Origin of the sequence: Streptomyces sp. NPDC050560 (genome assembly GCF_044457285.1) — a bacterium.
Classification (GTDB): Bacteria; Actinomycetota; Actinomycetes; order Streptomycetales; family Streptomycetaceae; genus Streptomyces.
In genome coordinates this window covers 171072-227917 of record NZ_JBITGT010000012.1, presented here as the reverse complement: position 1 = coordinate 227917, position 56846 = coordinate 171072, and the positions used below count along the sequence as shown (strand labels likewise).

Below are 56846 nucleotides of genomic sequence, written 5' to 3'. Positions count from 1 at the left end.
GAGTTCGACCGCTCGGCATCCTGTCGGGAAAGTACGCGGCCTGATTGATCCCGTCAATATTTGTTGCTTCACTTTCGCGCCGTCCCGGCAAACCCGTCTGGATCTGTTTGCTTCTGTTGGGCTGTTGCCGTCGGTCCGGTCTCGGAGGTGTCCGAAACCGGCCCTGCCCCCGGGGTCTCAGCAGCACCCCGCGCCCCGGGACGTGGCGGTGGCGCTCACCTGTCGGTGGAACGGAAGCCGGTGCGCCAGCCCGGATGCGCCGGGGCCCAGCCCGTCGCCCTGGCGCGGGGGTTGGCGGCGGTGTCGAACTCGGCCAGGGCGGTGAGCCGGTGGACCACGACGTCGGGGGCGGCACCGGGCAGGGCGGCCCGTACCGAACCGGCGTCGAAGGCGTCCATCCGGCGGGCGCGCCCTCGGCCCACGGTGGTCTCGGCTATGGCAGCCGGTCCCGTTCCCCCGCGCCCTGCTCGAAGCGTGCCGGTGCGCGGAAGCGGGCACGGCGGGCGGCGCGGCGGAAGGTGGTGAGGACGGCCGGGCCCACCAGGAGGAGGGCGGTGAAGTTGGTGACCGCGCGGCCGGTGTCCCAGCCGAGTGAGGTGGCGAGGTCGAAGGCGACGTAGCGGTGCCACTGCTCGGTGAAGGGCAGACCGGGCAGGTAGGCGAGGGAGCTGTGCGGGTCGAGGGAGAAGGGCCAGAAGGAGAGGTTGAGGAGGAAGCCGAAGAGGTAGCCGGAGAGCGAGCCGTAGACGGCGAGGAGCACCACCTCGCCCCGGCCGCGCGCCCTCGGCAGGAACCCGGCGAGCATCCCGACGAAGGCGCAGCCGAACATCTGGTACGGCATCCAGGGGCCGACGCCGCCGGTGATGAGCGCGGAGGCGAACAGGGAGGTGCAGCCGAGGGTGAAGCCGAAGCCAGGGCCGTAGACGCGGCCCGCGAGGACGAGGACGAAGAACACCGTCTCGATGCCCGCGGTGCCGGCGCCGAGCGGGCGCAGTGCGGCGTTGACGGCGGACAGCACGCCGAGCATCGCCAGCGCCTTGGAGTCGATGCCGCCCTCGGAGATCTCGGAGAGCACCACGCACAGGACGAGCACCAGCAGCACACCGAAGATGAGCAGGGGCGCGTAGGTGGAGCCGAGGCTTCCGGGGGCGACCACAAACGGCCAGAAGAAGGCGACGAGGCCGAGGAACGCGGCGAGGGCCATCACCACACCGACGCGGGGGGTGAGGCGGATGGCCGCGACGGGGCGCGGGGGTGGTGCGGGCCTGGGGCTCATGGCCGGGTCCCGTCCCCGGGGGCGGCGCCCGGTCGTTCGTCGGGCACGGCGCCGTGCCCGACGCGCGGGGGCTCGGGTGGTGCGGGCAGTACCCGGGTGAGCTGATCGGCCGTCAGGAAGGGCAGGGGGGCGAGGATCTTGGCGGTCTGCGGTGCGAAGACCGGGGAGGCGACGATGACGTCGGCGGTAGGTCCTTCGGCGACGATGTCGCCCTCGGCCATGACGACGACGCGGTCGGCGGCGCGGGCGGCGAACTCCACGTCGTGGGTGGACACCACCACGGCGCGCCCCTCGGCGGCGAGTCCGTCGACGGTGTGGACGAGCGCGGACTTGGCCCGGTAGTCGAGGCCCCGGGTCGGCTCGTCGAGGAGTACGACCGCTGGCGCCGCGGTCAGTTGGACCGCCAGCACCAGGGCGAGACGCTGGCCCTCCGAGAGGTCGCGGGGGTGGGTGGTGTCGGGGATGCCGGGAGCGAGGCGGTCGAGGATGGCGCGGGCGCTCTCGCCCGCCCGGGAGGCGGTGTCGGCCTGGGCGAGTTCCTGTCCGACGCTCTCCAGGTAGAGGAGGTCGGCGGCGGTCTGCGGGACGAGGCCGACGAGTTCGCGGGCCCGCGCGGCGGCCACCGTGTGCGGGTCGGCCCCGCGGCCCGTGCCGTCCGTCACGTGCACCCGTCCCGCGCGGCGCGGGCCCGAGCCCTGGAGGGCCCAGAGCAGGGACGACTTGCCCGAGCCGTTGCGGCCCATCAGGGCGGTGACCCGGCCCGCGCGCAGTTCGAGGTCGACGGCGCGCACGGCGGGCACACCGCCGTGGGTGACGGTGACACCCCTGGCGGTCAGCACCGCGGGGCCCTCCCCCGCGATCGGCCGCCGCACCGGGGGCGGTGCCACGCCCGCGAGCCGTGCGCGCAGCGGTGCGGCGGCCCTGCGGGCGTCCCGGATCGACAGCGGCAGCGGGGTCCAGCGGGCGGCGCGGCCGAGTTCCACGATGGGCGGGGCGACGGCGGCGCCGCCCAGGACCTCCTGGGGTGCGCCGATACGGGCGTGGCCGTCGCCGGGGAGGTGGATGACGCGGTCGGCGTACTGGACGACACGTTCGAGGCGGTGCTCGGCCATGAGGACGGTGACGCCGAGATCGTGGACGAGGCGGGTGACGGCGGCCAGTACCTCTTCCGCCGCGGTGGGGTCGAGCGCGGACGTGGGCTCGTCGAGGACCAGGACCCGGGGGTGTGCGGTGAGCACGGAGCCGATCGCGACGCGCTGCTGCTGGCCGCCGGAGAGTTCGTACAGGGCGCGGTGGCGCAGGTCGGCCAGGCCCAGCAGGTCGAGCGTCTCCTCGACGCGCTTGCGCATGGTGGCCGCGGGGATCGCCAACTGCTCCATGGCGTAGGCCAGTTCCTCTTCGACGGTGTCGGTGACGAAGCCGTCTGCCGGGTCCTGTCCGACCATGCCGACGACGTCGGCGAGTTCGCGTGGCGGGTGGTGCGCGGTGTCGCGGCCGTCGACGGTGACCCGGCCGTGGAGGGTGCCCCCGGTGAAGTGCGGTACGAGGCCGTTGACGGTGCCGAGCAGGGTGGACTTGCCGGTGCCTGTGTGCCCGATGACGAGGCAGAGTTCGCCCTCCTGCACGGTGAGGTCGACGTCGCGCAGGGTGGGGCGCGCGGTGTCGTCGTAGCGGACGCCGACCTGGTCGAAGGTGATCACGTGGGGTCGGGCCTCCGGTCTGCGCGGTCCTCGTGGTGGGGCGGCGGCGGTGGGGAGAGGAGCCCCGCGGTGCCGGCGAGCAGGATGGCGGCGGTGGGCACGAGCGGCAGTCCAGGCCAGGTGAGGGGGTAGTAGGTGGGGTTGAGCTGGGCGGGGTCGTAGCCGAGGTCGCCGAAGAGCAGCGCCGCGGAGAGGACACCGCTTCCCGCCACCGCCCACTCCGGGGCCCGCCAGGGGTCGGGCCGGTAGGCGGTGCGGGTGACACGGCGCCCGCCGAGCCGCAGCCCCGCCACGCACAGCGCCGCGCCGAGGGCGAGCGCGGGGGCGCCGAGGAAGGCGGGTGTGGTCGCGTCGAGGAGGCCGTAGGCCCCTGTGCACAGGCCGCACATGCCCAGCAGCATCAGGGCGCCGGTGGCGCGCCGGGAGCGGCGGGTGGCGCCGCCCGAGCGGCCGTAGCCACGGGAGTCCATGGCGGCGGCCAGCCGCAGCGAGCGTTCGAGGGCGTCTTCGAGTACGGGGATGACGACGCCGCGCAGCGCCCGGATGCCGCGGGTACGACCGGCCCTCAACTTCCGTGCCCGGGAGACACGTTGAATGCTCTGGACGAGTTGGGGCGCGACGCTGACGGCGACCGTGACGGCGACGCCGAGTTCGTGGAGGGCGCCGGGCAGGACACGCAGCGCGCGTTTGGGGTTGGCGAGGGTGTTGGCGGCGCCGACGCAGCAGAGCATGCAGGCGAGCCGCAGCCCGTCGGTCGCCGCGGAGAGCACCGCTTCGAGGGAGACGGGTCCGCCGAGTTGGATGCCCGCGTACCAGTCGGGGGTGGCGAGGTGCGGGAGGGCGAAGAGGAAGTGGTCGCCCGGGGTGATGCCGGTGGCGAAGACGGCCCGGAAGACGACGCGGATGACGACGACCGTGAGGGCCAGGCCGAGGTAGTGGACGAAGCCCCTGGCCCAGGGGGCCTCGGTGCGGCGGGCGGTGACGACGTAGCCGAGGACGGCGAGGACGAGCAGGAGCAGGAGCGGGTTGTCGGTGCGGCTGACGGCGGTGGCCAGAGCGAGCGCCCACACCCACCAGGCCGCGGGGTGCAGGGCGCGGGGCAGCCGTCGGCCGCCGCGGTCGGGCCTGGAGGGCGGGGGCGCGGCCCCGGTCAGCTCGTGCGGGGTCCCGGTGGCGCTCACCCGGTGCGGCGGCGTCGGCGGGCGAGGTGGAACGCGGCGCCGCCGATGAAGAGGACGAGTCCGGCGCCGGTGGCGGCGGGCACGAGGGAGCCCGGGTCGTGGTGGGCCCGTGCGGTGGGGGCGGCGTCCACCACCCGGGGTCCCGTGCTGGCGTGCGCCCCGGCGGTGGGGGTGGTGGGTGGCGAGTGGCTGGGTGTGGTGGAGGGTGCGGCGTCGGCGCTGTGGTGGGTCGCGTGCGGGGTGGCGCTGTGGGTGTGCCGTGGTGGTGTGGACTTCGCCGGTGCGGGGCGGTGTTGCCGGTGTTCGGGTGCGGGGCCCGTGTCGACGCCGGGCGGCAGCGGGGGTGCCTTGGCGGTGGAGGCGGGGTTGCCGCCGCCCTGGGGGCGGGTGTTGCGGGCGCGGAGCTGGTCGGGGGTGATCCGCGGGCGGCCCTCGCTGCCCTGGATGTCGGTGCCGCCGAAGCTCCACAGGTCGACGCTGCCTGGCCGGGGTTTGTAGAGCATGGCGCCGAGTTGGCTGTACTCCCAGTCGTCGTCGCCCGGGTCGGCGTGCCAGTAGGACCAGTAGGCGGAGGCGGGCGGGGTGAGGACGCAGTCCTCGTCGGCGGCCGTCGGGTACTCCCTGCCGCCCTGGTAGCCGCTGTAGCCGATGCGGCAGATGAACGCGGGCCCGTCGTGGCCGGTGCCCGTGGTGTGCCAGCCGCCCTGGTTGAGCAGTTCGTAGCCGGTGGTGGGGGTGGTGCCGCAGGAGCGCAGGACGGGGCCGCCCCAGTGGCTGAAGTCGACGGCGAGCACGGCGCCCGAGGAGGTGGTGCACTGTCCCATCGCGGCGGGGTCGGCCGCCGCCTGCCCGCCGGTGGCCAGCAGGGCCGCGCCGGTCAGCGCCAGCGCGGACACCGCCCCGGCCGCCGCGCGGCACACACGCCCGCACGCGGTCCGCGCGCGGCCGGGGGAGCGCCTGACGGCCCGCTCATTGCGGGCCCGGGCCGCGGTGCGGGGGCTCATCGGTGGCTCCCCTCGCCGGCCCGGCGGCGGGCGACCACCACCACGCGCCAGCCGGCCACCGTCAGCAGCAGCAGGGCGAGCGCCGCGAGGGCGCCCGCCTGGACGCCCGTGGACGCGAGCGCGCCGCCGCCACCGCCGCCCTCGCCCGTGCCCTCACCGCCGGGTGTGACGATCTCGGGGGCGCCGCCGCTTCCGCTCGGGGTGGGGGTGGGCGGCGCCGATGTGCCGCTCAGGTCGCGGTCGAGGGTGCCGAAGGAGATGCCGGTGGCGCCGCCCACCGCCTGGGTGGAGGCCCTGAGGTCGGAGCCGCGCTGGCCCTCGGCGGCCACGTTGAAGCCGCCGTCGGGGTTCTGCTGCGCGGCGAGGAACGTCCGTGCGTCGGCGATCTGCTGACGGTACGTCACAGCGTCGAGGGACAGGCCCTGTACGGCGAGGGCGGCCGAGTTGACGGAGTCGCCCGCGGCGCCGGGGAAGCCGCCGTCGTCGAGTTGTCTGCCCGCGAGCCAGGACAGGGCCTTGTCGACGGCCTTGTCCGCGGCGTCGCCCCCTGCGAGGTGGAGGGCCATGGCGGCGATGGCGGTCGAGTCCACGTCGGCGTCGCCGGTGGCGGGGATCAGGCTGGGCCAGGCCCCGCTGTCCTGCTGGAGGCTCTTCAGATACGCGAGCGGTCCGGCGGCGGCGTCCTTGTCGCCCGCCCGCAACTGGGCCATGACCGCGAGGGCTTGGGAGAACACGGACGGGGCGTAGGTGTAGGCGCCCTTGGCGGCGCAGGAGCGGTCGGGGGCGGTGCTCGGCCCGGCGCACACCGCCTTGTCCAGGGCGGCGATCAGGTCGTGGCCGCCGAAGTCGCGCGGGTCGCGCCCGACGGCCTCGGCGAGCAGCGCGGTCTTGCCGAGGGAGCCGCCCGCGGCGTACTCCGTGCCCACCCCGGTCCAGGCGTCCATGGTGCGCCCCGAGGAGTCCTTGCCGCCGCCGTCGAGGAAGTCGACGATGCCGCGCAGCCCTGTGTCGTCGAGTCCCGTGGCGGCGAGCGCGTAGGCGCCGTCGATGGTGAGCCCGTAGTCGGCGCCGGAGTCTGCGGGTCCCGACGCGTAGTACCGGCCCTGTCTGAGGCGGTCCGCGCCGGTGAGGTAGGCGACGCCTTTCGCCAGGTCGGGTCCCCCGCCCGCGGCCTGTGTGCCGGGCCCCGTGGTGGTGGTGTCGTCTGCCGGGTTTCGGGGTTCGGCGCCCGGTGCCCTGAGGGTGGCCAGGTCGGTTGCGGCGCCCGCGAGGACGGCGGGGGACGTGGGGTGGACGGCGGGGGTGGTGCCGCCCTCGTCGAACGCGAAGCCGCCGCCGTCGAGTTGGTGCCGTGCGAGCCAGCCGGTGGCGGCGTCGGCACGGCCGTCATCGCCGAGGGCGCGCAGCGCCTGGGCGGCCTGGGCGGTGGCGGTGACACTGCCGGTGGTGGAGCCGGGGCGGCCGGGGAACGCGCCGTCGGCGCGCTGGTTTGCGGTGAGGTAGCCGTGTGCGGCGGAGACGGCGTCGGGGTGGCCGCCTACGGCGTGCAGCACCAGGGCGGCGAGCCCCGTGGTGGCGGCGTCGGCGTCGCAGTGCTCGTCGGGGCGGATGAGGTCGCCGGTGAACCCGCCGCCTTCGCACTGGAGTTGGGCGAGGCGGGCGACGGCGGAGGCGGGCGGGGTGGCGCCCGCGCGCACCACGGCGAGCAGGGCGAGCGCCTGGGTGCCGGTGTGGGTGGCGCCGTGGAAGTCGCCCTTGGCGGTGCAGCCGGGGGCCGGTCTGCCGGAGTCGGGGCCCGCGGGGCAGACATGGTCCGTGAGGTCGCCGACGAGGTCGTGCCCGTCGACGCCGCCGGGGTCGCGCCCGGTGATCTCGGCGAGGAGGGCGAGCCCGGCGGCCCCAGCCGCGTCGGGGGCCTTCCCGGTGCCGTCGGGGTAGGCGCGGTCGGCGGTGTGGGCGGTCAGATAGGCGGTGACCTTGTCGAGAGTGGCACTGTCGGCTCCGGCCGCGGCAAGCGCGTAGGCCGCGTCGGTGGTCAGCGCGTAGTCGGGAGTGCCGCTGTCGTCGGCATCGACGTGCTCGCCGTCAGTGAGAGTGCCGCCGAGCCAGTGCGCCGCGGCGTCGAGGTCGATGTCACCGGGCGCCCCGGTCGGCTCGCCGCTCGGTTCACCCGGGTCGGCCGCGGCTGTGGCGCGTACGTCGTCGGGGCTGAAGTCCGGCTCGCCGGTGCTGCCGCCGACGTCGGTGCCGCCGTACACCCAGGCGTCGACGTCGCCGTCCTCCAGCTCGCGGTCCATGGCGCCGTACGCGCTGTAGGTCCACTCGTCCTGGCCCGGCGCGGCGGTCCAGTAGGACCAGTAGGCGGTGGCGGGCGGGGTGAGGACGCAGTCGTCCTGGTCGGGAGTGGGGTACTGGGTGCCGGAGTCGAAGTCGCCCGACCCGATACGGCAGATGAACGCGGGGCCGTCGTGCTGGGTGCCCGTGGTGGTGAAGCCGCCCTCGTGGAGCAGGTCGTAGCCGGTGGTGGGGGTGGCATCGCACCCGCGCTCGACCGGTCCCCCGAAGGGTCCGAAGTCGACGGCGACGACGGCGCCGTGGGAGGCGGTGCAGTCCTCGACGGGGTCGGCGGCGGCAGGGGACGTCGTGAGCAGCGCCGCGCACGCGGCGAGCAGCAGCAGGGCCGCCGACAGCAGTGTCGGCACCCGGCCGGGTGCCGCTTTCGGCCCTCGGTCTCTTCGCCGCAGGTCTCCTCGCCGTCCCGCTCCCACCGTGGCCCCCCGTCGTCGCGTCCCGGCGCGGGCAGCGAGCGTGGCAGGGGCCCCCGGAGGGCGCGGGAGGTGTCCCGCGCGACGGAAGCCTGTCGCACCACGCCGTAGTCCGCGACGGCGTTCATTGCTGTGGAACACGCTCCAGGCATTCCGGCTCGCCCGGCTGCGGCCGGGCCTACGGTTGCGGGTCAGCGCCGGACTTCGACCGGCTTCCCCTGGAACTGCTTTGCGTATCAGCGGGATTGCAGCACGGTTCGCGAGGGCCGTCAAGACGGTCCCGGGAGGCGACGGCACCCGACAAACCGGATGCGCCGACTCCGCGCCCGGCCGCAACGGGGCTCACGCCAGGGTGAACACCCGCACGGCGCACGCCTGTTGGAACGCGGGCCGTACGCCGTGACGGGCCGAAGGCACAGGCCCCCTGCCCGCGAAACCCTGGCGGGCCCTACTCCGCCCGGTCCTCCGCCGCCCCGCCCGGTGCCGCCCCGCCCGAAGCCGTGCGGTCCGCCTCCCCCAGTGCCTCCAGGATGCGCCCGGCCGCCAGTGTCGGGGTCAACTCGCCGTCCCTGACGCGCTGTTCGAGCGCGGGGGTGAGGGCGCGTACCGCCGGGTCGGCGTGCAGCCGGCCGAGGAGTTCGTCGCGGACCATGCTCCAGGTCCACTCGACCTGCTGGTCGCGGCGTTTGGCGGCGAGGTGCCCCGCCGAGTCCAGCAGGGCGCGGTGCTGCTCAAGACGCTCCCAAACGGTGTCGAGGCCCGTGGACTCGCGGGCGCTGCAACTCAGCACGGGGGGCGTCCAGAAGGCGTCCCTGCCGTACATCAGCCGCAGCGCGCCCGCCAGTTCGCGGGCCGCGGCGCGCGCGTCGCGCTCGTGGGGGCCGTCGGCCTTGTTGACGGCGATGACGTCGGCCAGTTCGAGCACGCCCTTCTTGATGCCCTGCAACTGGTCGCCGGTACGGGCCAGGGTGAGCAGCAGGAAGGAGTCGACCATGCCCGCGACGGCGGTCTCGGACTGGCCCACGCCGACCGTCTCCACCAGGATCACGTCGTAGCCCGCCGCCTCCATCACCACGATCGACTCACGGGTCGCCTTGGCCACCCCGCCCAGCGTGCCCGCGGTGGGAGAGGGGCGCACGAAGGCGGACGGGTCCACGGAGAGGCGCTCCATGCGCGTCTTGTCGCCGAGGATCGAGCCGCCGGTGCGGCTGGACGAGGGGTCGACGGCGAGGACGGCCACCCGGTGCCCGAGCGAGGTCAGCATGGTGCCGAACACGTCGATGAACGTGGACTTGCCCACGCCGGGGACACCGCTGACGCCGATCCGCCGCGCCCGGCCGCTGTGTGGCAGCAGCGCGGTCAGCAACTCCTGTGCCAGCGCCCGGTGCTGGGGGCGGGTGGACTCGACGAGGGTGATCGCGCGTGCGATGACCGCGCGCTTCCCGTCGAGCACGCCCTTCACATAGGTGTCGAGGTCGATCGCCATGCGGGTCAGAGGTCGTGCCCGAGGCCGGCCGACAGCCGCCCCAGGAGGTCGTACGCCGCGTCGGGGATCACCGTGCCCGGCGGGAAGACGGCCGCGGCGCCCATCTCCAGCAGCGTGGGCACGTCGGCGGGCGGGATCACCCCGCCGACCACGATCATCATGTCGTCGCGCCCCTCCTCGGCGAGCTGTTCCCGCAGCGCGGGGACGAGCGTGAGGTGCCCCGCGGCGAGCGAGGAGACGCCGACGATGTGCACGTCGGCCTCGACGGCCTGGCGCGCCACCTCGGCGGGCGTCTGGAACAGCGGGCCGACGTCCACGTCGAAGCCGAGGTCGGCGAAGGCGGTCGCGATCACCTTCTGGCCGCGGTCGTGGCCGTCCTGGCCCATCTTGGCGACGAGGATGCGCGGTCGGCGGCCCTCGGCCTCGGCGAACGCGGACACCAGGGCGCGGGTGCGCTCCACCGAGGGCGAGCCGCCCGTCTCTTCGCGGTACACACCGGAGATGGTACGGATCTGGCCCGCGTGCCGTCCGTAGACCCGCTCCAGGGCGTCGGAGATCTCGCCGACGGTCGCCTTGGCGCGGGCCGCGCGCACCGCGAGGTCCAACAGGTTGCCGTCGCCCCCCGCGGCCCGGGTGAGGGCGTCGAGCGCGTCCCGGCAGGCGCCCTCGTCGCGCTCCGCGCGCAGCCGCCGCAACTTGTCGATCTGCTGCTCGCGCACCGCGGAGTTGTCGACCTTGAGGACGTCGATCTGCTCGTCGCTGTCGACGCGGTACTTGTTGACGCCGATGACGGGCTGGCGCCCCGAGTCGATCCTGGCCTGGGTGCGGGCGGCGGCCTCCTCCACCCGCAGCTTGGGGATGCCGGCGTCGATGGCCTGGGCCATGCCGCCCGCCTCCTCGACCTCCTGGATGTGCTGCCAGGCGCGGCGCGCGAGGTCGTACGTCAGCTTCTCCACGTACGCGCTGCCGCCCCAGGGGTCGATGACCCGGGTGGTGCCCGACTCCTGCTGGATGAGGAGCTGGGTGTTGCGGGCGATGCGGGCGGAGAAGTCGGTGGGCAGCGCCAGCGCCTCGTCGAGGGCGTTGGTGTGCAGCGACTGGGTGTGGCCCTGGGTGGCGGCCATCGCCTCGACACATGTCCTGGTGACGTTGTTGTAGACGTCCTGGGCGGTCAGCGACCAGCCCGAGGTCTGCGAATGCGTGCGCAGGGACAGCGACTTGGGGTTCTCGGGGCCGAACTGCCGTACCAGCTTGGACCACAGCAGCCGCGCCGCCCGCAACTTGGCGATCTCCATGAAGAAGTTCATGCCGATCGCCCAGAAGAACGAGAGCCTGGGGGCGAAGGCGTCCACGTCGAGGCCCGCGTCCCGCCCGGCCCTGATGTACTCGACCCCGTCCGCGAGCGTGTACGCCAGCTCCAGGTCGGCCGTCGCCCCGGCCTCCTGGATGTGGTAGCCGGAGATGGAGATGGAGTTGTAGCGCGGCATCCGCTGGGAGGTGAAGGCGAAGATGTCGGAGATGATCCGCATCGACGGCTTCGGGGGGTAGATGTAGGTGTTGCGGACCATGAACTCCTTGAGGATGTCGTTCTGGATGGTCCCCGCCAGCTTCTCCGGCGGCACGCCCTGCTCCTCGGCGGCCACGATGTACAGCGCCAGCACGGGCAGCACCGCGCCGTTCATCGTCATCGACACCGTCATACGGTCCAGCGGGATGCCCTCGAAGAGCTGCCGCATGTCGTAGATCGAGTCGATGGCCACCCCGGCCATGCCGACATCGCCCGTCACCCTCGGGTGGTCGCTGTCGTAGCCGCGGTGCGTCGGCAGGTCGAAGGCGACGGAGAGCCCCTTCTGCCCGGCAGCGAGGTTGCGCCGATAGAAGGCGTTGGACTCCTCGGCGGTGGAGAAGCCCGCGTACTGGCGGATGGTCCACGGCTGGTTGACGTACATCGTGGGGTACGGGCCGCGCAGGTACGGCGCGACGCCCGGGTAGGTGTCGAGGAAGTCGAGGCCCTCCAGGTCGGCGCCGGTGTACAGCGCCTTGACCGGGATGCCCTCGGGGGTCTCCCAGGCCCGGCCGTCGTCCCCGAGCGCCTTCTCGGCGGCCGTGCGCCACTCCTCGGGGCCCGCGGCGACGGTCGGGGAGCCCAGTTCGATCCCGGAGAAGTCGGGGATGGCCATCAGGACACTCCTGCGCGGTCGAGGGTGGCGGAGAGGACGGCCACGGCGTCGCAGCCGGTGAAGACGTATGTGTCGACGCCGGGGTGGTCCCCCGGCCTCCCGGCGAGGAAGACGTGGGTGGCTCCCGCCTCCCGCAGCCCGGCGGCCACGTCGGCGGCCCGCTCCGCGTAGACGGCGTCGCTTGAGCACAGGCACACCTGGGTGGCGCCGCTGTCCGCGGGCGTGCCGCCGGTGACGGGCTCGATGCCGCCCGCCTGGAAGAGGTTCGAGGCGAAGGTGAGGCGGGCGGTGTGGGCGGCGGCGGGGCCGATCGGGACGAGGAGGACGCGGGGCCTGGCCCCGGTCCTGGCCAGATGGGCGTCGGAGCGGGCGCGCAGCGCCTCGTACGCCTCGTCGCGGCGCACCCGCGGCAGGCCGCCCGACGGGGGCTCGGGCGCGGGCGCGCGGACGACCGGCTTCTCGGCGAGATGGGGGAACTCGCTGACGCCGGTGACGGGTTCGCGCCGCTTGGCCAGCTTCTCGGTGCGCGCCCGCCAGGTCGTGGCCAGGTCGGCCCGCAGGCGCCCCGAGCGCAGTACGGCCGCCTGGCCGCCGTCCCGTTCGATGCCCTGGAAGAACTCCCAGCCCGCGTGGGCGAGTTCGTCCGTGAGCCGCTCCACGTACCAGGAGCCGCCCGCCGGGTCGATCACCCGGGCCAGGTGCGACTCCTCGACGAGGATCGTCGACGTGTTGCGTGCGATGCGCCGCGAGAAGGTGTCGGGGGCGCCGAGGGAGTGGTCGAAGGGGAGCACGGTGACGGAGTCGGCGCCGCCCGCCCCCGCGGCCAGCGTCGCGATGGTGGTGCGCAGCATGTTCACCCACGGGTCGCGGCGCGTCATCATCACGGGCGAGGTCACGGCGTGCTGAAGCTGGGCCCCGGCGCGCGGCGCCCCGCACGCCTCGGCCACCCGCGCCCAGAGCCTGCGCGCGGCCCGCAGCTTGGCGGTGGTCAGGAACTGGTCGGCGGTGGCCGCGTAGCGGAACTCCAGTTGCGCACAGGCTTGTTCGACGCCGAGTCCGGCGTCGGTCAGCGCCCTGAGGTAGGCCACACCCGTGGCGAGCGAGCAGCCGAGTTCCTGGGCGGCCGAGCCACCGGCCTCGTGGTACGGCAGCGCGTCCACCGTCAGGGCCCGCAGCCGCGGGTACTCCTCGGCGCACCGCGCCGCCAGCAGGACCGCGGGCGCGAGGCCGCCCTCGCGGCCGCTGCGCGCCTCGTGGCCGAGGGGGTCGGCGCCGAGGTTGCCGCGTGCGGCGTCCCGGGAGACGCCCCGGTTGCCGTACAGCCGTATCAGCTGTTCCGCCGCCTGCTCGACGGCGGGCCCCGCGTCGAGCACGACGGGGGCCAGGTCGAGGTAGACCCCGTCGAGCGCCGCGCCGAGCGCGGACGCCGGGATGGCGTCGTCGCCGATGTCCAGCCAGAGGGAGGTGACGCCGTTCTCCAGGTCCGTGAGGACGGCGGCGCTGTCGGCGGCCGTGTACCGCTGCCGTACGTCCCAGCCGCCCACGGTGTTCCCCTCGACGCGGCCGCCGCGTACGAAGGGCGCGAATCCGGGGAGGCCCGGCGCAGGGGCGGTGTCACGCGCCGTGTACAGCGGCTTGGTGACCAGTCCTGCTTCCAGCACGGTGGACAGGGCGTCCTCGGCCGCGGCGGGCCCGAGGTCCCTGCCGGACTTGCGCAGCACACCGGCCACCAGGTGCTGCCACTGCTCGTGGGACACGTCGGGGAACTCACCCGCCAGCTCAAGCCCGTCATCGGGCATAACGCTCATAGGTGGATGCTAGGGCACTGCCGTGGCGGCCCGAGAGGGCTATCCACGACCCGCCGCCCCCTAACTTCCCACCGCACCCCCTAGGGAACTCCGTACATGTCGGGGGGAGCGGGGGTGGCTCCGCGGCGAGTTGTCCGCCGTGCCCTCTATAGGGTGGCCGGAAGCCTGCGGTGCGGGGAGTCCGGGGAAGGGACGAACGAGATCATGCGCGTCATCGTGGCCCACGGCCTGACGGAGGCGTTCTGGTGAGCGCCGCCGAGCAGCACGTGCTCGCGCGCCGCGCGGGACGGGCCGCGTACCTCACGCTCAACCGGCCGAAGGCGCTCAACGCGCTCACCCACCCGATGGTCCTGGCCGTCGACGAGGCCCTGACCGCCTGGGAGCACGACCCGGCCGTCGAGGCCGTCGTGGTCACCGGCGCGGGAGAGCGGGGCCTGTGCGCGGGCGGCGACATCCGGGCCGTCCACGACGACGCCCGGGACGGCGACGGCAGCGCCTCGGCCGCGTTCTGGCGCGACGAGTACCGCCTCAACGCCCGTATCGCCCGCTACCCCAAGCCGTACGTCGCCGTGATGGACGGCATCGTGATGGGCGGCGGGGTCGGGGTCTCCGCGCACGGCAGCGTCCGGATCGTCACAGAACGCTCCCGTGTCGCCATGCCCGAGACCGGCATCGGCTTCGTGCCCGACGTCGGCGGCACTCATCTGCTGGCCCGCGCTCCCGGCGAACTCGGCACCCATCTCGCCCTGACCGGGGCGCAGATCGGCGCCGGGGACGCCCTGCTGTGCGGCCTCGCCGACCACCACGTCCCCGCCGGCGAGACCGGGGCTCTCGTCGACGACCTCGCCCGCCTGCCCGTACACGAGGCCCTGCGCACATACGTACGCCCGGCCCCAGAGGGGGAACTCGCCGGGCAGCGGGAGTGGATCGACGCCTGCTATGCCGCCGACACCGTCGAGGAGATCGTCGGGCGGCTGTTCGCGCACGGCGCCCAGGCCGCGAAGGAGACGGCGGAGGTCCTGCTCTCCAGGTCGCCCACCGCGCTGAAGGTCACCCTCGCCGCGCTGCGCCGCGCCCGCGCACTCGGCTCGCTGGAACGGGTCCTCGACCAGGAGTACCGCATCTCCGTCGCGACCCTCACCACGCACGACCTCGTGGAGGGCATCCGCGCCCAGGTGATCGACAAGGACCGTACCCCGCGCTGGTCCCCCGACAGTCTCGCCGGGGTCAGCGACGCCGCCGTCGCCCGCTTCTTCACCCCGCTCGGCGACCGCGAACTCGGGCTCACCGCGCCCGACTCCCCCGGGCAGCCGCCTCGATAGCCCGCACGACGCGGAGCCGCCGCCTTCCTCCAGAACCGCGGAAGGCCGGTGTCGGATTGCTCCGATACCGGCCCTGAGCTGCGACTCTCACGAGTCGGGACGACAGGATTTGAACCTGCGACCCCTTGACCCCCAGTCAAGTGCGCTACCAAGCTGCGCCACGTCCCGATGGGTGATGTCGGCGGCGGGTGCCCCCGCCTCGCGATCACCGCAGGCGCAACGATACAGGACGCGCGGGGGTGCCCGTGCCGGGGTGGGGCGGCGGCACAATGGGGGGATGGCGCAGCGTGGGCGGGACCGGGACGAGGAGGGGCGGGCGCGCAACGCGCGGCCCAGGGACGGGCTCGGCCGGCCACTGCCGTACGGGTCAGAGGGGGTACCGCGGGCGCCCGAGGGGGTCGTGCGGGAGCCGGCGGAGACGGTGGCGGAGGCGCAGCGGCTGCTGGACGCGGGGCGGCCCTTCCATGCGCACGAGGTGTTCGAGGACGCCTGGAAGTCGGGGCCCGAGGCGGAGCGGACGCTGTGGAAGGGGCTGGCGCAGCTCGCGGTGGGTCTGACGCACGCGGCGCGGGGCAACGCGCGCGGCGGGGCGCGGCTGCTCGGGCGGGGCGCGGGGGCCGTCGAGGAGTGGTCGGGGCAGCGGCCGTACGGGATCGACGTGGCGGGGCTCGTGGGCTGGGCGCGGGAGTTGGCGCGGCGGGTGGCGGACGGGGGCGCTCCGGTGGACCCGGTGGGGTGCGCGCCCCGGCTGCGGGGGCCGATGTCCGGGTGAGGCACGGGGGCCCGGCGCGCGGGGGCGGCCGATGCTGCCGGTGCGGGGGTGCGCGGCGGTTCAGCGCAGGAGCAGTTCGAGCGCGCCGAGGACGGTGGCGCCGATCACCAGGCGCTCGAAGAGGCGCTGGTTGATGCGGCTCACACAGGCACGTCCGAGGACGGCTCCGGGCACCACGAACAGCACCAGTTCGGCGTCGAGCAGCAGGGAGTGGCCGTCGATGAGGCCGAGCCCGGCGCTGAAGGGCACCTTGGCGACGTTGACGATGAGGAAGAACCAGGCCGCGGTGCCCAGGAAGCTGAGCTTCCGGAATCCGGCCGAGACCAGGTAGAGGGACATGACGGGGCCGCCCGCGTTGGCGACCATGGTGGTGAAGCCGCCGAGCACGCCGTAGGAGCGTGCCATGAGGCGTGCTCCCCCGGTGGCCTGGTCGGGCGGCTCGTCGGAGGGGCCGCCGCGTCTGCGCCAGACGGTGACACCGGCCATCAGGAGCAGAATGGCCCCGATCGAGACCCGTACAATCCCGTCGTCCGCCCACACCAGGAACGCGGTGCCGGCCACGACGCCCGCCGCGACGGCCGGGAAGAGCCGCCACAGGGTGGGCCAGTGGGCGTGCCGCCGGTAGCTGGCGACGGCCAGGACGTCGCCCGCGATGAGGATCGGCAGCAGCACGCCGGTGGACTCGCGGGCGGGCAGGACGGCGGCGAAGACGGCGAGGCTGACGGTGTTGGCGCCGCTGACCGCGGTCTTCGAGAAGCCAACGAGGACGGCGGCCGCGGCCAGCGCGATGAATTCCCACAGGGTTATGTCCATGCCAGCCGTTCATGCTACGGCCCCTGCGCGGCGTGGCGACCCCTGCGCGGGGCGGGGGCCGGTGCCCGGCCGGGGCCTTGCGGGGCGGGTCAGTCGCGGGCGACGAGGACCGCGCTGCCCTGGCCGACGCCGACGCACATGGTGGCGAGGCCGCGCGCGGAGCCGTTGCGGCGCATGCGGTGCAGCAGGGTGGTCAGGATGCGGGCACCCGAGCAGCCCAGCGGGTGGCCGAGGGCGATGGCGCCGCCCGTGGGGTTGACCAGCCCGGGTTCGACGCCGAGTTCGTCGACGCAGGCGAGTGCCTGGGCGGCGAACGCCTCGTTGAACTCGGCCTCCTGGAGGTCGCCGACCGCCCAGCCCGCCCTGCCGAGCACCTTGCGGGTGGCGGGCACGGGTCCGATGCCCATGACGTCGGGGTGCACCCCGGCGGAGGCGCCGGCGACGTAGCGGCCGAGGGATTCGAGGCCGAGGTCGTGCAGCGCCTCGTCGCTGACCAGCAGCAGTCCCGCGGCGCCGTCGTTCATCGGCGAGGAGTTGCCCGCGGTGACCGAGCCGCCCTGGCGGAAGACCGGCTTCAGCGCGGCGAGCTTCTCGTACGAGGTGTCCTCGCGGATGCCCTCGTCGGCGTCGACCACGACGCCGTCGGGGCGGGTGACGGGCAGGATCTCGTCGTCGAAGAGGCCGTTCTTGCGGGCCTCGGCGGCGCTGCGGTGGCTGCGCAGCGCGAAGTCGTCCTGGCGCTCGCGGCTGACGCCGAAGCGCTCGGCGACCTCTTCTGCGGTCTCGCCCATGGCGAGCAGGCCGTGCAGGTCCTTCATCCGCGGGTTCACCAGCCGCCAGCCGAGCCGGGTGTCGGCGGTCTGGAGGCCGCGCGGCAGCGCCTCCTCGGGGCGGGCGAGGACGAACGGGGCGCGGCTCATGGACTCGGAGCCGCCCGCGAGGACGATGTCGGCCTCCCCCGCGGCGATGGTGCGGGCGGCGGTGGTGACCGCCTCCATGCCCGAGGCGCAGAGCCGGTTGACGGTGGCGCCCGGGACCGAGTCGGGCAGTCCCGCGAGCAGGACGGCCATCCGGGCCACGTTGCGGTTGTCCTCGCCCGCCTGGTTGGCGGCGCCCCAGTAGACCTCGTCCACGCGGGCCGGGTCGAGGGCGGGGGCGGCGTCGAGCAGGCCCCTGAGGACAGTGGCGGCGAGGTCGTCGGGGCGTACGGAGGACAGGGCTCCGCGCAGCCTGCCCACGGGGGTGCGGCGGGCGGCGGCGAAGTGGACTGTGCGCACGGGAACTCCAGGGGGCCACGGGGGCGGGCGGGAGCCCCCGCCCTTTAGTTAGCACTGCTAGTTAAGCGCTTTGCGCGACTATAGCCCCGTTCTTCGAGCGCTGGGAAGGACCGGCGGCGCGCGGGACTCCGCCGTGAGCCCCTACGCTCTGCTGTCCATGGCACACGCCCCGCGGGGGCCGTACGGGATCGGAGGCCGGGCGCGGATGGAGACGGCACGCGAGCACACCCTCACGGGGACCAGGGGGCGCATCAGCCTGCGCGAGTGGCACCATCGGGCGCCGCGCCGCGTGGTGCTGCTGGTGCACGGCTACGGCGAGCACACGGGGCGGTACGGGCATGTGGCGCGGGCGCTGCTGGAGCACGGCTGCGCGGTGTTCGCGCCCGACCACATGGGGCACGGGCGCAGCGACGGCGAGCGGGTGCTGATCGAGGACTTCGAGGACGTGGTCGTCGACGTGCGCACGGCCGCGGGGTTCGCGGGCGAGGCGCACCCCGGGGTGCCGCTCGTGATGCTCGGGCACTCGATGGGCGGCATGATCGCGGCGCGCTATGCGCAGCGGTACGGGTCGGGCCTCGCGGGTCTCGTGCTGACTGGCCCGGTGCTGGGCCGCTGGGAGGTGATCGAGCGGCTGCTGCCGCTGGCGGAGATCCCGGACGAGCCGATCGACACCGCGACGCTCTCGCGTGACCCGGCGGTGGGCGCGGCGTACGCGGCCGACCCGCTGGTGTGGCACGGGCCGTTCAGACCGGCGACGGTACGGGCCTTCGACCGGGCGCTGCGCAGGATCGCCGCCGCGGGCCCGCTCGGGGCGCTGCCGACGCTGTGGGTGCACGGCGAGGACGACAGGCTGGTGCCGCTCGACGGGACCAGGCCCGGGGTGGCGCGGCTGCGCGGCAGCGACTTCACGGAGCGGCTGCGGCCGGGCGCCCGGCACGAGGTGCTGAACGAGACGGACCGGGACGAGGTGCTGGCGGAGGTGACCGCGTTCCTCGACCGGCTGCCGTCGCGCTGACGTTTCCCTGCCGTCGCCGCGGGCACCCGGCGGGGCGGCGGAACGGGGGGACAGAGCCCGAGCCGAGGAGGCGGGCGGCATGCCCGACAGGCAACGTGTGATCAACCGGCTGATCAGCGCGGAGGGGCGCACCTACGCGCAGGACGCGGGCATCCGGATGGCGGACAAGCCCCAGCCGCTGTACCGCATGCTGGTGCTGTCCCTGCTGCTCAGCGCCCGTATCCGGGCCTCCGTGGCGGTGGCCGCGAGCAGGGCGCTGCACGACGCGGGGATGAGCGGCCCGCGCCGGATGCTGGAGGCCACGTGGCAGCAGCGGGTGGACGCGCTCGGCGAGGGCGGCTACCGGCGGTACGACGAGCGGACCGCGACCCAGCTCGGTGAGGGCGCGCGGCTGGTGCTCGACGAGTGGCACGGCGATCTGCGCCGGGTGCGCGAGGCCGCGGACGGGGACGTGGCGGAGCTGCGGCGGCTGCTGCGACGCGTGCCCGGGATCGGTCCCACGGGCGCCGACATCTTCCTGCGGGAGGTGCAGGGCGTCTGGCCCGAGGTGGCGCCGTACCTCGACGTGAAGGCGCTCGACGGCGCCCGCCGTCTCGGGCTGCCCGACAGGAAGGACGCGCTGGTACGGCTCGGCGGGCGGCGGCACCCCGAAGTGCTCGCCGCGGCCCTGGTGCGGGCGGCGCTCGACCGGCGGGTGGCCGAGGAGTGCCTGGAGCCCGCGTAGCGCGCGGAGGCCATGGCGGGGCGCGGCGCCCCGCGGCCGGGGCGCCCCGTCCGTGGTTACGGTATCCGCGCCACGCCCGCGTACAGGATGTTGCGCTGGTGCTCCGGCCTCGGGGTGTCCTTGTACCAGTCGGTGATGGCGACGACGCCGGGCTCGACGAGGTCGAGGCCGTCGAAGAAGCGCTCGACCTGGGTGCGGTTGCGGAACGCGAGGGGCATGCCGCCGCCGGTGTAGACCCGGGTGAACTCCTCCTCGACCTCGGGCATCAGCTCGAACGTGCCGTGCGAGAGCATGAGGTGGCTGCCGGACGGCAGCGCCTCGACCAGGGTCCGCACCAGCCGGTAGGGGTCGTCGTCCTCGACTATGAAGTGCATGAGGGCGATCAGCGAGAGCGTGATGGGGCGGGAGAAGTCGAGCAGGGTGCGGGCGTGTTCGAGGATGCGCTCGGGGTCGCGCACGTCGGACTCGATGTAGTCGGACGAGCCCTCGGGGCTGCTGAACATCAGCGCCTGGGCGTGCCGCAGCACGATCGGGTCGTTGTCGGTGTAGACGATCCGGGCGGCGGGCCTGATGCGCTGGACGACCTGGTGCAGGTTGGGCTCGGTGGGGATGCCGGTGCCGATGTCCAGGAACTGGTCGGTGCCGCTGCGGGCGCACCAGGCCGCGGCGCGGTGCATGAAGGCGCGGTTCAGCCGGGCGGCGCTGACGGCGACCGGGGGCAGCTCCCGGCCGACCTTCTTGTCCGGCTCGTAGTTGTCCTTGCCGCCCAGTAGATAGTCGTAGACCCGCGCCGGGTGCGCCTTGGTGGTGTCGATCCTGGGCGGCTCCGTGGTCATGTACCCCTCCTGCGACGTGTCCCATGCGCTGCCGATGGCGCGGGGCGCACCGCGGCGCACCGGAACCGGGCCGGTCCCGGAGCCGCACGTCATGTTCAAGCCCCGCGTCGGTCAACAGGCTTCCACAAAAAGGGGAGTTCAACCTCCTCGGGGGTCAACTCCCCACTCAGTGGGTATCGTGAAACGCGCACGTTTACTGCCGCACGCGCCCCATGTCCACTCAAGCGCCCCTTCCGTGCGCCTTCACGCCCCCCTCTCGGGGCGGTTCGACGGGGCGGGCGGCGGTGGCTTGTCCTTTGCGGTGCCGGTGCGATGCGGGCGCTCCGCGGGCTCCGGCGGGGTCGGGGTGCGTGGGCCGCGCGGGGGCGTCCGGGTCAGGGTGCGGCACGCTCCGTGGAACGGCTCTCGACATAGGCGCGCACGATGGCGTCGAAGGACTCCTCGGGTGCCAGGCCGAGTGCCACCGCGCGGGGGGTGTGGAAGCGGGCGGGCCAGCTCCGTACGATCGCGGCGACGGCCGGGTCGTGGGCCCAGTCGACCAGGCCCGCCGTCGCGGCGCCCGCGATCCGCTCCAGGGCGGCGACCATGTCGCGTGGGGTGGTGGTCAGCGCGGGGAGGTTCATCGCGGTGCGGCTGCCCCAGGCGGCGTCGTCGGTCTCCGCGGCGCGCAGGATGCCGTCCAGGGTGCGGCGGGGCGACGACAGCGCCACGGGGGTGTCGGGTGGCACCGGGCAGGTCGCGCGGCGCCCGGCGAGCGGTTCGCGCACGATGCCGGAGAGGAACCCCGACGCGGCGGCGTTGGGCCTGCCGGGCCGTACCGTCACGGTCATCAGCCGCAGCGAGCGGCCGCGTACGAATCCCCTGCGGGTGTAGTCCGCGACGAGCTGCTCGCCGATGAACTTCTGGATGCCGTAACTGGACTGCGGCCGCGGCAGGGTGGCCTCGTCGACGACGCCGCCTCCGGTGCCGGTGTCGGCGGACCCGAGCGCGGGGTCGGCGCCGAAGACGGCGAGCGAGCTGGTGAAGACGAGCAGCGGTGCTGCCGCCTGGCGGCGCGCGTACTCCAGCACGGCCCTGGTGCCGTCCAGGTTGGCGCGCATACCGAGGTCGAAGTCGGCCTCGGCCGCGCCGCTGACCGCTCCCGCGAGGTGGAAGACCGCGTCCACCTCACCACATGCCTCCATCTCGCCCAGTGCGTCCTGGAGTTCGCCGACGAACGGCCGTACCCGCGGGTCGGCCGCGAGGTCGGCGGGCGGCGCGGCCAGGTCGGGTACGAGCACGTCGCCGACGGGCGCCGCGGGGTCGCCGCCCAGCGCCACCGGCGCCGCGAGCAGTCTGCGGACCAGCAGGGAGCCGAGGAACCCGGCGCCTCCGGTGACGACGACGCGTGCGCTCATGGGGAAAACCCGCCTCTCGCCAGGGGTGCCGTCCACACCCCCAGTGTCCCCCGGCCCGCGCCGCCGCGGGGTTACGCGGCGTACGGCGCGGGGGCGGCGCCCGCGCGGGCGCGGTGGGCCTCGGCGGTCAGGCGGAGGGTGCGGGCGCGGCCCGCCGCGGTGAGGTCGTAGGCGACGAGCATCAGCTCGTCGGCGCCGAGGTCGGCGGCGGTCTCCGCGAGCCGGTCGGCGACGGTGGCGGGCCCGCCGAGGACGAGGCCGGTCTCCTCCAGGGTCCTGGCCACCAGATGGCGTTCGCGGGCGGGCGCGAGAGGGGTGCCTGGCGAGGTGTCGGCGTGCAGGGTGCGCACCGCGTGGCCCGCCGCCTCCTCGGCGAGCCGCAGCGCCTCGCCGTCGTCGGGCGCGCACAGCACGTTCAGCGAGGCGATCACATACGGCCTGCTGCCGTGGCCCGCGGCGGTGAAGGTGTCGCGGTAACGGTCGAGCGCCGCCCTGCGGCACTTGGAGCGGCCGAGGTGGGCGCCGTAGGCGAACGAGAGCCCGTGCGCGGCGGCGACCCGGGCGCCGTTCTCCGTGGTGCCGAGGACGAACACGTCGGGGTAGGTGGTCAGTCTCGGGGAGAGCCCGAGTTCCGCGAAGTCGTGCCCCGCGGGCCACGCGCCGCGCAGGAAGCCGATGAGTTCGGCGACGAGCGCGGGGAACTCGCCGCGGGCCTCGGGGCGGCGGCGCAGCGCCCGGTCGAGCAGGGTCGTGGTGTCGGTGCCGCCTGAGGCGCGGCCGACACCGAGGTCGATACGGCCCTCGTGGAGGCACTGGAGCACCGCGAACTGCTCGGCGACGGCGAGCGGGGCGTGGTTGGTGAGCATCACACCGCCGGAGCCGATCCTGATACGGCGGGTGGCGGAGGCCAGGTGCGCCATCAGGACGGCCGGTGAACTCCCTGCGGAGCGCGCGGAGTTGTGGTGCTCGGCGACCCAGAAGCGGTGGTAGCCGGCGGAGTCGGCGGCCCGCGCGGTGCGCGCGACGTCGTGCACCGCCTCCTGGTGGCTCTGGCCGGGTGCCGCCAGGGCCAGGTCGAGCACGGACAGCGGGATCATGCGGGCCTCCTCAAGTGGGCCCCGTACGACGCGGGTCGGCGTGGGTACGGGCGGGCCCCGGGCCTCTCAGGGCGCGGGGGACGGTTCTGGCAGGACGAGGGCAAGGAGACAGAGCACGGCGAGGCCGAGCGCGAAGACGGCGGCGATCGTCGGCAGCGACAGGGTCGCGAGCAGCAGCCCGGCCGCGAGCGGGCCGAGGGGTTGCAGCACCTCGGAGGCGAAGCCACTGGCGGTGAGGGCGCGCCCGTAGATCTCCTCGGGGACGGTGGTGGCCATCACGGTCGCGAACACCGCGCCGGTCACCGGGGTGAAGAGGCAGAGCGCGCAGAACGCGGCGACCAGGGCGACGGTGCTGCCGGTGGCCCAGGCCGCCGCGAGCAGCAGGCAGCCCGCCCCCGGGCCGATGACGAGGATGGCCGTGAGGCTCATCCTGCGCTGCATCCAGGGTGCGATCAGCGACCCGGCGAGTCCGGTGACGGCGGCGGAACTCATGGCGGCGCCCACCGCGCCGCCGCCGTGCCCGGAGCCGACGCCGAGCACGATCGCGTAGACCAGGGCCTGGAAGACGAGGTTGACGAGGGCGAAGTAGACGGCGCAGAGCCGCATGAAGCGGTCGCGCGCGAGGTAGCGGAGCCCGGCGGTGAGCCGGAGCAGGAAGCCGCCGTGGTCGACGGGCCGCCCGCCACCGGGCGCAGCCGGCTCCCCGCTTCCGGCCGCGGTCTGCTTGCCGCTGCCGTTGTCGGTGGCGCCTGGTCGCCCATCACCGGCTGCGCCTGGTCGCCCGCCCCCCGTCGTATCCGGCTTCCCGTCACCGGTCGTCGCGCCGGTCGGGCCGAGCGGGCCTGATGGGGCCCCCTCCCCCGCTCCCCCGGGCGATGCCTGCGGGGGTTCCCCCGGCGCCGCCTCGGGTGATGTGCCAGGGGCCGCCGGTGGGGCGGGCCGGGCCTTCGGCCCCCGCCCCGCGCGGCCGGTGGCCGGGAGCAGGGCGACGCACACCGCGGACACCGCGAACGTCGCCGCGTCCACGGTGAACGGCACCGCGGGCGCGAGCGCGAGGAGCGCGCCCGCCGCCGCGGGGGCCGCGATGTCGGCGGCGTAGGCGCGGGCCTGGTTGGCGGAGATCGCGGTGGCGAGGCGGGACTTCGGGACGACGCGGCGCACGGTGGCGTTCTGGCTCGGCCGGAAGACCTCCATGGCGACCTGGGCCACGATCACCGCGAGCACCGCGAGCGCGATGGGCAGCCGCCCGAGGACGGTCCACGCCGCGACGGCGCCGATCAGTACGAACCTGACCAGGTCGCAGGCGAGCATCAGCCGCCTGGCGTCGAAGCGGTCGGTGGCGTAGCCCGCCGGTACCCGGACCACCATGGCGGTCAGCAGGGTGGCGGTGCCGATGGTGCCGGCCGCCGCGGCCGAGTACCCGGCCTGGAGCAGCACGAGCGGCAGCACCAGGAACGTCATGGCGGAGCCGAAGTCGGACAGCGCCTGCCCGATCCACAGCAGCCGGAACTCCCGGATGGCGCGCAGCGGCGGCCCGGGCGGCGCGGTGTCGTGCCCGGCGGGTGCGGTCGTGGTCACCTGGCGCCCCCGTCGGGGCCGGTGCCCGCGGTGCGCGCCGCGCGCCCGTCGCCCACCACGTCGTCCAGCAGGAAGTTGGCGTTCGTACGGGCGCCGGGCGCGGCGCGGCGCAGGCGGCGCAGGAAGAGGGCGACCCCGGCGGAGCCCGAGGCGAGGTCGCAGGTCTCGCGCACGGTCTGCTCACCGGCGAAGACGGTGCCCTCGGGCCGCTCGATGGCGTGGCAGAGCACCGCGGACGCCACCCGCTCGGCGTCGCCGAGCAGTTCGGGCGCGCCCAGGAACTCGTAGGCGTCGAGGAGGGCGTTGCCGAGGCCGCTGGTGCCGTGGAACAACTGCGGGAACACCGTGTACTTGCGCCGTACGTCCGGCAGCAGTCTGGTGATCTGCTCGCGCAGCGCGCCGTCGCCCGTCACCTGGTGGTAGCGCAGCAGGGTGGTGAGGACGCCCGCGGTGCCGTGGTCCCAGTAGTGCCGCAGCACCGCGGAGGGGCGGCCGTCGGTGGCGACCACGGCGGGGAAGGAGAAGGTGCCGCCCGGCTGGTACTCCGCCTGGGCGAGGTCGAAGTCGAGTGCGGCGCGGCCGAGTTGGAGCGGTGCGGTGTCGCCGGTCGCGGTGTGCAGCGCGAGCAGGAACATCGCCACGCCCGAGGCGCCCTCCGCGTACCCGACTGGAGTGGTCCCCGAAGGGTGCTCCCACCAGGCCGTGCCCCCTTCCGAGCGGGCCAGGTCGGCGAGGTGTGCCGCGGTGTCCGCCGCGCGTGCGAGGAAGCCGCTGTCGCCGGTGTCCCGCCACAGCCGCAGACAGGCCATGCCGTACCCGGCGGCGCCCGTCGCCACCCCGGCCTCCTCGTGGAGTGCGGGGTGTCCGTCGAGGTCGCGCAGGGTGCGGGCGGCGGCCTCCGGCAGGCCGAGCGCGGACTGCGCCCAGGCCACCCCGGCGGCGCCGTGGTAGAGGCCGGGCGGCACCGCGCCACGGTCGACGGGGCGGCGCAGGGCCCAGCCCAGGTGTGCGGGCGGCACCTCGCCGGTGAGCAGGCGCAGCGCGTAGAGGGTGCCGTAGGCGCCGTGGGCGAGGGAGAGCGGGTTGGTCAGGAACACCATCGGGTCGGCGGGGTAGAGCCGGTCGTCGCGGGTGGTGTCCGCGGTGTTCAGCAGGTACTCGGCGATGCCGTCGAGCACGGCGTCGACCCGCTTGTGCAGCCGGGCGGACGCGGCCTGTTCGGGCAGCGCGGGGGCCGCGAGCGGTGGCGCCTGCCGCCAGTGGCGGGCGAAGGGGACGGCCGCGATACGGGCGCGCAGCGCGGCGGGGTCGGGCAGCGCCGCTTCCTCGTCGTAGAGTTCGCCGATCAGCGCCACCAACTCGGCGGGCAGCGCGAGGTCTTCGGCCGCCTCCGCGAACAGCCGCCGTGGGACGGCCGGGTCGATGACGTCGGGCTGGTGGCAGAGCATCACCGTGACCAGCATCAGACCGCCGAGCGCGTAGTAGTCGGCGCGCCGGTCGCCGCCTCCGGTGCGCCTGGTCCTGCGGGGCGCCATGCCGGGGGTGGCGAGGCCCGCGCCGCGTGCGGGTCCTGGCGGTGCGTCCTCGTGGTGGGCGGACTCCAGGTCGATGACCCGGATGCGGTCGTCGGGGGTGACCATGATGTTCGTCGGGGACAGGTCGCCGAGGACGATGCCGCGGGCGTGGCAGGCGGCGATGGCGTCCGCGACCTGGAGCCACAGCGCGCGGAAGCGCTCGTAGTAGTCCGTCAGCCGCTCGGCGGTGAGGTCGAGGGTGTAGACGGGGTTGTCGCCGATGCTCAGGTGCCCCAGATGGGTGCCCTCGACGAACTCCTCGACCAGGAAGGCGTGTTCCCACTCGGTGAACAGGGCGACCGGCCGTACGAACAGGCCGGTGTCCGCGAGTTCGGTGAGCATGGCGTACTCGTGCCGCAGCAGCTCCACCGCGTCGACGGCCGCGGCGCCGATCTCGACGCCGGGCCGCGCCTCGCGGATGACGACGTCGGCGCCCGACTCGTTGTCGATGCCGCGGTAGATGCCGCCGCGGTTGGTGAAGGCCATGGCGGAGGTGATGGTGAACCGGCCGCCGTCCAAGGTGAATTGGCCCGCTTCCGGGGCGTCCTCCGGGTCCTTCCCGGGGTCCGGGGCCGCGTGTGGGTCCGCGGCGGTGTCCGGGGCCGCGGTCGTCGCCGCCGTCTCCTCGTCGGCCGCGGCGGGCTCGTCGGGGTGTCGCTCGCCCGTGAACGGGTCGCGTACCCAGGGCGGCAGGTGGAAGTAGGCGTTCCTGGTGTCGGGGACGGGGGTGCCGTCGGGGGCGTGGATGAGCAGTTCGGGGATGCCGTCCGGGTGCAGCCGGGAGACGGTGGCGAAGCCGCCGTAGCGGTAGAACACCGCGCGGGAGCCCGGGTAGCGGCGGTCGGAGAGCAGGTAGGGGCCCTCGAAGCCGTCGAGGGCCCGGGTCAGCGCGTCGCCGACGGCGCGGAAGTCCGCCTCGTCGGCCGGGTAGACGGTGATGAACTTGCCGCTCGAACCGCGCCCGAAGGACTTGCCGTTGCATTCGAGGACCGCCGCCGGGTCCATCAGGAACTTGAAGTGCACCCCCGCGTCGCGGAGCACGGGGAGCGCGGCGCGCAGCACCCGTGTGCTGTCGCGTGACGTCGCGGAGACATGGAGCTTCCAGCCCTGCGCCACCGGTGGCACCTCGGGCGGCAGCGCGAGTATCCAGTAGCCCCTGCGGCCCACCTTCCAGGAGCCGGGCACCGCGGCGCGGTACTCGGCCAGGTGCTCGTGGCTCGGCGCCCTGCGGCCGAAGTCCTCGAACCACCGCGGGTGATGCGACATGTACGCCTGGATCGTTTCCCATTCCACCTGCATGACCCGCTCATCCCCTTCGGTGCCGCCGCGGCCGTCCACGCCCTCTGGATGCGAGGCCGGGCCCGGGACGGTGTCCCGGGCCCGGCCGTCTTCACGAGCCGCGGATCACAGGCAGCTACCGGCGCCGCAGGAGCCGCCGCTCATGGCGACACCGAGGGGCTGGCCCTTGTCGGTCTTGAGCTTCTGCATCCCGAGCACGGCCTCGGCCAGGTGCGCCTGGACCTCCTCCGCCGTCTCCGGCTGCGCCTCGGTCTCGTTCTCGTTCTCGGGGGTGGGGTTCTCGGCCATGACGTCACTCCTCTTCTCGGGGTGTCCCGGGGTGTTCCCGGGGGTTCTGGGGGCTCGCGGGATTCTCGGGGTCGCGGCCGGAGGGGGCGCACGTCGACGGCCGTACGGGCGTCCGTGCCAGGACCGGCACAAGCGCCGCCAGGTGAGGCGCCTCGCGGCGGTCCCGGTGTCCCGCTGCCGCCGAGAAAGCTAGGAAGGGCCGCCACACGGGCGGTTGCCGTACGGTGAACGCGCAGGTCGGCCCCGCTCCCCCGGCGCCCGGCAGGCCCCCGCCCGACCGCCGCGCACGCCCGCGCCCCGCCTCCGTCTGCGGTCATACCGTTCTGCAACCGGGCGTCAGGCGCGACGCGGAGACTCGTGGTCGGCGGCGCCCGTTTCCACGCAAGGGTCCCCGCCTTGCGGGGGAGCGTGCGCCGGGGCCCGTGCCTCCGGCGCACGCACCATGAGCGCCGGGAGAGGAGCCGGGGATGCGTCTCGCGAAGCTGATGGCCCTGCGCCCCGTCGTCGGCGCAGGACTGCTGGTCACCCTCACCGACCGCTGCCCGCTGAGCTGCGCGCACTGCTCGGTGTCGGCGACCCGCGCGGGGCGCCACCTGGACGCGGCGGCGCTGCTGCGCTTCCTGCGCACCTTCACCGCGGACCGCCGCCCCGAGGTGCTGATGCTCACCGGCGGCGAGCCGCTGTTGCGGCCCAGCCTGGTCGCCGACGCCGCCCGTGCCGCGCGGGAGGCGGGCACCCGTACCGCGGTGCTCTCCGGGGCGTTCTTCGCCGCCGCCCCCGCGCTGCCCGCCGCGGTACGGCGGGCGGCGCGGGCCGTGGACCACTTCTCGCTGAGCCTCGACGCCTTCCACGAGCGCGAGATCCCCAGGTCGGACGTGCTGCGGGCGCTGGAAGGGCTCCTCGCGCTCGGCGTCGCCACCAGTCTGCACGTACTCGCGGCAGGCCCGCGGGACACGTATCCGGACGAGGTGGCGGAGCAGGTGCGGCGGCGCTTCGGGGACGCGGTGCCGCTGCTGGTGTCCGAGGTCCGGCGGGTCGGGCGCGGCGCCGCGCTGCCCGGCCATCCGGCCCGCCCGCCGCTGCCGCTCGCCGGTTCCGCCGCGCCCTGTGCGATGGCCGCCTGGCCGGTGGTGGCCTCCGACGGCACGCTCACCGCCTGCTGCGAGCAGCGCGCGGTCGACGGGCCGCGCCGCCCCGGGCACCTGGTGCTCGGGAACATCAGGGAGACCGGGTGGCCGGAGACCGTGGAGCGCACCGCGCAGCGGCCGCTGCTGCGTGCGGTGCGCGTCCTCGGCCCCGTGGAGACCGCCGCCAACTCGGGCGCGCCCGCGGGGCCCGACGCCTGCGGCACCTGCCACCAGCTCGGCGCCCGGCCGGAGGCGGCGGCCTGGGCCGGGCGCGCCATGGGCGGCCTCGTCGGCGACCTGCTACAGAGCACCGCCGTGCGGCGCCTGACGGACGCGGGCCCCGCCGCGCTCGTCGCCCGGCACGGCAGCCCGCGCCACGCCCACCTGGTGGGGTCCGAGCCGGGGGCGGGCCCCAGGTGAGCGGGGCGGGCCCCGGCGCGGGACGGGAGCTGCGGACGCTGCTCGACGCGGTGTCGGCGGGGCTGCGGCACGGCGCGGCCGAGCTGTGGCGCGAGGAGGGGCTGCGGGAGCGCTACGGGCGCTACCTGGTGACGATGCACACGGTGATACGGGCCTCCGTACCGCTGATGGAGCTGGCGCTCGCGCGCTCCCGTACGGCGCTCGCCGCGGACGGCGGTGGCGGCGGGGAGGCGCGGGTGCTGCGGGCGCTCGTACGGCATCTGCCGCGGCACATCGCGGAGGAGACGGGGCACGACGCCTGGCTGCTGCGGGACATGCGGCGCGCGGGCCTCGACCCGGCGCGGGAGCTGGCGGCGCCGCCCGCGGCCTCGGTCGCCGGGCTGGTCGGCGCCCAGTACTACTGGGTGGCGCACTTCCACCCCGTCTGTCTGCTCGGCTATGTCGCGGCGCTCGAACTCCACGCCCCCTCGCCCCGGTTGGCAGGGCTGCTCGCGGCGCGTACCGGGCTGCCCCGGGAGGCGTTCGAGACGGTGCGGGTGCACGCGGAGGTCGACGGCGGGCACAGCGACGCGGTGCTCGCGGTGCTCGACGAGGCCGACCCGGGGCCCGAGTTGCGGCGCGGTGTCCGGATGAGCGCCCTGCACACGCTGCGCGGCCTCACCGACGTCCTCGGCGAACTCGCCGGGCGCCCCGGCACAGAGGCGACGGGTACGGCCGGACCGGCGACGGTCCCGGCGGAGACGAGCGAGAGGACACGCGCATGACGCCGTCACGGGAGAACCTGCGGGAGCTGGCCTCGGCCGGCTTCGCCGTGGACACCTTCACCATCGAGCAGCGGGCGGTGTTCGCCGGGCTGTCGGGGCCCGAACTCGACCTGGTGCTGGACATCAAGGCGCGGCTGGACGCGGTGGAGCCCGAGGTGCAGGCGCACGCGGCCGTCGCGGGCGCGGCCCTCTTCTGAAAGGACCCCGCCCGCGGGGAGGCGAACGGGCCCGCCCGCAGGGGCGGTCGACGAGCGCGGCGGCGGCCGGGCGGCGAGGGAGGGAGCCGGGATGCCGGACCAACGCAAGATCATCACCGCGCTCTTCTGCGACCTGGTGGGCTCGACGGAACTGTCCGGGGTGCTGGAGCCCGAGACGCTGCGCACGGTGGTGCTGCGCTACTTCGATACCATGCGCGCCACCATCGAGACATACGGCGGCACGGTGGAGAAATTCATCGGGGACGCCGTGATGGCGGTGTTCGGGGTGCCGGTGGTGCGCGAGGACGACGCGCACCGCGCGGCCGCCGCCGCGCTCGGGATGCTGGCGGCGCTCGACGGGCTCAACGCCGATCTGGAGCGGGACGTGGGCGCCACGCTCGCGGTGCGCATCGGGGTCAACACCGGGGAGGCGGTGACGTCGGGCGGCGCGAGCGGGCAGACGATGGTCTCGGGCGAGGTGGTGAACGTGGCCGCGCGTCTTGAGCAGGCGGCGCGCCAGGGGACCGTCCTCATCGGGCCCACGACCAGGCAGCTCCTCGGGGCCGCCGCGCTCGGCGGCGACGTCGGGCCGCTGGCGCTCAAGGGCAAGCGCGACCCGGTGCCGGGCTTCCGGCTGACCGGCCTCGCCCGGGGCCGCGAGCGGCGCCCCGGCGCGCCGCTGGTCGGCAGGGGGGCGGAGCTGGCGCGGCTCGCCGCCCTCTGGGAGCCGGTGTGCGGCGGCGGCGCGGGGCGGCTCGCCGTGGTCTGCGGCGAGGCCGGGATCGGCAAGTCGCGGCTGCTGCGCGAGTGGCTCGCGGCGCCGGTGCGGCAGGGCGCGCTGACCGGCACAGGCCGCTGCCTCGCCTACGGGGACGAGCCCAGCCTCGCGCCGCTCGCCGACGCCGTACGGGCGCTGCTGGACGCGGCGGGGCGCGCGGGCCTGCCCCCGCCCGAAGGACACGGGCTCGGGGTGCTGCGGGCCGGGCTGCTCAGCGACGGCACCCCCAGCCCCTCGCCCGAGGGGACCTTCGCGGCGGTGGCGGCGGTGCTCGGCCGACTGGCCGCCGACCGGCCGCTCGTACTCGTCCTCGACGACCTCCAGTGGTCGCGGCCGCTGCTGCTCGACGCGGTGGCGCGGCTGCGCGCCGCGCTGCCGCGCACCCGGCTGCTGCTGGTGTGCGCGGGCCGCGCGGAGCCCGGCGGCGAGGGCGGCTGGGCCGCCGCGCTCGGCGCCCAAGGACAGGCGGCCGCGGGGGCGGCGACCCCCCACACGACCCCGCAGACCGCCGCCCCCACCGCCGGGGCCGGCACGGTGGAGGTGCTGCGCCTCGGACCGCTCGCGGAGGCCGACTGCCATGCCCTGGCGGCCGAGTTGACGCCGCGTCAGGAATCGGACGCGGCGCGGGCGTCCGCCGACGCGGTGGTGCGCGCCGAGGGCAACCCGCTGTTCCTCGAACAGCTCCTTGCGATACTCGCCGACGGCACCGGCGGCACGGGCGGCGCCGGGCCCGGCGGGCTGCCGACGAGTGTGACCGCCGTGCTCGCGGCGCGCATCGACACCCTGGCAGCCGCGGAGCGCACGGTGCTCGACGCCGGGTGTGTGGTGGGCCGCCGCTTCCGCACCGCGGACGTACGGGGCCTGCTGGGCGAGGAGTTCGGCGACCCCGGCCCCGCGCTCGCCGGGCTGGTGGGCAGGGGCCTGGTGGAGCAGGTGCCCGACGGGGCCGAGGACCGCTACCAGTTCGGCTCGGGGCTGCTGCGGGACGTGGCGTACGGCGGGCTGAGCAAGCGGCGCAGGGCCGAGTGGCACGAGCGGCTGGCGCGGACCCCCGGCATCCCGCCGACCGCGGCCGCGCACCACACCGAGCGCGCGTACACCCATCTCAGGGACCTCGGGCGGCGCGACGCGCACACCGAGGCGCTGCGCGGCCGGGCGGCACGTGCCCTCGCGGACGCGGGCCGCAGGGCCCTGACCCGGGCCGACGTGCCCTGGTCGGCCGATCTGTACGAGCGTGCGGTGGCGCTGTCGGCGGCCGAGGACGCCTGGTGGCCGACGGCGGCGCAGGGCCTCGGGGAGACCTGGCTCGCGCTCGGCCGCACCGGGGGCGGCGCCGCGCTGCTCAGGTCGGTGCTGGCCGGGGCGGAGGCGTCGGGCGACCGGCTCGCGCACGCGCACGCCAGGCTCCAGCTCACCTCGCTCGACGCGGCGGCGGAGGCGGGGGCCGCCGCCGCGGCGGCGCGCGACGGGCTCGCGGTGTTCGAGGCGGCGGGCGACCGGCTCGGGCAGGCGCGGGCCTATGTGCGGCTGGCGCAGGAGCAGCAGTCGGGCGGCAGGCACCGCAGGGCGGTGGAGCTGCTCGCGGCGGCGCTCGGCCACGCGGTCGCGGCGGGCGCGGCGCCCGAACTCGCCATGGCGCTCGGCGCGCTCGGTGTGTCGCTCTGGCACGGGCCGACCCCGGCGCCCGACGCGGTACGCCGCTGCCGGGCGCTGCTCGCCGAGTACGGCCCGGGGCACGCGGTGGTGCTGGTGACGCTGAACTACCCGCTGGCGAACCTGCTGGCGCTGTGCGGGCGCTTCCCCGAGGCGCGGGACTGCCTCGCCACCGCCGACCGGTGCGCGGCCGACCTGGGGTACGCCGAAGTGGCCGTACTCGCACCGCTGTTCGCGGCCGGGGTGGAGGCGCTTGCGGGGGCCGCCGAGGAGGCGGAGCGGCTGCTGGTGAGCGCGGTGGAGCGCTGCGGTGCCGCCGGGGGTCCCGCGCTGCTGGGCGCGGCGAGCCGTGATCTGGCGCGGGTGCGGCTGCGGCGCGGGCGCCCGCCCGAACCGCTGCCTGCCGCGCGCGGCGGGGCGCTGCCGCCGGGTGACGCGGCCGACGACCTGGGGGTACGGGCGCTGGCCGAGGCCGCGGCGGGGCGCGCCGCCCGGGGCAGGGAGCTGGCGCTGCGCGCGGTGGCCGCTGCGGACTCGACCGATTCGCCGCTGGCCCGCGCGACCGCCCGGCTCGATCTGGCGCGGGTGCTGCTCGCCGCGGCGCCGCCGGAGCGGGGAGGCGGTGCGGGGGCCGCCGCGGCGGCGAGCGAGGCGGCGGGCGAGGCGGCGGGCGAGGCGGCGCGGCTGTTCCTCGCCAAGGGGCATGTGGTGGGCGCCGCCGAGGCGCGGTCGCTCATGGCCGCCGGGGGCGCGGGGCGGGTGGAGCACGCGGGGCACCTGGCCCGCGCCGCGGCGCACCGCGGGCCAGGGCCGACGGCGGAGCACACCGGGGGAGGGCGATGAACACCGCGCTGAGCTGGGGGCTTCGCGACAGGAGCCCCGAGGACATCCCGGTGCCCGCCGCCGGGAACGCCCTGGTGACGCCCGACTGGGCCTGGGGCGGGGCGACCGGCGGCGGGGTGCGGGTGTGTGTCGTGGACAGCGGGGTGGAGGGCGGCCATCCGATGGTGGGCCCGGTGGCCTCCTCGCACGTGGTGGTGGCCGGGGACACAGGACCCCGGGTGGAGCCCGCGGACGACGTCGACACCTGCGGGCACGGCACCGCCTGCGCCGGGATCATCCGCGAGGTGGCCCCTGAGTGCGAGGTGCACAGTGTGCGGGTGCTCGGCGAGGGCTTCTCCGGCAGCGGCGCGTTCCTGCTCGCCGGGCTGCGGTGGGCGGTGGAGCAGGGCTTCGAGGTGATCAACATGAGCCTGTCCACCACCCACACCCGTTTCGTGCGGGAGCTGCACGAGCTGGCGGACGCCGCCTACTTCGGGCGCAGCGCGATCGTGGCGTCGGCGCACAACACCCCTGTGGAGAGCTTCCCCTGGCGGTTCTGCTCGGTGCTGTCGGTCGGCAGCCACCAGGAGGACGACCCCGACCTGTACCTGTACAACCCGCGGCCGCCGGTGGAGTTCTTCGCGATGGGCCGGGACGTGCGGGTGGCGTGGCGGGACGGCTGTGTCACCCGCACCACGGGCAACAGCTTCGCCACGCCGAGGATCGCGGGGCGGTGTGCGCTGATCCTGTCGAAGCACCCGGGTCTGACGGTGTTCCAGTTGAAGAACGTGCTCTACCTCGCCGCCGCCAACGTCCACAGGGACGGCGCCGGCCACGGCCCGCGGCAGACGGCGGGCGGTCCCGATTCCTCCCCGACCCGGCAGAAGTGAGGTCCCCGTGCCGACACCACCACCGTCCGACCGCACCAGCGCGCTGCTCAGGTCCGTGGTCGACGTGGCGCGCGCCATCTTCGGCGCGGCGGCCAGCTCGGTGTTCCTGCTCGACGAGGGGGCGGGGGAGCTGGTCTTCCGGGCGGTCTCGGGCGAGGGCGAGGACTTCCTCGTCGGGACCCGGTTCCCGGCGGACCGCGGCATCGCGGGCTGGGTGGCGGCATCGGGGCAGGCGATGATCGCGGACGACCTGGCGTCCATGCCGGACTTCGCGCGGGACCTCGCGGAGTCCACCCGCTATGTGCCCAAGGCGCTGATGGCGGCGCCCCTGGTGTCCGGGTTCGACGACGGGCCCCGGGTCCTTGGGGTGCTCGAAGTGCTCGACCCGGTCCCGCAGCCCCGCTCCGGGCTGCGGGACCTGGACCTCCTCGCGCTCTTCGCCCACCAGGCGGCGCTGGCCCTCGGTGTGGCCGAGGAGCCGCGCGTACGGGAGTCGGACGAGCACATGGTCGACGCCTTCCGCGACTTCCTGCGAGCCCGCACGGCTTGACCCGGGGGGTGCCCGCGCGCGGTCCGAGCCGGGAGCGCACGGGGCGCGTGCCGTGACGCCCCGTCAGGGGGCGGCGGCCTCCCGCGCGTCCGTCCGGCGCGCCCCGTCGCCCGCCGCGCGCTCGCGGCCGAACTCGTAGGCGAACCGCGACATGCGGTACGCCACCAGATGGGCGCTGACCTCGGCGTTCGGCGGGGTCAGCAGATGGCATTCGAGCAGCGACTCGGGGGCGTCCGCCGGGGTGGGGCGGGCCGGGGCCGCGGGCGCGTGGGTATGCGCGGCGACCGAGCGGTAGGCGGCGCGCTGGGGCTCGGGGAGGTCGCGCCAGAACGCCTCGTAGCGCTCCCGCAGGACGAGTTCGCCGACCGCCATCTCGTCCAGGAGGCACGGTGCGGCGCGCAGCCGGCGCGCGTAGTCGGCGAGCGGCACATGACGCAGGGTGTTGAGCCGCGCCCCGGTGGCGCGCAGGGCGAGCGGCAGGCCCTCGCAGAGGTCCACGATGCGGTGCGCGGCGGCCGGGTCGGACACCACCCGGCCGTGCCCGACGACGCGGCCGAGCAGTTCGACGCCCTCCTCCGGGCAGAGCGGCGGCAGGTCCACATGGACCGCGGCGGGCATACCGCCGAGCCGGTAGCGGCTGGTCACGAGGGCGGCGCTGGGTCCCGCGCCGGGCAGCAGCGCCTGCGCCGAGCGGCCCCACACCGCGTCGTCGAGCACCACGAGCAGCCGCCGCCGCGCGACCCAGGAGCGCCAGCGTGCCAGCTCCTGCGCGGGGCTGCCGCCGCGCGGCGCCCCTGCCGCGTCGAGCAGTTCACCGAGCACCGCGTCCTGGGGCCTGCCGCCCAGCTCCACCATCAGGAGTCCGTCGGGGAACGCCGACGCCAGCAGGTGCGCGGTGTGCGCGGCGAAGGCGGTCTTGCCGACGCCCACCGGGCCCGACACCACCAGGACGCCCCCGGCGCCCGATGCGGGCTCGGCCAACTCCGCCACCACGCGCTCGACCTGCTCGGCGCGGCCCACGAAGTCCGGCAGGTCGCGCGGCAGTTGGTTGCCGGGACGCTCGGGCCGCGGGCGGCCGGGGCCCGGCGGGCGCAGCAGCCGGGCGTGCAGCGCGGTGAGGACGGGGCCGGGCGGCACCCCCAACTCCCCCGCCAGGGCGCGGCGTACCTCCTCGTAGTAGGCAAGCGCCTCGTTGGCCCGGCCGACAGAGGCGAGCGCGCGCATCCATACGGCGGCGAGGCGTTCGCGGGGGACCTGGGGGCGCGCGACGTCCTGGAGGCGTTCCAGGACGACGGCTGACTCACCGCAGTCCAGGGCGAGTTCCGCCCAGTCCTCCAGGACGTCGAGGAAGAGCCGTTCGAGCCGGTCGACGGCGGCGGCCACCTCGGGCGCGGTGTCGAACTCGGCCAGCGGGCGACAGCGCCAGAGGCCGACGGCGCGCCGCAGCGCCTCGGCGGCGCCCGGGTCGCCGTCCCTGGCCAGCCTGCGCCCGTGGCGGGCCAGTTCCTCGAAGCGGACCAGGTCGCAGTCCTCGGGGGCGAGGCGCAGCAGATAGCCGCCCTGGGTGTGCACCAGCGCGGGTCCGAAGGCGCGCCGCAGCCGGGAGACGTAGACCTGGAGGTTCTTGCGCGCGGTGCGCGGCGGGCGCTCGCCCCAGAGCGCGTCGATGAGATCGCCCACGCGGAACGCCGAGTTGGCCCGGGCGACGAGCAGCGCGAGCAGCAACCGCGGCTTGGGCCCGCCCAGTTCGAAGGGCCGCTCGGGCGCCGCGCCCAGGACCCGCGTGTCCTGCTGCGACGCGCCCGTGGGCGGGGCCGGGCGTACCGACAGTTCCCCGAACGTCGTGATCGAGCCGCTCATGCGGTGAATCTCCCACCGTGCGCCGCCGCGCCGCATGGGGGACGGGCCCCCGGATTCCGCCCGCGGCGCCCGGGAGGCGGCCCGCGGCGCCGGGAGGAAAATATGGGGGACATCTACCCATGTGCCGCCGGGCGCGGTTCTGAAAGGGTCGCCGCATGCCCGTCATACCGAGCACTCAGGCCACGGCGCGGGAGACGGGGCGGCGATCCTGGTGGTCGCGGGCCCTGTCCGACGCCGAGCGGCGCCGCACCCCCGCGCCGCCGGCCTGGGCCGTCTTCGTCGACGAGGCGTTCGGCGAGGCCCCCGTGAACGTGCCGGGCGGCGAGGGAACATGGGGGCCGCGCCCCGACATCCCCTCTCCCGAGGCGGTGTGGCTGCCGCCGCTCGCGCCGCTCCTCGCGGCGGCGGGGGCGCGCTTCGCGGTGTGCGCCGCGCAGGCCGACCCGGCGCAGGCCGCGGTGGTCGGCGCGGGTGCGCGCGACTGGCTCGCCGGGTGTCTCGTACGGCTCGCCGCCCGCACCTTCGCGCACGAGCTGGCGCAGGCGCGCGCGGCGGGCACCCTGCGCGGGCGCGATCCCGCGGAGCGCTTCGCCGACTTCGTCCTGGGGCTGTGCGCGCCGGGCGCCACGGCCGCGCTGCTGCGCCGGTACCCGGTGCTCGCGCGGCTGCTCGGCGAGCGCGCGCTCGCCGCCGTGGACGCCGCGGCCGAGCTTGCGTCGCGGCTGGCCGCCGACCGGGGCGCGCTGGCGGCGGGGCTCCTCGGCGGCGGCGCGGGGCCGCTGACCGCGGTGCGCCTCGGTCTCGGCGAGCCGCACCGCGGCGGGCGCACGGTGGCGGTGCTCGACTTCGGCGGCACGCCCCGGCTCGTCTACAAACCGCGCCCGCTCGGCATGCACGCCCGCTGGAACGAGCTGCTTGCCGAGTACGGCGCCGAGTCCCCCCGCCCGGTGCGGCTGCTGCCGCGCGGCGGATACGGCTGGGCGGAGTACGTGCCCCCGGCGCCCGCGGCCGACCGGGCGGCGGTGCGCCGCTTCTACCGCAGGCTCGGCGCCCAACTCGCCCTGCTGTACGCCGTGGACGCCACCGACATCCACGGCCAGAACGTGCTGGCGCACGGCGACCAGCCGGTCGTCGTGGACGTGGAGACCCTTTTCCACCCCTGCCGGCCGCCCGGCACCGACGGCGGCGGCGACCCGGTGCTCGCCGCGCTGGCCGACTCGGTGCTGCGCACCTCGGTCCTGCCCGCCGCCCTCTTCGGCGGGTACGGGTTCCTCGACGTGTCGGCGGTGGGCGCGCTGCCGGGTGAGGCGGTCGCGGCGGGGCTGCCCCGCTGGGCCGACCCGGGCACCGACACCATGCGGCTGGTGTACGACAGGGCGGCGCGCTTCGACGGCACCAACCGGCCGCTGTCGCGCGGTGTACCGGCCGACCCCGCGGCCCACGCGGCCGACCTGCGCCGCGGCTTCAGGGCCTGCTACCGGGGGCTCACCGCCCGCGCCGCCGAACTCGGGCGGGACGGCGGCCCGTTGGACCGGTTCGCCGCGGAGAGGCTGAGGTTCGTGCCGCGGCCCACCCAGACCTACGCGGACCTCCTCGACGAGGCCACCGCGCCGCAGGCGCTGCGTGACCACACCGCGCTCCTGGCGTCCTTCGACGCCCTGCACTCCCCCACGGGCCACCCGGAGCAGGCGCACCTCGTGCCCGCCGAGGCCGCGTGCCTCGCCACCGGCGACGTACCGGTCTTCGAGGCCGCGGTCGGCGGCCGAAGCGTGCTCACCCCGGACGGCGGCGCGCTGCCGGGGCTGCTGCCGCGGCCGGGCCTCGCGGCGGTACGGGCGAAGCTGCCGCGGCTCGGCGGCGCCGACCTCGCCCGCCAGGAGTGGCTGATCGCGGCCGCGCTTGCCACCAAGTCACCGGCACGGCAGGGGCGTTCACCGGGGCTTGCGGCGCTCGTCGCGCCGCGCGGTGTGCGGGGCGCGGTGGCCGCGGCAACCTGGCTCGGGGACGAACTGCTGCGCCGCGCCTCGCGGGACGGCGTGCGGGTGAACTGGGCGGGGCTCGGCAGGCCGGACGGCACGCACTGGTCGGTGCTGCCGCTCGGCGCCGACCTGGGCGACGGATACCCCGGAGTCGCCCTCTTCCTCGCGGAGTTGGCGCGCGCCACCGGGCTCGCCCGCTACCAGGAGGCGGCCGCGCTGGCGGTGGCCCCGCTGCCCGCGCTCACCCGGGCGCTCGCGGCGGCACCGGACGTGGCCGCCGCGGTGGGCCCCGGTCTGCGCGGCGGCCTCGGCGGCATCGCGTACGCCGCCGTACGCCTGGCGTCGCTGCTCGACAGCGCGGACCTCGCGGCGGCGGGGTGTGCGGCGCTCGCCGCGTTCGCCACCGCCTGCCGCGCGGGCGACGCGGCAGCGCTGCCCGCGGCACGCGCCCTGCACGCCGCCACCGGACTGCCCGAAGTGGCCGCTCTCGCGGACGAGTTGCGCTCCCGCGACCCCGGTGCCGCAGGAGACACCGGCAACAGGGGCGACCCGGGCGGCGACCGCCGTAATCGTACGGGCGGCGGTGCGGCCGGTGACGCGGTGTGCGGCTGCCCGCGCCCGCGGCACCCCTCCGCGGCCCGCGACCACTCCCTGTGCCACGGCGCCGTGCACGGCCTCGAACGGCTCGCCGCCCTGCGGGACGCCGGGGACCGGCGGGCCGGGACGGCGCTGGGTGTCGCGGGCGCCCGGCTGCTCGATGAGATCCGCCGCGGCGGCGTACGGTGCGGCGCCCCGGGCGGTGTGCCCGTGCCGGGGCTGCTGACCGGTCTCGCGGGCGTCGGCCACGGGCTGCTGCGGCTCGCCCGCGGCCCCGGCACACCACCGGCCCTGCCGCCCCACGCGGCGGGTCCCGCGCACATGCCAGTACCCACCTCCCCCAAGGAGCAGAACCCATGGAAGCAACGGAGAACCCCACCACCCCCGAGCCCGCCGCGGACGCGGAGCGGCAGGCCGCGTCCCTGAGCGGGGAGGCGGCCGAGGCCGGGCGCGGCGGCGCCGCGGGCGCGGCTGCCCGGCGGGCGCTGCTGCGCACGGCGGCCCTCGCGGGCCTCAGTGTCGGCGGTGTCGTCACGGTGCTGTCGATGACGGGCGGCGGCCCCACCACCGTCGCGGGCTGAGCGGCGGGCCGTGGCCGGGTGGCGGGACCGCTCAGGGGTCCCGGCGCCCGGCCGCGCGTGTCCCGGGGCGTCAGTCCCGGCCGGGGGTCCGGGCGCCGATCAGCTCGGACGCGTACGAGCAGAGCTTGCCGCGGCCCCGCACCCCGGTCTTGCCGATCAGGCTCGCGACGTGCTTCTCCACGGTGCGGTCGGAGATATGCAGGCGCGCGGCGATCTCCTTGTTGCCGAGGCGGTCGGTGAGCAGCCGGAACACGTCGAACTCGCGGGCGGTGACGCCCCGGGTGCGCAGTTCGTCGGGGATGCGCTCGGTGCCCGACCTGCGCTGGCCCACGTGCACGCCGAGGCTGCGCAGCCGCGCCCGGCAGGCGGCGGCGACGGCGGTGGCCCCGGTGCGGTGGAAGTAGCCCTCGCTCTCGGCCAGCCAGCGGCGCGGCTCGCCCCAGCCGTCCGCGAGCGCCACGTCGGCGACGAGACGCAGGCCGAGATGGCGGGCCGTGGGGTAGATCTCGGCGCTGCGCAGGGCGGCGGCGAGGGCAGCCGACGCGTCGGCGGCGCGTCCCTCGCGGCCCAGCAGGACGGCCTCGGCCAGGCCGACGAACTGCCGGTTCCAGCGCATCCGGCCGGCCTGCGCCGCATGCGTGGTGTCGTACTCGGTCCACCCGGCGCGTCCGCGCAGCACGCCGAGCAGCAGGACGAGGCCGTGGATGCCGGAGAAGTGGAAGAAGCCCTCGCGCGGCTGCCCGGTGCCGAGGGCGGCGGCGACGGACGCGGCGGCCTCGTGGTCCTCTTCGAGCAGCGCGCAGAACAGCTCGGCGAGCCCCAGCACCAGCGGCGCCTCGCGGGACTGCTCGCCGCCGAGGGCGCGGAACTCGGCGAGCGCGGCCCGCATCCCCTGGCGGTCGGCCCGGTGGGCGTGGGCGACGGAGCGCAGCATCAGGGCGTGGCGGGCGACGGAGTACAGCTTGAGCCTGCTGGTCTCCTCGACGACGCCGTCGAGGAGCACGGTGGCCCGTTCGAAGCGGGAGCGGAGGACGGCGTCGAAGCCGAGCATCGCGGCGGCGTTGTGGGCGAGGCTGACGCAGCCGGTGCGCAGCGCCTCGCGGTGCGCGTCCACCAGTCCTGTGGCGTCGCCCTCGGCGAGCCAGGCGTTGTTGCCGATGCCGATGAGGCCGTGGTTGCGCCAGGTGACCAAGTGGTGGTCGGTGGCGATACGCAGGGTGCGGCGGAAGCAGGCGTCGGACTCGCCGAGGGAGCGGGCCCTGCTGGCGAAGCCGACGGCGTACCAGCCCTGGCAGGCGAGCGCGGGGTCGGCGCGCCGCTCGGCGCCCTCGATGGCGCGCCTGGCCAGTTCCTCGCTGCGGGCGATGCCGCCGCGTTCGGGCCCCGACACCGTGAGGTACGCCTCGACGGCGTCGACGGGCGCGGTGTCCTCCTTGCCCGCGCCCGGCGGCAGCAGCGCGCGGGCCGCGGCTACCTGGCCCAGGCCCTCCTCCCAGCGGCCTGCGACCTCGGCGGCGCGGGCGAGTCTGACGTGCAGGTCGACCCGGCGTGTCAGGTCGACCTGGGTGGCGACGTCGATTCTGCGCAGCCGGGCGGCGACGGCGGCGGCCCGGTCGAACTGCCCGTCGTCGGCCAGCGCGAACAGCAGGGTCTCCAACAGGTCGCGGCGGTCGTGCCCCTGGGGCCCCTGCCCCTCGGCGCCGAGCATTCGCAGCGCCTCGTCGAGCACGGCGATGGCGGTGCCGGGGCCGCTGCCCGCGAGGGCGCGTCTCGCGACCTCCAGGTAGAGGTCGGCCGCGGCGGTGCGGTCCCCGGCGTGGCGTCTGAGCCGGGCGGCAAGCTCGCACCAGGTGCCGGGCAGCCCGGGGTGGAGCGCGGCCACGGCGTCGGCGGCGCGTGCGCAGAGCGCGGCGCGGTCGACGGGGGTGAGGCGGGAGCGCAGTGCCTCCTCGGCCAGCGGGTGTTCGAAGGCGTACCAGTCGGGGCCGCGCTCGTCGGGCAGCAGCAGGCCCTCGGCCACCGCGGAGCGCAGACAGCCGAGCAGGGCCTCCTCGCCGAGCCCCGCGCACTCCCTCACGACGGACAGCGGGAAGATCCGGCCGAGCACGGCGGCGGCCGACAGCATCCGCAGGCCCTCGGGGCCCAGCCGCTCGGCGCGCTGCTCCACGGCCCGTACCAGCGTGAACGGCATCGGGGAGCGCGCCGCGGGGTCGAGCCGCCAGCGGCCGTCGGCGTGCCGCAGCTCGCCCCCGGCGCGCATGCCGCGTACCAGCTCCTGGGCGACGAAGGGGATGCCGCCGCTGTCGCGCAGCACCCGCTCGGACACCTCGGCCGGCAGGTCGTCGGGCGGGCAGCCGAGGCAGGCGGCGGCCAGCCGGTGGGTGTCGTCCGCGGCGAGCCTGTCGAGCGGCAGGACGGCGCCCTCGCCGCGCTGGGCGACGGCGCTCGCCAGTTCGGCGGCGGGCGAGGGCGCGGAGCGTGCGGTGGCGAGGACCGCGACGGGCGCCGCCGCGACGTTCGCGGACAGGTACTCGACGACGGCCAGGGTCTCGGGGTCGGCGTCGTGGAGGTCGTCCACGACGAGGAGGCAGCCGCGGCCCGCGCCGAGCGCGCTGGTGAGCCGTAGTACGGCCTCGGCAAGCACCACGGGTGACTCGTCGCACTTCTCGCCCGTGGACCACTCGGGCACCAGGCGGCCGAGCACGGGCCGGTAGGGGCCGAGCGCGGCGACCGGCGCCCTGGCGCCGTCGCGCGCGAGCGAGAGCAGTGCCTCGGTGAGCGGGCGGTAGGGCACGGCGGGCCCGGTGACGGTGCAGCGGCCCTTGAGGACCGCCATGCCGGTGTCCGCGGCGATGCCCACCGCCTCGGTACAGAGCCGGGTCTTGCCGACCCCGGGCTCCCCCATCACGAACACCGCGGTGCCGTGGTTCAGGCGTGCCCGTGCGAGCACGTCCCCCAGCTCGGCCATCTCCCGTTGCCGCCCGACGAGTTCCACGCGCGCCCCCACCACTCGACCCACTCCGCTCGCCCGCGGACGCCCTCCCCAGGGCCCGCCCCGGCACGGAACAGCTACATGCCTGCCCTTGGCCCTGCCCCCTAAACGACGCGCGTCACGCCGCGCGGGAACCGCCAGGCGGCGGTGGCATCCTCGGGGGATGGACACGGCGCGCGGGACGGCGGCGGGTGCGGGGCGGCTGCTCGCGCGCGCCGTCGTGCGGCGCGGCGACGGGAGCAGGGGGGCGCGGGCGGCGCGCGCCTGGCGGCGGCTGGTGCGTGCCGTGGGCGACGGCGATACGGACGCACAGGACGCGGTACGGACGCGGCCGGGGGCGCTGCCGCGCGCGGACGAGCGGGATCTGCTGGCGGTGGCGCCCGAGGACCCGGCGGCCCGTGCGGCCTTCCTGGCGCTGGTGGGCCGGCACGAGCAGCGCCGGGCGCTCGACCCGGAGGGGCGACTGCTGTCGCTCGCCTACCGCGGCGCCGACGACGACACGCGCCGCCGACTGCGTACGGCGCTGGTGGCGGCGGGCGACCCCGCGGCCCTGCGTGCCCTCGTCACCGGCGACACGCACGAGGGCGTCGCGGCCCTGTCGGCAGCGGAAGTACTGTGCCTGGCGCGGCGGTTGGCCGGGCGGGGCAGCGGGGACGAGCTGCGGCGGCTCGCGCTCGGCCTGCCCCTGCGACACGCCGTGGCGGTGGCGGCGCTGCTGCCGCCCGAGCACCGTACGGGAGGTGACCGCGGGGTGCTCGGCCTGCTGGCCGCCGCGGCACCTGACCGTATCGCCGCCGCGGTGGCGCGGGCTCCGCAGCGGCCGGTCACCCGGCTGTGGGCTCCCGGGGGCGGTGTCGGGCTGGGCGGGGCGGCGTTCTCGCCCGACGCGGCACGGCTCGCCGTGGTGGCGTCGACGATCCGCCCCCTACGGCTCGACTCGCTCGTCGAGGTGCACCGCTTCGACCTGGCGTCGGGCGACCGGCGAAGGCTCCTCACCAGGCGGCTGCGCGACGGCGTGCATGTGCGGGGCCTGATCCACCTCGCCGACGATGTGCTGCTGCACATCGGCCACCACTCGCGCCGGGGGACGTACGACGAGATCGTGTGGGCGGCCCCCTCGCATGCGCGCGCCGTCCATGGGCGGCACCTCTCGACGCTGCGGCGCTCGGCGAGCGGCGGCGCGGTCGGACTGGACCAGGACGGTGTGCTGGTCTTCGCCGACCCGGGCGCGGCACGGCTGCGGCTCGCGCCCCGGCCCCTCGTCGACGGTGACGGCCGCCCGTTCGACGGCACGGACACCCTGGCCGGCGCCTTCGCCACGCTCCCCGGCCGGGGGCTCGTCGCGGTCGTCGGCGGGGACAGGCTCGCCGTGGCCGACGAGGACGGGCGGCCGGTGGCCGGTGCCCGGTTGGAACGGGGCGCCGCCGAAGGGGAGTCGTATCCCGTGGTGGCCCTCCTCTCCCCCACGCGGGTCGCCGTCCGCCGCCGCATGGCGCCGCGCGCCTTCCCCCGCACCGAGATATGGGACCTCGACGGGCGCCCCCGGTGCGTCGAACGCCACGAGGGCCAGGCGCTGGAGAGATGGCCCTGGGACTTCTGGCGGCGGCACCCGCCCGTGCTCGACTTCGCGCTGAGCCTTGCCGGTGGCCCGGGCGGGGGCGGCACCGACGAGGACGCGCCTCCCCTGCTTGCGGCCCCCACGGACGCGCTCAGGCACCCGGTGGCGCTGTCCGCACACGGGGACCTGGCGGCGGCGACACCCCACGGTCCGGTCCACCAGGTCCTGGAACTCCACGGCCCCCATCTCGCGTCCGCCCGCGCCCTGTTGGAACGCCCGCTGCCACGGATGTCCCCGCCCGACCTCCACGAGGTACGGCAACTGCTGCGCAGCATCGGGGACCCGGAACTGCGGGCGGCCCTGGGCCTGTTGGAACGGTGCCTCACCTACCGCTTCGGCCGGGACGTCGCCTGATCCGGTCGGCCCTGGTACATCCAGGCGATGACGTCGAACACCCGCAGGACGCCGATGTCGTCGCCGATGCCCGACCGGTCGCGGAGACGGACCAACTGGTCGCGGAGGGCTCCGTTGTCCGCCCGCAGGGCAGCGGCCAGTGCGGCCCAGTACGAGTGGTCCACCCTCGGCCGTCCGAAGAGTCGCTTGATACGGATGTCGTAGACGGGGATGAGGTGGGGACGCTTGCGGGCCAGCAGTTTCCCGGCGACGATCGGGCCTCCGCCGTCGGGCTTCCCGGGGTACCGCCTGCCGTCGGCCAGCCGCTCCCACAGCTCCCAGGCGGGTCCGTCCTTCGCCACGAGCGCATCGCTCGCGGGATCTTCCAGACGGGCGTCACGCGGGATGAGTGACAGCAGGCGCGTCCAGTGTCCGCCGGGGTCCGTCAGGCAGTTGAGCGCTCCGTGCGGCTCCAGGCCCACGCTGAGCAGGGTGAGGGCGATCAGGTCGTCGGCGTCGAAGCGGTTCGCGACGTGCGCGGCGTCCCCGCCGCCACCCAGGCGCTCGAAGCACGCGCCCGAGTAGTAGAGGTCCCCCTTCGAGCGCTTTTCTGCGAAGTACTCGTGCAACAGGCACGCGGCCTTCTTGTCGTCCCAGTAAATCTCCGGGATTTTCAGCTCGATCATGCGAGAGACCCCCGATTCCCCAACCTGCCACTCTCACGAGTCGGGACGACAGGATACGGACCCGCGCCCCCTCGATCCCCCACGGCAGGGATTACCCCCGTTCCTTTCCGCGCATTGTTGCCCGTGCCTGCGCGGGAGAGCGAGAATGGGAGGGCGACGGTGATGAGGCCCGCCACAACCGCGGATTTCTCCGCTGACGGTCTCTGCGAAGTCCATAAGGCCGTGGGCCGGAATCGCAGAGGTGTCCCATGTCAGACCGCATCACTCACCGCGACCCCGCCGAGACCCGCTGCTCGGTGGCGGTCTTCCGGGACTCCTCGCTGTTGCTGCTGCAAAGCGAGGAGGACGGCCGGCCCGTGTGGAAACTTCCCGGCGGGCACGTCCGCACGGACGAAGGGCTGATCGCATGTGCGCGACGGGAGCTGCGCGAGGAGACCGGTCTTGAGGCCGGGGCGCTGCACTGCGCGCTCGTCCTCGACATCCACGACCGTCCGAACGGGCGCCACATCGTGGAGATCGTCCTCTACCCCACCGGCGGTGTGCCGGGCACCCCCCAGCCGCTGGAGCGCGCGCACCGGCCCCGGTTCGTCCCCATGGCGTCGCTCGACGGGCTGCCCCTGCGGCCGCCGATCCAGGGCCGGCTCCACGACCTGCGCCATGTGCACGAACGCGAGCTGAACGGGCAGGCCCCCTCCCCGGGAGCCGGTCTGTACTCCCTCCCCTGACCTGCCGGAACGCGGCACGCCGGGCCCGGAAGCCGGAGGCCGGGGGACGTCTGGCGCGCGGGGAAGGGCGCGCCGGGCCCCCCGCCGAAGGCCCGGGCCCGCCGCCTGCCACCCGCTCCCACCGGAGCGACACGAACCGCATCTCGCAGTACCCTGAGCACATCGGTGCCCCCGGGCGCCGAGCGGCGGTGGGGCCCGCCGTACCCGAACCGCGGCTCACCGGCCGCCAACGGTCCCTACTTGCGACGGCGCACCAGCACTGGTGCCAAGCGAGTAGGAGACGCCCATGCCCGACGGCACCGCCCACGGAGGCGTGAGAGACCGTCGTCAGGACCCGGCCCCGACGCCCCGTTCCACGTCGGTGCCCCGCGCCCCGTGACACTCCCGGCGGCCGCACCGCCACTCCCCCTCGTCGAACGGCGACGGACCCCGCCCGAGCACCCCGATCGAACCGCCCGCCCACGGGCTGATGGCTCCTCAGGACCGAAGCACCCCCGACAGCACCCACCCCCCGACGCGGTAAAGGCGGATCATGAACTGCTACGAGTGCCAGACCCTCGCCACCCCCACGTCCACCCCCGCGGTGGCGAGCTGCAACATTTGCAGCATCGGCCTCTGCCAGACGCACGCCGAGGCCGTGTCCCAGATCCTCCACCACAACAACGGAACGGGCCTGGCCACCCAGCCGCACGCGGCGCGCCGCATCCTCTGCAACATTTGCGCCACCGCGGAGCACAGCCGCGGATAGAGACGGACGACCGATGCCGGGGACGCGACCCGTTCGCGTCAGCTCAGGAACGGGTCCGCCGGTGTGGGCCCTTCCGGGCCTGGCCCCGCCCCGTCACCGGCGGCACGCAAGGCCCGCACCGCCTCCCTGGCCCGCGCCGCGGTCTCGTGTGCGAGCGTGCTGCTGAACCCGAGGTACGTCGCCGGGTCGAGCATGCGGGCGAGGTCGGCCTGCGACACCAGCGCGGCCACCCGTGGATCGGCGCTCAACACGTCGAACAGGCCCCGGCCCGCGCCCGTGGCGAGCGTCGCCTCGTGGACGATCTCGTGCGCCCGCTGCCGCCCCACCGCCGTCGCGATGCGCATCATCACCGCCTCCGCCATGATCAGACCGCCCGTCAGGCCGAGGTTGGCGCGCATCCGTTCGGGGAACAAGACCGTGCCCTCGGTCAGCCTGACCAGCCCGCGCAGCATGTCGCAGGACGCGATGGCCGCGCGCTCCACCGTCGCGATCAGGACGAGGCTGCGGCCCCGGTCGGACTCGTGACGCATGTTCATCGACTCCAGCGCCGGAGCGACACAGGAGCGCACGACCGCGGCGGCGGCCGAGACGTCCTGGCACAGGTGCGGATTGCGCTTCTGCGGCATGGTCGAGCTGCCGATACTTCCGGACCCGAAGGGCTCGGCCGCCTCGCCGTACTCCGTGCCCATCAGCGTCGCGATCTCGTCGGCGACCTTTCCCACGGTTCCGGCCAGCAGGCCGAGCAGGGTGACGTACTCGACGAGGTGGTCGGCGATGCTCCGGGAGGCGACCGGCATCGAGGTCATCCGCAACCGGCGGGCGATCACCTCCTGCACCCGCCGCCCCTGCTCCCCGAGACCCGCGTAGGTGCCGACCGCGCCGCCGAACAGCACGGTGAAGACCCGCGGCTCCGCGGCCCGCAGCCGCTCGGTGTGCCGGATCAGCTCGTCCGCCCAGGCCGCCGCCTTCACCCCGAAGGTCAGCGGCACCGCGTGCTGGCCGTGGGTCCTGCCCGCCATCGGCATGTCGGCGCCGCGCTCGGCGAGACCCGCCGTTGCCGCGAGTGCCCGTCCGGTCAGCCGCAGCACGATGCCGTGCACCCGGCGGAGCACGACCAGGTCGGCGGTCTGCATGATGTTCTGGCTGGTCGCACCCCAGTGCACCCAGCCCCCGGCGTCGGGCCCCGCGACCCGCGCCAGCTCCCAGACCACCGGCACCAGGGCGTGCCCGGTGCGGACCGTGTCGCGCTCGATCCGCTCCGCGTCGAGGCGGCGCACGTCGGCGGCCGCGGCGATCGCGGCCACCGCGTCCTGCGGCACGAGGCCCAGCTCGCCCTGGGCCCGCGCGAGCACCGCCTCCATGTCGAGCCAGGACTGCCAGCGCGCCGGCCGCGCGTAGAGCCGCCGCACCTCGTCGCCGAGCCCGTCGCCACCGAAGCCGTCGGAACGGGGGCCGTCGGTGCCGCGGCCGTCGGCGGGCACGGTCACGTCGTACGGATCTTGGCGAGCACGTCCTCGTCCAGTTCGACGCCGAGACCCGGCCTGGTCGGCGGGAGCAGGAACCCGTTCTCGACCACCGGGCCCGCTGCGGCGAGCGGCCAGTCGTCGCGCAGCGCGTGGCGCTCGATGTTGTACTCCTGCGGATAGAGGCAGCCCTGGGTGCTCAGCCACAGATGCAGATGCGCCATGGTCCCGATCACCGGCTGGGTGTTGTGCACCGTGACCGGGCGGTTGAACGCGCCCGCCACCGCGGCGATCTTGCGGAACTCGGTGACGCCGCCGCACTTCACCACGTCGGGCTGGACGATGTCGACGTGCCCGTGCTGGATGAGATCGAGGAACTGCCAGCGTGTGTAGCGCTGCTCCCCCGCGGCGACCGCGATGTCCACCTTCGAGACCAGCCGCGCATAGCCGTCCAGGTCGTGTTCGGCGATCGGCTCCTCGAAGTGGAACACCCCGTGGTCCTCAAGCTGCCGGGCGATGCGCACCGCCGTGTGCGGAAGGTAGGCGTTGTTCACATCGACCATGATCTGGAAGTCGTCGCCGCAGGCGGCGCGGACCTCGCGCACCGTCTCGACGGTACGGTCCTGGCCCCGGTCGTACATCCACCGGGTGGCGGAGTGCATCTTGTACCAGCCGTACCCCTGTTCCCGCAGCCGGGCCGCGCGGCGCGCCTCGTCGACGGGCTCCATGTCGCGGCTCATCGAGCTGGCGTAGACCTCGACCCGGTCCCGGACGCTGCCGCCGAGGAGCACGTAGAGCGGGACGCCCGCGCGCTGGGCCGCGATGTCCCACAGCGCGATGTCGATGCCGGCCATGGCATTGAGCTGGGCACCCATCGGACCGAGTTTGTGCGGTACGTGATACATGTCGTGCCAGATGTGCTCGATGTTCGCGGGGTCGCGGCCGACGACCAGCGGCGTCAGCACGTCCTCGACGAAGGCGTGGGTGACCGAAGGGCCCATGGGGCTGACCTCGCCGAGCCCGACGAGTCCGTCGTCGGTGAACACCCGCACGATGTGGAACCGCTCAAGCAGGACGATCGACTCGATGCGTTCGATTTTCACGGCAGTACTCCGAAGGTCTTGGGCGGCTGCGGCAGGGTCGGTCAGTAGTCGACGCCGGTGCCGACGATGCCCTGTACGTACCAGCGTTGGGCGAACAGGAAGGCGAGGAGCACCGGCACCGTACTGATCACCGCGGCCGCCAGGCCCACGTTCGGCGGGATGTTCGACAGTTGGCCGTTGGCGAGCGGTGCGAGCGCCACCGACATCACCCGGTGCGCGTCGTCGGGCGCCGAGATCAGCGGCCAGATGTAGTCGTTCCAGGCGTTGAGGAACGTGATGGAGGCGTACGCCGCGATGGCGGGCCGCGCGAGGGGGGCCGCGATGCTCCACAGCGTGCGGAACCAGCCCGCGCCGTCCAGCCGCGCCGCCTCGATGAGCCCCGTCGGCAGCGAAAGGAAGAACTGGCGGAACAGCAGCGTGCCGAACGCGGTCCGCCCGACCACCGGAATGATCATTCCGGGGTAGTCGCCGATCAGCCCCAGTTGCTGGGTCACGGCGTACAGCGGGACGAGCACGACGTTGGTGGGCAGGAACATCGGCACCACCAGCAGGGCGAGGATCACCGGCGCCCCCCGGAAGCGGATCTTCGCGAGCGCGAACCCCGCGGGCAGCGTGATGACCAGTTGCAGCACCAGGATGCCGAGGGCGTAGATGAACGTGTTCGCGATCGTCCGGCCCGTGAGGTAGGTGTACGCGTCCGCGTAGTTGCCCCAGTCGATCGAGGGCGGCAGCAGGTGCGGCGGGTACGCGGACACGTCCGTGGCGGACATCAGCGACGAGGAGAACAGGTAGAGCAGGGGGAAGCCCATGGCCAGCCCGAAGGCGACGATCACCACCCAGCGCAGGATGAACGTCGCGCGCTGCGGGGTGAGCCCCCGCCGCCGAGCCGTACCCGATCGGACGCCAGGCTGCTCCAACGACAGTCCGGTCATGCCTTGTTCCTTCCTCGGCGGTCGATCACCCGGCGTATATACCGGGCCAGCAGCGCAACAATCACGATCACGAGGAGTTGCAGGATCGACAGCGCCGCCGCATACCCGACCTCGCCCTGTTCGAACGCCACCCGGTAGCTGTAGAGCGACAGCGTCATGGTGCTGTTGAGGGGCCCGCCCTGCGTCATGATCAGTGAGATCTCGAACGGCAGGGCGATAAAGTTCAGGATCTCCAGGGCGACCACGAGCACCGTGGTGTGCGACACCGCAGGCCAGAGGATGTGCCGTGCCCTGGTCCAGGGCCCCGCGCCGTCGAGCCGTGCCGCGTCGAGCAGATCGTCCGAGATCCGCTGGAGCGCGGCGAGATAGAGGATGATGACCAGCGGCAGGCTCATCCAGATGATCATGATCGTCAGGGCCGGAAGCGCCCACGCCGTCCTGGAGAGCCAGGGGACCGGGTCCGCGCCGAACACGCCGATGATCGAGTTCAGCATCCCGGACTGCGGCTGGTACAGCCATCCCCAGAGCACGGACGAGACGGCGGCGCTCACGACGAGCGGGATGAAGTAGAGGACCCGCACGACACCGACCCCGCGCATACGGGCGTTGACGAGCACCGCCAGCAGGAATCCGACGATGATCGTGGGGATGACGCCGAGCACCAGGAACTCGACCGTGACCAGCAGGCTGGGAACGACGTTCGGGTCCACGAACATCTTCGAGAAGTTGTCGAACCCGACGAAGGCCGGGGCGTCGATCAGATCCCACTCGAAGAAGCTGAGCGCGAGACCGGCGAGCGCGGGGACGGCGACGAACACCGTGTACAGCACGACGTTTGGGCCGACGAACACGGCCGCCGCGGCCTCGTCACGGGCCCTGGCGCCAAGACCGCGGCGTCCGGCCGTACGGGCCGGGCTTGCGAGGGTCATCGGGACGCCTCGATCGCCGCGTTCACCTGGTCGGCCGCGGCGCCGAACGCGTCCTCGACCGACTCGCCGTCGAGCAGCACCTTCTGGTCCGCGGCGATCAGCGCCGTGGTCAGCGTTCCCTGCGCGGACTTGGGCAGTTGCGGCGCCATGAGCGCCCCGGTGACCGCGTCGGCGAAGACGGAGGCCCTGGTGGGCGGTGCGGGCAGCGACTTCCACGACCCGTCCGTGATACCGGCCTTCGTCGCCGGGAGGATCTGGTAGCTGTTCTGGAGCGTCGTCTCGCCGCCCTTCTCGGTGTAGAACCAGCTCAGGAACGACCAGGCGGCGTCCTTGTGCCGGCTCGTGCTCGATATCGCGAGCCCGTAGCTGCCACCGCCGATCGGCCGCTTGCCACGGATGGTGGGCACCGGCGCCACATCCCAGTCCGCGTCGAGCTGCTGGCGGAAGGTCGGCACGTTCTTGCGCGCGCCGAGCAGCATGGCGACCCGGCCGCTCTGGAAGGTCGGCGCCGACGGGCTCGACCCGATCTCGTACGGGGCGAAGGTGCCGTCCTGGTAGGGCTTGAGCAGGTACTTCCACGCCTTGACGGCGGCCGGTTCACCGATGCCGGTCCTGTGCTTCGCCTTGTCGTACACATAGCCGCCGAACGCGTCGATCACCGGGTTGTACTCACCCTGCTGAAGGTCGGTCTGGACCATTCCGAACGCCTTGCCCTTCGCGGCCCGCGTGATCGCCTTGGACGCCGCGTACATGTCGTCGTACGTCCATGAGTCGGTGGGGAGGGGGACGTGGTACCGCGCGAAGAGGTCCTTGTTGTAATACAGCACGTAGGTGTCCGCCCCCACCGGGACGCCCTCGACCCTGCCGGAGTCCGACAGCGGCCGGTAGGCGCCGAGGAACTGCGGGAGGAAGCTTCCGGCCGAGACGCCGTTCTCCTTCCGCGCCAGGTAGGGGGTGAGGTCCGTGGTGACCTTGCTGCTGGAGAGCTGGTTCACCAGGGTGTCGATCGACTCGATGACATCCGGGACCTTGCCGCCCATCCGGGCGGTGACCAGCCGCTGCAAGTACTGCGTGTTGTCGTCGGGCAGGGTCTGCGTGGTGAACCTGACCTCCGGATGCAGCTTGTGGTACTGCGCCGTGATCTGCTGCATCTGCTCGGTGAAGTGCGCGCGCACCGCGATCGAGACGGTGGTCGTGCCGTCCCGCGCGGACGAGGAACCGCCGCAGCCGGCGAGGCCCGCCGCCACCAGGGCACCTGCGGAAACCATGGTGATCGCGGACCTCCGGATTCGGGGCGTCGTGCCTGTCATGGCTTCCCTTCGGCACATAGGTCGGCGACTCAAGGAATGAAACGTTTCATTGGGTCGGAAGCCGACGCTAGCCGAGGGCTTCATAGAGCGTCAATGGATTGGATGATTGATTCCGCGATACGGATGCCCTGGTGGTGTGCGCGAACGGACAGCCAGGCTCGCCCCGCCGCACCGTGCCACCGCCCGCACCGCCCCACCGGCACACCGCCGGGGCAGGCGGGGCGGGGACCGCCCGGCGCGGGCGGCGGTCAACACAGCTTCACGAGCGGGCAGTTGGGCGGTTCAGCGCAGTTCGCGGAAGAACGCGCGCAGGTCCCCGATCATGAGGTCGGGGACCTCCATCGGTGCGAAGTGGCCGCCGCGGTCGAACTCCGACCAGCGCACCACGGTGTTCCGCTGCTCGGCGATGCCGCGGATCGTGTTGTTGCCGGGGAAGACCGCGATCCCGGTGGGCACACCGGAGTTGGGGAGTTCCACACCCCAGAACCTGGATTCCTTGTACAGCCGCATCGACGAGCCGACGGTATTGGTGAACCACAGGACCGACAGGTTGGCGAGCAGCATGTCGCGGTCGATCGCGTCGGTGGGTGTGGCCCTGGCGGGGTCCTTGAAGGTGTTCACCACGTCCAGCACCCATGCCATCATGCCCGCGGGCGAGTCGGCCACCGCGGGCGCGAGGGTGTGCGGGCGGGTGCCGTGGACGGCCGCGTAGCCCGAGGTCTCCTTGCTGCTCCAGTCCTTCATGCGCGCGAGTTTCTCCTGGTCACTCGCGCCGAAGCCCGCTCCGTCGTCGCTCCCGGAGGGGATGGTGATCGGGTCGTTGAGGTGGACGCCGATGACGTGCTCGGGGGCGATACGGCCGAGTTGCGGTGCGACGAAGGAGCCCGCGTCTCCGCCCTGTACGCCGTAGCGCCCGTACCCCAGCCGTGCCATGAGGGCCGCGACGAGTTCCGCGGCGCGGTCGGTCGACGCCGCGCCCGGTGTGCGGGTCGGGCCGGAGAAGCCGAACCCGGGCAGGGTGGGGATCACCAGGTGGAAGGCGTCGCGCGGGGTGCCGCCGTGCGCGACGGGGTCGGTGAGCGCGTCGATCATGGCGGTGAAGTCCTCGAACGGCCAGCCGTGCACCAGCACGAGCGCGGGCGCGTCCGGCACTGCCGCACGGACGTGCAGGAAGTGCACGCGCTGCCCGTCGATGTCGGTGACGAACTGCGGGTACCGGTTGCGGGCGGCCTCGGCCGCCCGCCAGTCGAATCCGGTACGCCAGTACTCGGCCAGCTCGCGTACGTAGCCGGTCGGGATGCCGTAGGTCCAGCCGACGCCGGGCAGTTCGTCGGGCCACCGGGTGGCGGCCAGCCGCCGGTTCAGGTCGTCGAGGTCGGTGTCGGGGATGTCGATACGGAAGGGGACGGGATGCGTGGTCATGCGGGCACGGTAGAAGACGGTTAGGACAGATCCGTTCCTAAGCGGAGGCGGCCCGGTCGGCGTCGGGTCAGCTCACCCGGTTGGACAGCAGGCGTTCCAGTTGGACCGAGGCGGCGTGCAGATGGCGGATCACCTTGGCGCGGTGGGGGGTGTCCATGCGGGTGGCGGGCGCCGAGGCGTTCAGGGACGCGATGGCGATGCCCCGGTCGTCCCGCACGGCCGTGGCGATGGACACGATCTCGTCCGAGCGGGTGTTGGTGGCGTAGCCGCGCTCGCGCACCTGTGCCAGCTCGGCGTCGAGGGCGGTGCGCTCGGCCGCCGTGAGGCCGTCAGGTCTGTTGCCCGAGGTGACGGTCGGGAACAGCTCGTCCAGTTGGCCCGCGGTCAGCTCGGCCAGCAGCGCCTTGCCGGTGGCCGTGTGGTGGGCGGGCATGAGCTGTCCTGTGCGGTCGGCGATCCGCAGGTCGTGTCCTCCCTCGGCGCCGACGAGGTAGCGGATGCGGCCGCCCTCCAACTGCGCCAGGTGCACGGTCTCGTTCACCTCGTGCGCCAGCTCGGCGAGGATGGGGCGGGCGAGGGTGCGGATGTCGAGGTTGCGGACGGTGGCGAGACCGATCTCCAGGAGGGCGGAGCCCGCCACATAGCCGCGGGTCTCGTCGTCGCGCCGTACGAAGTCGTGGTGGATGAGCATGGCGAGCAGCCGGTGCGCGGTGGAGTCGGCCACCCCGAGGGCCTGGGCCGCGTCGGAGAGCCGGAGCTGCCTGCGGTCGCGGAACATCAGCAGCAGCCGCAGTACGTTGTCCACGGAGGCGATGGGATAGGCCGGACCCGCCGCGGTCCCTTCCCCCCTTTTCGCCCTCGTCGCCACCCGGCGATCATAGCGCAGGCGGTCCCGGCCGCCCCGGTCGCGCTGCGGCGTACCGGGGCGGTCCGCGCCTGCCCCCCGAGCGGTCAGACGAAGATCGACAGGTTCTTCGCGGTCAGCACGGACTGGTCGAGCAGCAGTCGGCGGCGCACGATCCGCCAGTCGCCGTCCGCCGTCCTGCGCAGCCGGTCGCGGCGGCGCCCGACGAGGAAGTCGCTCTCGTCGGCGACCCGGTTGCGGTACACGAGGAAGCGGCAGCTCACGTCGACCTCGGGCGGCCGGTCCGTCTCCAGCCTGATGTTGGTGACCAGGTGGGACACCCGGGAGACGGGCTCCTCCGCCCAGTGCAGCCCGGTGCCGAGCTGGGCGACCCGCAGCCGCGCGGTCTCCTTGCCCTCGTCGAACCAGCACACCTCGTCCCCCTCGCGGGTGTTCTCGCGCTCCGCGACGTCCTCGTACCGGACGTTCATCCGCAGCGGCACCGCGTACTGGTAGTCGTCGGCGAGCAGGTCGAGCCACTCCTCGTAGCGGCGCTCGTCGAGGAGGTCGGCCTCGCGGGTGAGGAAGTCGGTGACGTCGGCGGTGAGCAGGACGCGCGCCAGGGCGCTCTCGTCAACGGGCATCGCCCGGCTCCTCTCCCGCGCCGGTACGGGTGGCGCGGTCGTCGGTCCTGGCAAGATCGGCGAGTTCGCTCCACGGCAGGTCGTCCACGAACTCCGCCCAACGGCGGTAGAACGCACGGGCGTTCACCTCACCGGCGATGGCGTGGTGGGAGTGCACGGCACGGTCGAGGTCGCTGGGGACCTCCTCGCCGAGGCCCTGCTGGTAGTTGTACGGGTAGCGGCGTGCCACCACACCGCCGCTGGCGCTGGTGGCGTAGTCCCAGTTCTCCATGTCGTCCTGCTCGGTCATGCCCCCGGGTCCTGCGTAGCGCATGTAGTAGTGGCGCAGCCAGTCGCGCACGTAGTCGGGCGCGTCCTTGTCGACCAGGAACCAGCGCCAGACCTCGGTCTCGGTGGCGCTGAGCGGGTGGGCCACCAGGATGGACCGGGGGAACCCGGCCGCGAAGGACATGTTCGGGAACAGCGTCGCCGGCCCGCGCCCGCCGAGGGGCCTGCCCTCGGCCCGCAGCTTGGCCGCGCGCTTCTCCCACGCGTTGACGAAGTAGGTGTCGAGGGCGCTCTCCTGGAACTCGGGGTACGCGATCTCGTAACCGAGGTTGTCGGAGGCGCCGTGCCCCATGCGGAAGGAGGTCTTCATCCGCCCCCTGGAGAAGCCGCCCTCGTTCTGCCGCTCCCCGTGGCGGCGTTTGCCCCGGCCGCCGGGCCCGATGCCGACGGCCTCCACGGAGGCGTGGGTGGAGGCGCCGTGGTAGGTGTCGCCGAGGAAGTTCTCCGACACGAACTTCCAGTTGGACTTGATGCGCCACTTGAGGACGCCCCGGTAGACCTCGGTGCCGCCCTCGGTGCCGTCGAAGGCGTCCGCGAGGTTGTCCAGCCACCAGTGGAAGTCGCCGACGTACTCGTCGAAGGGGATGGCGTCGGGGTCCCAGCTCGCGAAGACCAGGCCCTTGTAGTCGCGCACGCGGGGGCAGTGGACGAGCCCCCACTGCTCCTTGCGGAGCTTGCCGCTGTACGCGGCCTTCATCTGCGGCACCCCGTGCAGGTCGCCGGGGGTGGAGACCAGCGATCCGTCGATGGAGTAGGACCACGCGTGGTAGGGGCAGGTGAACTGCATGGTGTTGCCCTCGTCGTAGCGGCACACCCGCATGCCCCGGTGACGGCACGAGTTGAGCAGCACGTGCAGGGCTCCCCGGTCGTCCCTGGTCAGCAGGACGGGGTCGGACCCCATCCAGGACGAGAAGAAGTCGCCCGGCGCGGGCACCTGGCTCGCGTGCCCGACGAAGAGCCAGGCCCGCGGGAAGAGGTGTTCCAGTTCGCGCCTGTGGATCTCCTCGTTGACGAAGATCTCGCGGCTGATCTGGCCGCTCGTGACGTCGACGAGGTCGCCGGCCCTGCCGACGCCTTCTTCGAAGACAGTACTCAACTCCGGCCTTCCTCTGGTGTGGTTCGTGAGGGCACGCCCGCCCGGGCCGCGACCCGTTCCACGG

At 74.7% G+C, this 56846-nt stretch carries 45 protein-coding genes, 1 tRNA gene and 2 riboswitches (1 of these 48 only partly in view); of the genes, 15 read left to right on the top strand and 31 right to left on the bottom strand.

Annotation, left to right across the window (positions count from 1 at the left end; translation table 11 throughout):
• Positions 1–215: 215 nt before the first annotated feature.
• The 9 genes from ACIBIW_RS27230 to ACIBIW_RS27190 form a co-directional block, all read right to left on the bottom strand.
• Positions 216–398: a hypothetical protein gene (locus tag ACIBIW_RS27230; protein WP_399339693.1), complete on the bottom strand. Its 183-nt coding sequence runs from the start codon at positions 396–398 to the stop codon at positions 216–218.
• A 35-nt stretch (positions 399–433) separates the two neighbouring features.
• Entirely contained in the window at positions 434–1276 is an 843-nt protein-coding gene (locus ACIBIW_RS27225) for an ECF transporter S component (RefSeq protein ID WP_399339692.1), read from the bottom strand.
• Complete coding sequence (locus ACIBIW_RS27220; RefSeq protein ID WP_399339691.1) at positions 1273–2976, bottom strand: ABC transporter ATP-binding protein; 1704 nt, start codon at positions 2974–2976, stop codon at positions 1273–1275. Before ACIBIW_RS27220 ends, ACIBIW_RS27225 begins: the two co-directional genes overlap by 4 nt.
• Positions 2973–4157, bottom strand: a complete 1185-nt coding sequence (locus ACIBIW_RS27215) for an energy-coupling factor transporter transmembrane component T (RefSeq protein WP_399339690.1) — start codon at positions 4155–4157, stop codon at positions 2973–2975. Before ACIBIW_RS27215 ends, ACIBIW_RS27220 begins: the two co-directional genes overlap by 4 nt.
• Positions 4154–5161 (bottom strand): hypothetical protein, encoded by a 1008-nt coding sequence (locus tag ACIBIW_RS27210; protein ID WP_399339689.1) that lies wholly within the window; start codon positions 5159–5161, stop codon positions 4154–4156. Before ACIBIW_RS27210 ends, ACIBIW_RS27215 begins: the two co-directional genes overlap by 4 nt.
• Complete coding sequence (locus ACIBIW_RS27205) at positions 5158–7863, bottom strand: prenyltransferase/squalene oxidase repeat-containing protein (protein ID WP_399339688.1); 2706 nt, start codon at positions 7861–7863, stop codon at positions 5158–5160. Before ACIBIW_RS27205 ends, ACIBIW_RS27210 begins: the two co-directional genes overlap by 4 nt.
• Positions 7864–8051: 188 nt before the next feature.
• Positions 8052–8185, bottom strand: a riboswitch (cobalamin riboswitch).
• A gap of 189 nt (positions 8186–8374) precedes the next feature.
• Entirely contained in the window at positions 8375–9412 is a 1038-nt protein-coding gene (gene meaB / locus ACIBIW_RS27200; protein WP_399339687.1) for a methylmalonyl Co-A mutase-associated GTPase MeaB, read from the bottom strand.
• Positions 9413–9417: 5 nt separating this feature from the next.
• On the bottom strand, positions 9418–11592 hold the full coding sequence (scpA, locus tag ACIBIW_RS27195) for a methylmalonyl-CoA mutase (RefSeq protein WP_399339686.1): 2175 nt from the start codon (positions 11590–11592) through the stop codon (positions 9418–9420).
• Complete coding sequence (locus ACIBIW_RS27190; RefSeq protein ID WP_399339685.1) at positions 11592–13400, bottom strand: methylmalonyl-CoA mutase family protein; 1809 nt, start codon at positions 13398–13400, stop codon at positions 11592–11594. The genes scpA and ACIBIW_RS27190 overlap by 1 nt, the downstream gene beginning before the upstream one ends.
• 245 nt (positions 13401–13645) lie before the next feature.
• Here ACIBIW_RS27190 and ACIBIW_RS27185 point away from each other — a divergent pair, with 245 nt between their 5' ends.
• On the top strand, positions 13646–14722 hold the full coding sequence (locus tag ACIBIW_RS27185) for an enoyl-CoA hydratase/isomerase family protein (RefSeq protein WP_399339684.1): 1077 nt from the start codon (positions 13646–13648) through the stop codon (positions 14720–14722).
• Between the two features lie 94 nt (positions 14723–14816).
• Here ACIBIW_RS27185 and ACIBIW_RS27180 read toward each other — a convergent pair.
• Positions 14817–14890, bottom strand: a tRNA-Pro gene (locus ACIBIW_RS27180).
• Between the two features lie 109 nt (positions 14891–14999).
• Between ACIBIW_RS27180 and ACIBIW_RS27175 the strand changes: the two genes are divergently transcribed.
• Entirely contained in the window at positions 15000–15494 is a 495-nt protein-coding gene (locus ACIBIW_RS27175) for a DUF309 domain-containing protein (protein WP_399339683.1), read from the top strand.
• A 60-nt stretch (positions 15495–15554) separates the two neighbouring features.
• On the opposite strand, the gene ACIBIW_RS27170 is transcribed toward ACIBIW_RS27175, so the two are convergent.
• Positions 15555–16307, bottom strand: coding sequence for a sulfite exporter TauE/SafE family protein (locus tag ACIBIW_RS27170; RefSeq protein WP_399339682.1), 753 nt, complete (start codon positions 16305–16307; stop codon positions 15555–15557).
• Between the two features lie 89 nt (positions 16308–16396).
• On the bottom strand, positions 16397–17584 hold the full coding sequence (locus ACIBIW_RS27165; protein ID WP_399339681.1) for a thiolase family protein: 1188 nt from the start codon (positions 17582–17584) through the stop codon (positions 16397–16399).
• A 205-nt stretch (positions 17585–17789) separates the two neighbouring features.
• Here ACIBIW_RS27165 and ACIBIW_RS27160 point away from each other — a divergent pair, with 205 nt between their 5' ends.
• A complete protein-coding gene (locus ACIBIW_RS27160; RefSeq protein WP_399339715.1) occupies positions 17790–18599 on the top strand; it encodes a lysophospholipase in 810 nt (269 codons plus the stop codon).
• A gap of 79 nt (positions 18600–18678) precedes the next feature.
• Positions 18679–19323: an endonuclease gene (locus ACIBIW_RS27155; RefSeq protein ID WP_399339680.1), complete on the top strand. Its 645-nt coding sequence runs from the start codon at positions 18679–18681 to the stop codon at positions 19321–19323.
• 56 nt (positions 19324–19379) lie between these two features.
• On the opposite strand, the gene ACIBIW_RS27150 is transcribed toward ACIBIW_RS27155, so the two are convergent.
• From ACIBIW_RS27150 to ACIBIW_RS27125, 6 genes are all read right to left on the bottom strand, one after another.
• Positions 19380–20159 carry an SAM-dependent methyltransferase gene (locus tag ACIBIW_RS27150; protein WP_399339679.1) on the bottom strand — a complete coding sequence of 260 codons (780 nt, stop codon included), beginning with the start codon at positions 20157–20159 and terminating at the stop codon, positions 19380–19382.
• 374 nt (positions 20160–20533) lie between these two features.
• Positions 20534–21556, bottom strand: a complete 1023-nt coding sequence (denD, locus tag ACIBIW_RS27145; RefSeq protein WP_399339678.1) for a D-erythronate dehydrogenase — start codon at positions 21554–21556, stop codon at positions 20534–20536.
• A gap of 71 nt (positions 21557–21627) precedes the next feature.
• Positions 21628–22653 carry an MsnO8 family LLM class oxidoreductase gene (locus ACIBIW_RS27140; RefSeq protein ID WP_399339677.1) on the bottom strand — a complete coding sequence of 342 codons (1026 nt, stop codon included), beginning with the start codon at positions 22651–22653 and terminating at the stop codon, positions 21628–21630.
• Positions 22654–22719: 66 nt separating this feature from the next.
• Positions 22720–24231, bottom strand: coding sequence for an MFS transporter (locus ACIBIW_RS27135; RefSeq protein ID WP_399339676.1), 1512 nt, complete (start codon positions 24229–24231; stop codon positions 22720–22722).
• Positions 24228–27104 (bottom strand): lanthionine synthetase LanC family protein, encoded by a 2877-nt coding sequence (locus ACIBIW_RS27130; protein ID WP_399339675.1) that lies wholly within the window; start codon positions 27102–27104, stop codon positions 24228–24230. Before ACIBIW_RS27130 ends, ACIBIW_RS27135 begins: the two co-directional genes overlap by 4 nt.
• Positions 27105–27209: 105 nt before the next feature.
• The gene (locus ACIBIW_RS27125; protein ID WP_399339674.1) at positions 27210–27392 is read right to left on the bottom strand and encodes a hypothetical protein; all 183 of its coding nucleotides are present in this window, start codon (positions 27390–27392) and stop codon (positions 27210–27212) included.
• A gap of 467 nt (positions 27393–27859) precedes the next feature.
• Here ACIBIW_RS27125 and ACIBIW_RS27120 point away from each other — a divergent pair, with 467 nt between their 5' ends.
• The 6 genes from ACIBIW_RS27120 to ACIBIW_RS27095 all read left to right on the top strand — a co-directional run bounded on the left by ACIBIW_RS27120 (position 27860) and on the right by ACIBIW_RS27095 (position 34593).
• Complete coding sequence (locus ACIBIW_RS27120; protein ID WP_399339673.1) at positions 27860–28939, top strand: radical SAM protein; 1080 nt, start codon at positions 27860–27862, stop codon at positions 28937–28939.
• Positions 28936–29703, top strand: coding sequence for an iron-containing redox enzyme family protein (locus tag ACIBIW_RS27115; protein ID WP_399339672.1), 768 nt, complete (start codon positions 28936–28938; stop codon positions 29701–29703). Before ACIBIW_RS27120 ends, ACIBIW_RS27115 begins: the two co-directional genes overlap by 4 nt.
• On the top strand, positions 29700–29900 hold the full coding sequence (locus ACIBIW_RS27110; protein ID WP_399339671.1) for an aroma-sacti cluster domain-containing protein: 201 nt from the start codon (positions 29700–29702) through the stop codon (positions 29898–29900). The genes ACIBIW_RS27115 and ACIBIW_RS27110 overlap by 4 nt, the downstream gene beginning before the upstream one ends.
• Before the next feature lie 91 nt (positions 29901–29991).
• Positions 29992–33174, top strand: coding sequence for an ATP-binding protein (locus tag ACIBIW_RS27105; RefSeq protein ID WP_399339670.1), 3183 nt, complete (start codon positions 29992–29994; stop codon positions 33172–33174).
• Positions 33171–34043, top strand: a complete 873-nt coding sequence (locus ACIBIW_RS27100; protein WP_399339669.1) for a S8 family peptidase — start codon at positions 33171–33173, stop codon at positions 34041–34043. The genes ACIBIW_RS27105 and ACIBIW_RS27100 overlap by 4 nt, the downstream gene beginning before the upstream one ends.
• A gap of 7 nt (positions 34044–34050) precedes the next feature.
• Positions 34051–34593, top strand: coding sequence for a GAF domain-containing protein (locus tag ACIBIW_RS27095; RefSeq protein WP_399339668.1), 543 nt, complete (start codon positions 34051–34053; stop codon positions 34591–34593).
• Positions 34594–34656: 63 nt separating this feature from the next.
• Here ACIBIW_RS27095 and ACIBIW_RS27090 read toward each other — a convergent pair whose 3' ends face one another.
• Positions 34657–36453, bottom strand: a complete 1797-nt coding sequence (locus ACIBIW_RS27090; protein ID WP_399339667.1) for a BTAD domain-containing putative transcriptional regulator — start codon at positions 36451–36453, stop codon at positions 34657–34659.
• A 155-nt stretch (positions 36454–36608) separates the two neighbouring features.
• Here ACIBIW_RS27090 and ACIBIW_RS27085 point away from each other — a divergent pair, with 155 nt between their 5' ends.
• Both ACIBIW_RS27085 and ACIBIW_RS27080 read left to right on the top strand, forming a co-directional pair.
• Complete coding sequence (locus ACIBIW_RS27085; RefSeq protein WP_399339666.1) at positions 36609–39455, top strand: type 2 lanthipeptide synthetase LanM family protein; 2847 nt, start codon at positions 36609–36611, stop codon at positions 39453–39455.
• Positions 39386–39610 carry a hypothetical protein gene (locus ACIBIW_RS27080; RefSeq protein WP_399339665.1) on the top strand — a complete coding sequence of 75 codons (225 nt, stop codon included), beginning with the start codon at positions 39386–39388 and terminating at the stop codon, positions 39608–39610. The genes ACIBIW_RS27085 and ACIBIW_RS27080 overlap by 70 nt, the downstream gene beginning before the upstream one ends.
• A gap of 70 nt (positions 39611–39680) precedes the next feature.
• On the opposite strand, the gene ACIBIW_RS27075 is transcribed toward ACIBIW_RS27080, so the two are convergent.
• Positions 39681–42605 carry a helix-turn-helix transcriptional regulator gene (locus tag ACIBIW_RS27075; RefSeq protein ID WP_399339664.1) on the bottom strand — a complete coding sequence of 975 codons (2925 nt, stop codon included), beginning with the start codon at positions 42603–42605 and terminating at the stop codon, positions 39681–39683.
• A gap of 160 nt (positions 42606–42765) precedes the next feature.
• Here ACIBIW_RS27075 and ACIBIW_RS27070 point away from each other — a divergent pair, with 160 nt between their 5' ends.
• Positions 42766–44574: a hypothetical protein gene (locus ACIBIW_RS27070; protein ID WP_399339663.1), complete on the top strand. Its 1809-nt coding sequence runs from the start codon at positions 42766–42768 to the stop codon at positions 44572–44574.
• Here ACIBIW_RS27070 and ACIBIW_RS27065 read toward each other — a convergent pair.
• Positions 44547–45239: a DUF6308 family protein gene (locus ACIBIW_RS27065; protein ID WP_399339662.1), complete on the bottom strand. Its 693-nt coding sequence runs from the start codon at positions 45237–45239 to the stop codon at positions 44547–44549. The genes ACIBIW_RS27070 and ACIBIW_RS27065 overlap by 28 nt on opposite strands.
• Positions 45240–45388: 149 nt before the next feature.
• Positions 45389–45452, top strand: a riboswitch (Fluoride riboswitch).
• A 35-nt stretch (positions 45453–45487) separates the two neighbouring features.
• Between ACIBIW_RS27065 and ACIBIW_RS27060 the strand changes: the two genes are divergently transcribed.
• Complete coding sequence (locus tag ACIBIW_RS27060; RefSeq protein WP_399339661.1) at positions 45488–45964, top strand: NUDIX hydrolase; 477 nt, start codon at positions 45488–45490, stop codon at positions 45962–45964.
• Between the two features lie 532 nt (positions 45965–46496).
• Positions 46497–46712: a DUF2180 family protein gene (locus ACIBIW_RS27055; protein ID WP_399339660.1), complete on the top strand. Its 216-nt coding sequence runs from the start codon at positions 46497–46499 to the stop codon at positions 46710–46712.
• 38 nt (positions 46713–46750) lie between these two features.
• Here the strand turns inward: ACIBIW_RS27055 and ACIBIW_RS27050 are convergent, their stop codons facing one another.
• From ACIBIW_RS27050 to ACIBIW_RS27005, 10 genes are all read right to left on the bottom strand, one after another.
• Positions 46751–48199: an adenylosuccinate lyase family protein gene (locus ACIBIW_RS27050; protein ID WP_399339659.1), complete on the bottom strand. Its 1449-nt coding sequence runs from the start codon at positions 48197–48199 to the stop codon at positions 46751–46753.
• Positions 48196–49278, bottom strand: coding sequence for a mandelate racemase/muconate lactonizing enzyme family protein (locus ACIBIW_RS27045; RefSeq protein ID WP_399339658.1), 1083 nt, complete (start codon positions 49276–49278; stop codon positions 48196–48198). Before ACIBIW_RS27045 ends, ACIBIW_RS27050 begins: the two co-directional genes overlap by 4 nt.
• Before the next feature lie 41 nt (positions 49279–49319).
• A complete protein-coding gene (locus ACIBIW_RS27040) occupies positions 49320–50210 on the bottom strand; it encodes a carbohydrate ABC transporter permease (RefSeq protein ID WP_399339657.1) in 891 nt (296 codons plus the stop codon).
• Complete coding sequence (locus ACIBIW_RS27035; RefSeq protein WP_399339656.1) at positions 50207–51139, bottom strand: carbohydrate ABC transporter permease; 933 nt, start codon at positions 51137–51139, stop codon at positions 50207–50209. Before ACIBIW_RS27035 ends, ACIBIW_RS27040 begins: the two co-directional genes overlap by 4 nt.
• Positions 51136–52407, bottom strand: a complete 1272-nt coding sequence (locus tag ACIBIW_RS27030; protein WP_399339655.1) for an ABC transporter substrate-binding protein — start codon at positions 52405–52407, stop codon at positions 51136–51138. Before ACIBIW_RS27030 ends, ACIBIW_RS27035 begins: the two co-directional genes overlap by 4 nt.
• A gap of 324 nt (positions 52408–52731) precedes the next feature.
• Complete coding sequence (locus tag ACIBIW_RS27025; RefSeq protein WP_399339654.1) at positions 52732–53871, bottom strand: epoxide hydrolase family protein; 1140 nt, start codon at positions 53869–53871, stop codon at positions 52732–52734.
• A gap of 67 nt (positions 53872–53938) precedes the next feature.
• Positions 53939–54676 (bottom strand): IclR family transcriptional regulator, encoded by a 738-nt coding sequence (locus tag ACIBIW_RS27020; protein WP_399339653.1) that lies wholly within the window; start codon positions 54674–54676, stop codon positions 53939–53941.
• A 146-nt stretch (positions 54677–54822) separates the two neighbouring features.
• Positions 54823–55359: a 3-phenylpropionate/cinnamic acid dioxygenase subunit beta gene (locus ACIBIW_RS27015; protein WP_399339652.1), complete on the bottom strand. Its 537-nt coding sequence runs from the start codon at positions 55357–55359 to the stop codon at positions 54823–54825.
• The gene (locus ACIBIW_RS27010; RefSeq protein ID WP_399339651.1) at positions 55349–56782 is read right to left on the bottom strand and encodes an aromatic ring-hydroxylating dioxygenase subunit alpha; all 1434 of its coding nucleotides are present in this window, start codon (positions 56780–56782) and stop codon (positions 55349–55351) included. Before ACIBIW_RS27010 ends, ACIBIW_RS27015 begins: the two co-directional genes overlap by 11 nt.
• On the bottom strand, positions 56779–56846 hold the 3' end of the coding sequence (locus ACIBIW_RS27005; protein ID WP_399339650.1) for an NAD(P)/FAD-dependent oxidoreductase. 1285 nt of this gene lie beyond the right edge of the window; the window shows 68 of its 1353 coding nt (coding positions 1286–1353); its start codon lies off the right edge, out of view; it ends in the stop codon at positions 56779–56781. Before ACIBIW_RS27005 ends, ACIBIW_RS27010 begins: the two co-directional genes overlap by 4 nt.

Coding starts and splice junctions, on each gene's coding strand:
- ACIBIW_RS27230 (WP_399339693.1), bottom strand. CDS start 398: ATGGACGCCTTCGACGCCGGTTCGGTACGGGCCGCCCTGCCCGGTGCC.
- ACIBIW_RS27225 (WP_399339692.1), bottom strand. CDS start 1,276: ATGAGCCCCAGGCCCGCACCACCCCCGCGCCCCGTCGCGGCCATCCGC.
- ACIBIW_RS27210 (WP_399339689.1), bottom strand. CDS start 5,161: ATGAGCCCCCGCACCGCGGCCCGGGCCCGCAATGAGCGGGCCGTCAGG.
- meaB (WP_399339687.1), bottom strand. CDS start 9,412: ATGGCGATCGACCTCGACACCTATGTGAAGGGCGTGCTCGACGGGAAG.
- scpA (WP_399339686.1), bottom strand. CDS start 11,592: ATGGCCATCCCCGACTTCTCCGGGATCGAACTGGGCTCCCCGACCGTC.
- ACIBIW_RS27190 (WP_399339685.1), bottom strand. CDS start 13,400: ATGAGCGTTATGCCCGATGACGGGCTTGAGCTGGCGGGTGAGTTCCCC.
- ACIBIW_RS27175 (WP_399339683.1), top strand. CDS start 15,000: ATGGCGCAGCGTGGGCGGGACCGGGACGAGGAGGGGCGGGCGCGCAAC.
- ACIBIW_RS27170 (WP_399339682.1), bottom strand. CDS start 16,307: ATGGACATAACCCTGTGGGAATTCATCGCGCTGGCCGCGGCCGCCGTC.
- ACIBIW_RS27160 (WP_399339715.1), top strand. CDS start 17,790: ATGGAGACGGCACGCGAGCACACCCTCACGGGGACCAGGGGGCGCATC.
- ACIBIW_RS27155 (WP_399339680.1), top strand. CDS start 18,679: ATGCCCGACAGGCAACGTGTGATCAACCGGCTGATCAGCGCGGAGGGG.
- ACIBIW_RS27150 (WP_399339679.1), bottom strand. CDS start 20,159: ATGACCACGGAGCCGCCCAGGATCGACACCACCAAGGCGCACCCGGCG.
- denD (WP_399339678.1), bottom strand. CDS start 21,556: ATGAGCGCACGCGTCGTCGTCACCGGAGGCGCCGGGTTCCTCGGCTCC.
- ACIBIW_RS27140 (WP_399339677.1), bottom strand. CDS start 22,653: ATGATCCCGCTGTCCGTGCTCGACCTGGCCCTGGCGGCACCCGGCCAG.
- ACIBIW_RS27130 (WP_399339675.1), bottom strand. CDS start 27,104: ATGCAGGTGGAATGGGAAACGATCCAGGCGTACATGTCGCATCACCCG.
- ACIBIW_RS27125 (WP_399339674.1), bottom strand. CDS start 27,392: ATGGCCGAGAACCCCACCCCCGAGAACGAGAACGAGACCGAGGCGCAG.
- ACIBIW_RS27120 (WP_399339673.1), top strand. CDS start 27,860: ATGCGTCTCGCGAAGCTGATGGCCCTGCGCCCCGTCGTCGGCGCAGGA.
- ACIBIW_RS27110 (WP_399339671.1), top strand. CDS start 29,700: ATGACGCCGTCACGGGAGAACCTGCGGGAGCTGGCCTCGGCCGGCTTC.
- ACIBIW_RS27105 (WP_399339670.1), top strand. CDS start 29,992: ATGCCGGACCAACGCAAGATCATCACCGCGCTCTTCTGCGACCTGGTG.
- ACIBIW_RS27100 (WP_399339669.1), top strand. CDS start 33,171: ATGAACACCGCGCTGAGCTGGGGGCTTCGCGACAGGAGCCCCGAGGAC.
- ACIBIW_RS27090 (WP_399339667.1), bottom strand. CDS start 36,453: ATGAGCGGCTCGATCACGACGTTCGGGGAACTGTCGGTACGCCCGGCC.
- ACIBIW_RS27085 (WP_399339666.1), top strand. CDS start 36,609: ATGCCCGTCATACCGAGCACTCAGGCCACGGCGCGGGAGACGGGGCGG.
- ACIBIW_RS27080 (WP_399339665.1), top strand. CDS start 39,386: ATGGAAGCAACGGAGAACCCCACCACCCCCGAGCCCGCCGCGGACGCG.
- ACIBIW_RS27070 (WP_399339663.1), top strand. CDS start 42,766: ATGGACACGGCGCGCGGGACGGCGGCGGGTGCGGGGCGGCTGCTCGCG.
- ACIBIW_RS27065 (WP_399339662.1), bottom strand. CDS start 45,239: ATGATCGAGCTGAAAATCCCGGAGATTTACTGGGACGACAAGAAGGCC.
- ACIBIW_RS27060 (WP_399339661.1), top strand. CDS start 45,488: ATGTCAGACCGCATCACTCACCGCGACCCCGCCGAGACCCGCTGCTCG.
- ACIBIW_RS27055 (WP_399339660.1), top strand. CDS start 46,497: ATGAACTGCTACGAGTGCCAGACCCTCGCCACCCCCACGTCCACCCCC.
- ACIBIW_RS27040 (WP_399339657.1), bottom strand. CDS start 50,210: ATGACCGGACTGTCGTTGGAGCAGCCTGGCGTCCGATCGGGTACGGCT.
- ACIBIW_RS27035 (WP_399339656.1), bottom strand. CDS start 51,139: ATGACCCTCGCAAGCCCGGCCCGTACGGCCGGACGCCGCGGTCTTGGC.
- ACIBIW_RS27030 (WP_399339655.1), bottom strand. CDS start 52,407: ATGGTTTCCGCAGGTGCCCTGGTGGCGGCGGGCCTCGCCGGCTGCGGC.
- ACIBIW_RS27025 (WP_399339654.1), bottom strand. CDS start 53,871: ATGACCACGCATCCCGTCCCCTTCCGTATCGACATCCCCGACACCGAC.
- ACIBIW_RS27015 (WP_399339652.1), bottom strand. CDS start 55,359: ATGCCCGTTGACGAGAGCGCCCTGGCGCGCGTCCTGCTCACCGCCGAC.